Here is a 57,671-nt window from a genome sequence, read left to right on the forward strand (position 1 = left end):
TTAAGTCCACATGGGGATAGCTGGTGTAGCTCACATCCCGAGGATCCACAATGGTGACGGCACCCCGACCTAAAACCTTGAGATGGCCGTCGGCTTCAAAAAGGGCACAGGTGTCCTCATCAATGCCCACCCCTAGCTTCTCTGGGTAGGCAGAAATGGCACTGATCAGCCGCGCTAGACGATTGCGGTTATGAAAATGCTGATCCACAATCACATCGGGCAAAAAGCCAAGACCCGTAGACATATCCACTAGGGAGCGGTTGGGGGGTTCGTTACTGCCACCACTGGCAATCATCCGCTCTCCCATGACGGCGGCCCCGGCACTGGTTCCTGCCAATACGGACTGTCCTTGCCAGACTTGATGGCGCAGCTTTTCCAGGAGAGGGGTTTCGTCCAAAAGGGAGGAGAGTCGTAGCTGATCCCCACCGGACATAAACACGCCGCTGCACCGCTCTAATCGCTCTAGTAGGTCTGGATTCTCCCCATGGCTGCGATCGCTCACAAGGAGAACTTCTACCGCCTTGACCCCAATTTCCATAAAAATATCGTGGTAAAGTCGCCCCATGGCATCCGGTTCCCGAGAAGCAGAGGGAATCACGCCAATGGTGGCATCCAGCCCCCCCGATCGCTGGCAAAATGTGGTTAAAATTTGCCGGCCATGCACTTTGTCTTCGGCTCCGCCAACGGCCATGACGACACTTTTAGCGGAGGAGGCATCAGGGGAAGTCAGAATGGGATTAAGTTGTAACATAGGGTGTCGAATTTTTCTTGAAACGGAAAAGAGAGCCTAGGGCCACTGAGGTGAGGTCAGAGGAACGGGTCATATTGAGTCATATTAAGAGCATGATGCCAGATTATTGAGGGAAAATTAAGTTTTTTTGGTATAAAATAAAGATCGCCCCCAGTTTTAATTTATTCTTCTTATTTATTCTTGTTGTAGTATATTTATGTTGATCGTTGCATCCGGTAAATCCTCAACCTCTTGGGCCCAGCAAATAGAGTTTTTGCGTCGTTTTGCCTGGTAGAGTGCCGCATCTACGGCTCGATACAATTGTTGCGGAGATTGCTGACAGTCAATCCAGATGATGCCAATACTGACTCCTAGATGGATAGAATTGGCTGGGACGTTTCCCTCTACGTGCAGATTACAGATGAGTCTCTGGAGTTTTTGCGCTATTTTCTGGGCTTGGTCTTGGTCGCAACCAGAAATCAGCAGGGCAAATTCATCGCCACCGATGCGGCCCACATAGTCATCGGATCGGGTATTACGATTGAGAAGTTCTGCCACCTGTTGCAATACCTGATCGCCCACGGGATGGCCATAGGTATCGTTGATTTGCTTAAAGTTATCCAAATCCATCAACATTAAGACGGCACGACAGGGGCGATCGCTTTGGGTCTGGATGACACAGCCTGCCCCAATGGCCTGATCTAGTCCGCGACGGTTGCCAATGCCGGTGAGGGCATCCGTAAACACCTGTTCTTGGGTTTGGGCCAAATCTTGGCGGGTGCGTAAAAAAATTGGAATGTAATAGCTTAATTGCCAAGCCGTCAGGAGACTAATTCCGGCAGTAAATATCTTGACGCTGCCCTCTAACCAGTAGTCACTATGCCAGATATTCCAGGCGGCAACACCATGGCCAATCCCACAACTGAGGATAAACCCAGCAAATAGGAATAGCGTTGGCCGCAGATCGGGGGTAACATAATGGCGATTGATTAATAGCAAAAGGGGAATTGAAAAATAGGCGATCGCCACGAAGATATCCCCAGAAGCATGGAGCGTTGTTAAAGGAACGTCCCAAAAAAAGCAGCTTCCGTGGGGCATGGCCATGACCTCTACTGGAGATAAAATTTGAATTTATGGATACTAGGATAGCTTTTATCCCTGATCCTTAGGGCAAACCCAGCTAAAATCAAGCCCTAGGGCGATCGCTAGGGAAGGAAAAAAATTAAAAACTTTACCAATAAATAGGGAGAAAAGGGTGTTTGGTCAACGGAAGGTTCAATCGGATCCACGGGTCAGCAAGATATTAGATTCCCTGAAAATTAAATACGATGTGGATGATGACGGTGATTATCGGGCTGTCTTTGAACTAGAAGACGGGCGATCGCAATTAGCCTTTATTGATTCTCGTACCTCCCAATTAGGTGCCTTTGAAATTCGGGATGTGTGGTCCATTGGCTATAGCTCCGAAGAACCCCTAGACAAGGATTTGGCCAATTATCTATTACTCCAAAATGCCAATCTCAAAATTGGGGCCTGGGAACTGCGCCATGTGTCCACCAATAAATTTTTAACGGTGTTTTGTACGAAGGTGGCCGCAGATTGCGAATCGGAAGCCCTCTACGCCAGTTTAGTTGTGGTTCTCAATGCGGCGGATGGCCTGGAAAAAAATCTGGATATTGGGGATTACTTCTAAAAATATTGAAGAGCGATAAATAGAGTTAAACGCCCAAAGCCTCACTCTCCATCACCATCAAAGGCCGCTAAAATCTCCTCCGGTAAAGGCTGATCAAAGTCATCTGGGACAATAATCTGCCCCTGGTCATGCCCTAAGCTAGCGCGACGATCTATCGATGTCCGAAAGGGAACTAGCTTGGCGATGGGGATACCTCGATTGGCAATTACAATCTCTTCTCCTCGATCTACACGGGATAGTAGTCGGGAAAGATTTGTCTTAGCCTGATGGATATTGACGGTTTGCATACCTTTATAAAACTAAGTCAGTAAACTAAGTCTAGTTTGATTTTGGTAATTCTGATCCGGCAAGCTAGGGATGCGCTTGATACAGGAACGCGCCGATTAAATTTAAATCGCCCCCCGCTTTGGGCAAAAGTCGGGCAGGGATGTTTATAAAGATCGTCCATGGTATAAAATGAGAATCGTTCTCATATTCATGGATAATGGATCAATGGCGGCCCTTCTTACTTCATTGAAAATCTCAATCCCCAAATCCTTTATTGGACGTATTGGCTCAATGATGATTATGACGACCTTGGCGGTGGGCTTGGGTAGTTGCGGGGGAGAACCCGCGTCAGAGGAAGGAGAGTCTCCCGAAAGTATGGCAGCGGCCGATACCGGTATCACCATTGTCACCACCTTTCTGCCGATCACGGAATTTACGACGGCCGTTGTGGGCGATCGCGGCACGGTTACCCAACTTTTGCCCATGAATGTTGACCCCCACGATTTTCAAGCGAAACCAGGGGATGTGCAAACCCTGACCCAAGCCGATGTGCTGGTCAAAAATGGTTTGGAAATGGAAAATTTCCTAGAGGATTTAGTGGCCAATGCCGATAATTCCAATCTGACCGTGATTGATACCAGCGCGGGAATTGCCACCATTGAAAACGATGACATTGACGGCGGTAGCCACGGCCATGATCATGGGCACGATCACAGTCATGATCACGGGCACAGCCACGATCATGGGGAAAGTGAGACAGCGGGCCATCATCACCACCACGGTAAATATAATCCCCACATCTGGCTAGATCCAAAACGGGCGATCCAGCAGGTGGAAAATATTCGGGATGGCCTGATCGGCGTTGATGAAGAAAATGCCGAGATTTATACCGCCAATGCCGCCGCCTACATTCAACAGCTTCAGGAATTGGATCGACAGATCACAGAGCAACTACGGCCCTTTAGGGGCAGAACATTTGTGGTATTCCATGATTTTGCTCCCTACTTTGCGGAAAGTTATGGTCTGAATGCGGAATTTTTGGTGGATGTACCTGAAGATAACCCTTCACCTGCGGATGTCCAGCGGGTGATGAACACGGTTCAACAGAGCGATCTGAAAACCCTACTCACGGAACCGGGTGCGGGAGACTCCTTTGCAGCCCTAGCCCAGGACTTGGGGGTAAACATCAGTACCTTTGATCCCCTGGAAACGGGGCCGACGGATGCCATAGAGCCAGGGTATTACATCACCACGATGAACCAAAATGTGCAAAATATTGTCTCGGCCTTTGGCGGAACAACCCAGCAGTCCTATCAACCCCTCTGGTTTTCCCCAGCATCGGTGGCGGTGGTTTCCCAAGGACTCAGATTTTAGGGGTATGGTTTTAGGGTTATTTTGGGATGGGGGCTATTTTTGTTTTGGGTTATGTCTTGGGTGTTGTGATGTATTTCTTTGATCATTGAGGATCCGGGATTGTCAGAAATCTCAGAAATCGTATTGGCGGTACAGAATCTCACCGTCTATCGAGAAAGCCACTGTGCGGTGGAGGATGTCTCGTTTGTATTGGAAGCCGGAACCGATACGGCCATTATTGGCCCCAATGGTGCGGGCAAAAGTAGCCTGGTACAGGCCATTTTAGGCGTGATTCCCAGTCAAAGGGGTCAGGTTTTTTTCTTGGGACAACCCCTAAAGAAAGGAGGGCCCCAATCCCGTCGTCTACGGCAACAGGTGGCCTATCTGCCCCAAAATTTCCTCTGCGATCGCCGGATTCCCATGACCGTTGAAGAACTGGTGGGTTTGGGCTGGGATTATTTAAGTTGGCAATGGCCCTGGCAACACCATCGGCAGCGGCAGCAGGCGGTTTCTGAGAGTCTCAGTCGGGTGGGGGGCGACCATCTGGGCCATAAGCTGATTAGTGATCTTTCCGGGGGCGAAACCAAGCGGGTCTTGTTGGCCTATTGTTTGGTGAGGCCGCGACGACTGTTGATTTTGGATGAGGCCCCAGCGGGATTGGATTGGCGGGGGGAGGCGGAATTTTACCAACTTTTGGATGAACTCAAACAGGAGCAAGGCTGGGCCATTTTGCAGATTTCCCATAACTTAGATCGGGTGCGTCACTACTGCGATCGCGTCCTCTGTTTGAATCGGCAACTGCTGTGCGAAGGGCTACCGGATATTATGCTCACCCGTGATAATTTAGCCCGGGCCTATGGATTAGAAGGGGTGCGCTACCATCATTTTCATTAATTGTTTGATAGTTCAATTATTTATTTTCTATGCTGCAAGCTGAATTTATGCGGGTTTTTGAACTCTTTCAACTGCCCTTTATGCAACGGGCCCTGATGGCGGGGATTTTAACGGGGGCCTTGGGGGGAATGTTGGGTAGCTTTACGATTTTGCGGCAGCTTTCCTTTTTTAGTGATGCTCTGGGCCATTCAGCCTTACTGGGGATTGTCATTGGCCTATGGTTGGGTGTGAATCCGTCTTTAGTGCTATTGCCCTTTGCCGTACTATTTGCCTTGGGTGTCACCTACCTTTTGGAACATACGCGGCTATGGACTGATGCCCTCCTAAATATTATCTATTCTTCATCCTTGGCGATCGCAGTGATTAGTCTCAGCTTTATGGGTCAATATCGGGGCGGCTTAAATAATCTGTTATTTGGGGATATTTTAGCGGTACAGCCCCTAGACCTTGTATTAAGTAGCCTTCTGTTACTGGTGGGATTGATCTTCATTGGCTTGACCCTGCGTACCCAAATGTTAATGACGGTGAATGAATCCCTGGCCATTGCTCGGGGGGTATCCGTGAGGTTGCACCGCACCATTTTTGTGGTGTTGTTGTCCCTGGTGGTTGCGGTTTCGATTAAAACCGTGGGCGTATTACTCATTAGTGCCTTTGTGGTTATTCCCGCCTGTGCTGCCCGTCTCTGTAGTCGTCAATTTAATCACTATATTCTTTGGGCGGCAGGCCTGGGTTCCCTCAGTGCTGTGTTGGGGATGCTCGTCTCTGCCTCCGTGAATTTACCCTCTGGGCCAACGATTGTCGTCACTCAGCTTATTTTTTTTCTAGGGGCCAGTGGGTTTTCCGCCCGAACCTCCTAACCGAACGTCCTAAGTGGCTGGGTTCAATTAACCTAAAAATACTGGTAAAGGCTATCATCTCCCTGCCTGGGGGCCACACCGCGGTTCCCTTCTCTTACAAGTAATTGCGCCTACCTACTTACGCTAAAAACTTTGCTTGTTAAGGAGTTTGGACAAAAATGAAGTTTTGTATATGCTATATCTAGCAGTTTTTGATACCTCTATATCCATGTGCTAGAGTGGGTTCTATCCTTATGAGTAGAGAGTTCTGGTTTTCCATTACTAAATTAGCTAGGCTGCTAATCGCTGTCTAATCAATAGTTAGACCGCTGAACTTCTTCTGGGAAGTAATGCCTTAAAATCATCAGTGGGGCAAGCATACAAAGAAAATTGGAGTGGCATTAGCTTGGTTCTATAAGGCAATCAGCGGCATCGGCTATGATCTGAACAGTCATTTGCTTTTGTAGAGCCATACCGCTAGCTGAATAAGGGATTACGATGCTGTCGAGAGAAGTAAGACAATTACAAAATACTTGGGATCGAGGTGATTTTCCAAAGCATTTAGAGTGGATTGAAATTGACGGTATACGTGGATGGACTGGTCAGCGTATAGACTTTAAGTTTCCAATTGTTTGCATTTCGGGCGAGAACGGAATTGGGAAAAGCACTATTCTTCAAGCAGCGGCATCAGCGTATAAAAATGAAAGACAAGGCTTGAATCCTTACTATGCATCAGACTTTTTCCCAGATACCCCCTGGGAAAAGGTTACTAACGTATTTATTAGGGTGTCTCTCAGACAAGGAAGCCAGACTATAAACCATGTTGTAAGAAAACCAACCAATCGCTGGAGGGGTAATCCTGAGCGCAGTGAGAGAACAGTTATTTTCCTAGATCTTCGACGTACTCAGCCTCTTTATGCAAAATTAGGATACTCACAACTAATTCGAGGTAATCCTGTTGAGGGTGTTGCCAATATTTTCTCTGATGAAACTCTCCAACGCTTCTCAGCTATTGTTGGCAAATCTTATACATCAGCTAAAAGTGCTACTTTAAAGGACTCGCCAAATAGACCAGTTCCTGTGGTTGAAGTAGGTTCACTAAGATATTCGGGTTTCCATCAAGGTGCTGGAGAGTCTACTATTGCTGAGCTTCTTGCACTAAACATTCCTAATTACTCACTGGTTTTGATTGATGAAATAGAAACAAGCCTGCATCCCCGCGCACAACGGCGACTGATGAGAGATTTGGCAAATATTAGTCGAGAAAAGAAAGCACAATTTATTGTTACTACTCACAGCCCATACATTATGGAGGAGCTACCCCCCGAAGCGCGAGTTCATGTTTTGGGTAACACCGATAACAAACGTGTGGTTTTTGGTGTCTCTCCAGAGTTTGCTTTGACAAAAATGGATGACGTAGCAGTTCCAGAACTGGAAATTTATGTTGAAGATACACGCGCGAAGATTCTTATTGAAGAGATTGTTGCAAGTCGAGGGCTAGAATATTTGTCACGAGTGACCATAACTCCCTTTGGAAAAGCTTCTGTTGGAAAAGCATTAGGTTTAATGAAATCTGAAAACAGATTTCGTCAAAAAACTTTAGTGGTGCTTGATGGTGATCAAGATCCCTCAACTGGTTGTTTGCAACTACCTGGAAACGATGCTCCCGAAGTTACAGTTTTTTCAGAGTTGCAAGCAGATGGATGGCAATCAATTGCAGATAAGCTTGCACGTTCTCATTCTGACATGGTGGATCTCTGCAATCGAGTTATGACAGAGCAGAATCACCACAACTGGGTTAAGGATATTGCCGATCATCTACTGGTTGGGGGTGATGAGTTATGGCGTGCGATGGTACGGAGATGGTGTGCAATAACTTCCTATTCTCAGGGTTGTGATAATCTTTTTGAACATCTGGGAAACGAAATTGACAGTTAGTACCTGTAAGAACACGGTCTAACAATTCGCTTGGAGCGGACTGCTGAAAGCCGCTGGTGTTGAGTCCGAGCTATTTGCAGCCGCTCAAGCGAACCGTTAGACCGCTGAGTTATCAATGGGGACTTTTTTGAATCAGTAAGTCGCCAGGAGAATTTTTAGTATGGAAACACCAGTCGGCATTCTAAGACGTGTAATCTGGGAAAAGGGCTTTGAAGAAGAGCTATGTATTGGTAGTGGCAGATTCAAGAAATGTGTAAAGGCGGGTGGTGCTGTACGAATCGTGCAGAAAGATTCAGGTTACTTTGTAGAGTTAGAGCTACTAGGTGCCGTCATTGAATACAGTTTGATTAACACTTGCTATCCAGCCTACATCATTGGAATTGCTAGCCTTGAAGTGTGTATCACTGATATTGACTTGAGTGGTTCAACCCTTAAAGGTTTGGGTGTTTCAATCAAGTTTTGTATTGGTAAATGGGGAATATCTAAATGTTGGGATATTTACAACGGTAAGATTAGATTTTTCTTGGTTAATCTATCTGAGATTAACGGAGATTTGTTTGAGCTAGGAGCCTTGGGAGAGAACATTCTGGTCGGGGTAGAAGAGTAGTAAATCAATTACCACTTGCTAGGGCAGGTGGTAATTAAGGGCACCTCGAAGAATTGCTCGATCTGCTAAAAATAGAGGCTGAAACCATTGAAATCTCGTTTGAGATCCCCCCAAATTTTGAATTAATCGAGGTACCCTTAACTGTATTCTTATTGAAAACCGTGCGGTCTAACAATATGATCTGAGCAGGACGAGCAGGGATGTGAGCTAAAATAGAGAAAGCTGGTGCCCATTTTATTTTCCTGCATGAGTGAAACCGTTTACATCGAAACCAGTATCTTGGGCTATTTGACTGCTCGACCCAGCAGAGATATTGTTGTGGCTGCCAATATTGAGGTTACGCGGGAATGGTGGGAAACGCGCCGCATTGCTTTCCAACTCTACTCCTCCCAAGCAGTTGTCAAAGAAACCTCACAGGGAGATACCGAAATCGCATCTCAACGGCTCGAAATCATTCGCAACCTCGCGTTACTCGATTTGAACCAATCTGTACTTGATTTAGCAGAGCAATTTTTGGAACGCAGTAGCCTTCCCTCAAAAGCTGATGTTGATGCTGTTCATATTGCAGCCGCAACTGTTCACGGTATGGATTATCTACTCACATGGAATTGTAAGCACATTGCTAATGCTCAGATTCAAAGAAAACTGGCAGAGATTAGTCTTGATTTGGGATACGAGTTACCGATTCTTTGTACACCCTATGAACTGCTCGGAGGTTAATTATGTACCATGATGCAATTGTAGAAGAAATTCACCAAATTCGCGAAGAGTATTCACAGTCATTCAACCATAACTTAAAGGCACTTTTCGCTGATCTGCAAAAGCAACAAGCTGAGAGTGGCAGAAAAGTTGTGAATTTGTCGCGAAAATCCGGTCTAACAACACGTTGGAGCGGACGGGCGAGAGATATTGGTGGGGATGCAAAGGATACTAGCCGCCGTTCAACTTAGCCGTTAGACCACCACTCTCCTGTTGAGACGTGGAAAAGGTTATTTATGGGTTGTAGTGATTAATCAAACATCAGTTCTTGGCTGAAGCGTAGCCAGGAGAGGGGTAAGCTGATAAGTGGCTGGGTTCAATTAACCTAAACATGCTGGCAGGGAAAAAGGCGGTAATCTCCCTGGATGGGAGCTACACTGCGATTCCCTTCTCTTACAAGTAATTGCGCCTACCTACTTAATCATTACTTTCTAACAATTAAGTCCTAAAAATTCTTGGGCGGCATTGATCATCACGGTAATATCTGGGGGTTGGCCAATCCACTGCTCCAGGGCGATCGCCCCCTGGTGAATGAGCATCTCTAAGCCATCAATGGTGTGTAATCCCTGGGCGTGGGCATGGGCCAATAGGCGGGTAGGTCGAGGTTTGTAGATCAAATCATAGACAATGGCAGTGCTGGCTAGTTGTGCTAATTGTTCTTGGGAGAGGGGACTTTGATCCCCATGGGGAGCCATACCAATGGGGGTTGTATTCACCACTAGGGCAGCCTCGGATAAATTCGGGGTCAGGTGTTCCCAGAGAATCGTCTTCAGAGGTGCTTTTAACTGGGGCCAGCTTTGGCCAAAGGCAGCTAATTTTTCAGGATTACGACCCGCAATGGTCATGCCCTGGCAACCCAACTGGTCACAGGCCGCCACCACCGCCCGGGCCGCGCCACCATAGCCTAAGATCATCACCTGGGTCTCTTGCCAAGACTGGGATAGGGAGCGCAGAGGGGCGAGAAATCCCTGGACATCCGTATTGGTTCCGGCCCAGCCCTTTTCTGTGGGCCAGACCGTATTGACGGCCCCCACTTGGGCCGCGAGGGGGGTGATTTCCCCTAGGTGGGCAATAACGCTCTGTTTATGGGGAATAGTGACATTAAATCCCTGAACATTTAGGGCCCCTAGACCGGCGATCGCCACCGCCATATCTGCTGGTTTAACGGCAAAGGGGAGGTACACATAATCCAGACCGAGGGCAGCTAGGGCCCGATTGTGGATCACCGGGGAAAGGGTATGACCAATGGGATCGCCAATCACACCCAGGAGTTGGGTTGTACCGACAATGGGGAATTTCACGCAGGGCAACGACTCCTAATTTTCCTATTCCGCAAAGACTTGAACCGTACCATTGGCCTGGAGCACCAACCGCAATAACACGGTGGACTCGCTCTCAAAGGGACTGGTCATTGGCGTATCCCGCAGGGGGATGGGGGTGCGATCGATGAACCGGGCCGCCGCACCATTTAAGGGTAAGGCTTGGAACAATGTGCCATCGGGACTGAGGACAATCCGATATTCCAGGGTGGCATCCAAACTTTCTGGGGGTTGCCATCGATCTTGGAAATAGGTGCGAATCTCCTGAACCGTTTGGCTAGGGGCACCAATCCCCAAACTTTGGCTACGTCCTTGGGGTAGGGCGGCGGTGGGAGCTTGATTTACTGGAGATTGATTCGATGGGGATTGGGGGGTAGCCGATCGCCCTTGATTGGGGGCAGGGGCAGATGGAGGGGGTGGAGGTAAGGGCTGACTTGGCTCTAGGATAATAGTTCCTTCCGGGGGCGGTGGGGGCGGTAGGGTATCACCAGCCGGGCGATATCGCTGCGGGGGGGGACAGCTTCGGGGAGAGGTGGCAGGGGTGGTAATGCCTCTTGACTCCCTGGCAAACTACTTGGGGGCAAGGGCACTAAGCTAAGATCGCCTTCTAGGGGGGGGGAGGGGGGATTGCTCCAAGTCTAGGGGCGGTAAAATCACAGGGGAATCTATCCCCGGTTCCATCATTTCTGGGGCTTCGGCGGCATCTTGGCTGATCAAAACCGGCCGTTCAACCAATTGAATTAAGGCAGCGGATAAACCCAAGACCACCAGGGCCACCGCCGCACTTCGGGCCCAAATGGGCAGGCGTTCCAGTTGAGATCGCGAGGTTGCCAGCAATTCCGGTAGGGGCTGCATCATAGCTGACCACTCTTCTAAGACCGTGGCCAAATCAAATAGCTCCGTGAGGCGCAACTTAAGCTGTTCACCCGAATCCGGGGTAGCCAAGGGCCCTAAATAGAGCCGATGGCAGAGGGGTGTTTCCGATTCCAGGTAGATCACTTTTTCCGGGGGCGGCAAATTCAGGGGAATGAGGGGAATATCCGTCATCTCCTCTGGGTCTGGCTCCAGCATATCCTCAGGGAAGGCATCAAAATCTAAGGAATCGATGTCAAAATCGGGGGTATGGACCTGGGACTCTACATCATCTACATCATCTAAGTCACCTAAACTATCTAAATCACTTAAATTATGATGATTCTGCTCCACTGGTGCAGCTTCTGGGGGCCGTAGGGATGGCGATCGACGGATTAATAGAGCTTGAACATAGTCTTCCACCACCGTAGCCAACTGATAGAGGTCTTGATCATTCCCCGTGAGTTCAATGGTATCGCTTGGGTCGGGGGAGTATCCGTTTGCTATCGCTCCATTCCCCCCATTTTTGGAATGTTCTGGCTTGGAAGGGTCAGGCCGTACTATCAGCTTAAACTGAAGCGATCGCACCGGCTGGCGCGGTAGACGATTCCCCAGGGGCAAGACATTGGCCGCAACATCTAGGGTACAGGAGGGTTGTTCGTAGGTTAGGGTTCGCTTCATAATCCAGGGAGGGTATTCGAGAAACTATGTTCGTTAGCACTATCTTCCGCACGATTAAGGGAGTTCAGGATGGGTGGCTCTGGGGGAACGGTGCGCTCTAGCAGGGTTAACCAGAGACGACGATAGCCTTGACTATTACTGTAAAAAAGCAAGTCAATGAGCAGGTCTAGGGCCAGGGTCGTTAGATCATCAGTGGGTAGGGGGGCCGCATTCATTCGTTCCTGGTATAGGGTGGTAAAACGATCTAGGTAGTCCCCCAGTAGAGGATGCTGATGGGGTTGGCGGCCCTGTTCATCCAGGACTTGCCACTGATCAATGGCCTCACGAATTAAGGACTGATGATTTTGGGCCAAGCGGGTACAAATTAATGCCAGGGCGCGGGCCTCATCCACATCTAGTTTGCGCCGACCGCCGCGACTGCGCCGCAGGGGGCTGGACTGACGCAATCGCCATAGGCCCACCCGATCGGAAATGTAGGCCTCAAAGCCCATGGCCTCGGCAGCCCCTAAGATTTCACTGGAACCCACCGCCGCCAAGGCTTCCAGACTAAGCAAAATGAGATCAATCTGGGCCTTAATTGTATTTAGCGTACCGGGTTCCGAAGGAATCGCAATGGTCATGGAATTTTATTCGTCAGGGGGCCTCTCGTTCTAGGTTAATTCACAGACAGTCCGAGCATGGCTTGGAGCGTAAAGGATACAAAAATTAATATCGCCACCAGGGTACTAATCATGGCGATCGCCGTTGCCGGCCGCTTAAACAGCGGAACTAGGGGTTCAACCGCATTCCAGACCACCCCTAAAAGAACGGTAACGAAATACCGTTGATAGCGAAGGACATTCTCCCAAAAACCCTGCATAAAATCCGTTCTCCCGTTGACAATTCCGCCAGTTTAATCCAATTTGATCCGCTTCGATCCCGTGAAATTTAGTTTTATGCTGCTTTATGTATGGCAGACAACAACACTTCGTATTCTAAGGGATTACGCTTAGACATAGAGGGTCAAGATTAAGAGTGTAGCCAGGTTTATATGTCTACGACTCAGCGAATTACGTCACTAGAACTATTAAAACGCTATGAGCGGGGCGATCGCCAGTTTCGGGGCGTGAATCTAGCGGGGGCCGATCTGCGGGGAGCTAAATTAGAGGGCATTGATCTCAGTGCCGCTGATCTCACAGGGGCCAATCTCCAGGATGCGGATCTACGGAATGCCAATTTAGAGCAGAGTACTCTCACCCGTGCCAATTTAATTAATACCCGTTTGTTGGGGGCCAATCTCAAGCAGGCGGATCTGCGGCAAATTTATCGCCATCACCAACCGGAACCACCCCCCCTTCCAAAAACGCCGACTCAAAAACCAATGGCGGTTCAGGCCGCGCCCAATCAACCCCTAGTGCTCACCCTAACCCCTGGGGAACTGTTACGTCGCTATGGTCTGGGCGATCGCACCTTTGTTGGCTATAACCTGGAAGGGATCAACCTAGAGGCCGCCGAACTCAACCAGATCAACTTTGCCCAAACCAACTTGACCGGCGCGAACCTGATGTTTGCCGAACTCCAAGGGGCTAATTTTTCCAAGGCGATCTTGGTCAAGGCAGACCTCTCCATGGCCGAACTGCAAAATGCAAATTTTACGGGAGCCGATCTCCGCCAATGTAATCTTTCCGGGGCCGATCGCCGCGATGCCATTTATGATCGGGAAACCAAATTTCCGGCAAATTTCAATCCTGAAGCCGCAGGCATGAAGCAATTTAAGTAAAACAAAAGGGTACTGCAAAAAACTGGCAACGGCGGTGTGGTGATGAATTATGTTGGAGAACGCTACCATGGTTTGGCGTGTGCTATTGCGCCCGTTCCTGCGTGGTCAATGCCCCTTGGCTGCCACTGTCCTAGGTCGCTTGTTTCACCCATTTGCGTAGGGCATCGTCAAACCCATTTCCTGGGCTGTTTGTCAGTCAGAGTCACTCCATGACCTAAAAATCTGGCTGGGGTCACTCTAAAAATCTCAACCTTCAGCATTAGCAACCTGGGGACGGTTAAGAAAAGGCCCCAAATCCAGTAAGGTTGATCAAGTAAGTTGCGAAATGAGTCATTAATGACACCGCCTAAAACTCCTCCGGTAAAACGCCCTACGCCCCTAGCTGCCCAATTCTTGAAATTGGTGGGTGTTATTCTCCTACTCACTTTTTTAGTAGATTGGGCCGCTCTTTTTGTTTCTCCCCAGTTTAGTAATAGTCAGTGGCAATTAACGGTCGTGAATCAGTTTATCGATCGCGGTGTTACCCCTTTAATTGGTTTTGCCCTCATCTATACGGGCTTTTGGATTCAATCCGTCGCCGGATCAGGCCTAAAAAATGATGGTGGTGATGCGGCTTGGAAAGATTGGCGGTTTTGGGTGTTTGTCCTCTCCAGCTTGATGGGCCTACTCTGTCTCCTGGGCATTCCTTTCTACATCTCAATTACGGGCCAAATTACGGATCAGGCGATCGCCCAGGTGAATCAGGAAGCGGCCCAAGCGGAAATTCGCGTGGATCAGGAGCAGCAGCAAATTAAAATGCTGGCAAGTACGGGGCAGTTGGAGCAACTCATTGGCAGTGAGCAGCTACCGCCGGAACAACGGGCCATTCTCCAACAACTGAAGGATGACCCCCAAGCCTTAGACAAGCAGGCGGGTCAAGCTCGGGAACAAATTCGCGATCGCCAGAAAGAAGCGGTAGATCAAGCCCAAAATGAGGCCCTCACCAATCGTTTACGGTCAGGCCTACGGGCCTTCCTCCTCGCCATTGGATTTATTACCATTGGTTGGAGTGGTCTGAAAGAGCAGCGTTAGCTATCCACACCGGCGATCGGGGCAAACCCTTGGCGTTGCACATTTTCCGTAATCACCCGTGGCTCTAGAAACTGCAATAGATAATCACGCCCCCCGGCTTTTGAGCCAATTCCCGATAGCTTAAAGCCGCCAAAGGCTTGGCGATCCACAATGGCTCCGGTAATTCCCCGATTAATGTATAAATTCCCCACCTCAAAACTGGTTTTGGCTAGGTCAATGTGGGAGGGAGTGCGGGAATAGAGTCCACCCGTGAGGGCGTAGTCAGTGCCGTTGGCAATCTCTAGGGCCTGGGCAAAGGTTTCGGCCCGGATCACGGCTAACACGGGGCCAAAAATCTCTTCCTGGGCGATCGCGGCGGTGGCGGCAACCTCTGTAAAAATAACGGGGCCAATAAAGTAGCCGGACTCTGGGCCAGGAACCGCTAGGGCTAATTCTGCCTCCTGTTGGCCTTTGGCAATATACTCAAGGATGCGATCGCGGGCGGATTGGCTGACAACCGGTCCCACGGTGGTACTGGGATGATCGGCGGGGCCAACATTTAAGGATTTGGTGGCTTCAACTAATCGCTCCACAAAGCTTTGATAAATCGGCTCTAGGACAATCACCCGGGAGCAGGCGGAGCATTTTTGGCCGCTGTAACCAAAGGCAGATTGCACCACACCGGCAACGGCTTGATCCAGATCGGCACTTTCATCAATAATGATCGCGTTTTTTCCCCCCATTTCCGCAATCACCCGTTTCAGGTGTTTTTGGCCCCGCTGGAGGATGGCTGCTTCCGCCACAATTTGACAGCCTACTTCCTGGGAACCGGTAAAGGCAATGAGGTGGACATCAGGGTGTTTCGTTAGGTAGGGGCCAATCAGGGAGCCGCGTCCGGGCAGGTATTGGAAAACCCCCGCAGGTATGCCAGCTTCCACCAGAATTTCGGTGAGTTTAGCGGCGATGACGGCGGACGGCTCGGCGGGTTTGAGAATGGCACAGTTCCCCGCCACTAGGGCAGCCACGGTCATACCCATGGGAATGGCTAGGGGAAAATTCCAGGGAGAAATAATCAGGGCAACACCACGGGGTTGGTAGTGGTAATCATTGGTCTCGCCGGGAAAATGCCGCCCATAGCCAGGGGCCAATCGCTCCATTTCATCGGCATAGTAGCGACAAAAATCAATGGCTTCCGAGACTTCCCCATCTCCTTCCCGCACCACTTTGCCCACTTCTAGGCACATCCAGGCCACCAGTTCATGGCGGCGTTCTTCCAGGAGATCGGCGGCCCGCCGCAGAATCGCGACTCGTTCGCCAAGGGGAGTCGCCTTCCACCCCGGAAATGCGGCTTTGGCGGCGCGCACGGCATGATCGGCCTGTTCAATGGTGGCCCGACCGACAATACCAATGATTTCACTGGGGCTAGAGGGATTGAGGGACTGACTTGACTCCAAGGTATTGACCCGATCGCCATTAATCAGGGGTAGATAGGTCTGTCCCAACTCCTGGCGTATCGTGCTTAGGGCCTGTTGGATAGCCTGGCGGCGATCGCTTCGGGCATAGTCGCTATCAGCGGCATTGAGAAAACTTGAGGTTTTGCCAGCGGTCAGATGCACATCCGTAGCATTAAAGTCAGGGGTGGCGCGGGGCGGGGCAATTAAACTCTCTTGATCCGTGGCACTTAAGCTCTGGCGCAGGAAGGAACTGTTAGCGGTATTTTCAAGTAAACGGCGAATCAGGTAGGCCATCCCCGGAATGAGTTCGCCGTAGGGACAGTAGACCCGCACCCGTTGCCCCATCCCCACTAAGGCCTTCGCCAGTTTGTCTGCCATGCCGTAGAGAACCTGGCATTCCATGGCTTGGGGTGGCACATTTAAGCCTTGGGCAATGGCGATCGCCTTGGCCTGGGAACGGACATTATGGCTACCAATGGCAGTGTAGAGAACCTGATGATGGGTGAGTAGGAGTTCTGTGATCCGCTCATAGTTCACATCCGTATCCACCTTGTGGGTATAAACGGGTTGGGGCCAGTCTTTTTGCACCGCTTTAATGGTTTCCTGATCCCAATAGGCTCCCTTAACGAGACGCAGGGTGACGGGATAGCCCCGCTCCTTCGCCCAACTGACAAGGCCCTGGGCATCTTGGTAACTGTCCCGCAGGTAGGCCTGGAGCGTCAGACCAATATCGGTGCGATCGCGAAATTCCGGCTCTAACAGTAAATCCTTTAATAGGCCGAGGGTGGCATTCTTGTAGGCGTACTGCTCCATATCAAAGTGAACCGCCACCCCTAACTCTGCCGCCCGCCGCAGTAAATTGCGAATTTCTTCCCCCACCCGTCGCCGACTGCCCTGGTCATCCAAGGGATCAAACTGGGAATAAAAGGCCGTTAATTTCACCGACACCTGAACCTTAGGTAAATCTTGATCCCCAAGCCGATCAACGCCATCAATGGAGGGCCAATTCTGGGCCGCCCCACTCAACTGCACCATTAGCTCCAGGTAGCGATCGCGGTAGGTCTGGGCTTCCCGCTCGGTGATCACCGCTTCCCCCAAAATATCCATGGTGACGGCCATGCCATTTTTCCGCAGACGCTCAATGGTTTTAATCACCTGGGCATTATTTTCTCCCGCAATATATTTGTGGGCTAGGGCCTGAACCGCCGTTGTAAACGTGGTCGCTGCGGCCGTTGCTGGCAGGGAATCGGGTTGGGCAAAGTTGAGGAGTTTTTTTAAGCCATCCGGCAATTCCACCGATGGATCACTCATGTACTCTTGGAGGTGGCGGGCAATTTCCGGCTTACTGTGGAGGGACGGCAAACAATCAATCATCCGAAACAGTTGTACCCGCAGGCCGGGATGTTCCATGGCCCAACCCAGAAGCTTGTCTTCAATACGCATCTGATCCCGCAATTGACTAAAAATATTTCGGGATTCTTGGGTAGCAGAGAGGAGTTGGCGGGCGATCGCTGTGGTGGCTGCTTCGTAGGTAGTCAAAATCTAATAAACCGCTGGGTGGAGTGCATTCTTATTTTCTCACGACCGTTGATGGAAGTGCTATTCGAGCTAAACTGGCGATCGCCCTAACTATGGATGCGGGGCTGGGGATGAAGACTGGCTAAAATATCACTTTCGACTTGGGCTAACTGGGTTAATCGCTCCGTGACTTGCACCAGGGGATAGGATTCGGTGGCTAACTGCCAATACACACCGTAGTGTCGGGCTTCCGAGGCAACAAGACTACCAAAAAAAATCCCTAATTCCGGATCGGGACAGTGGTGGGCCAGGAGATTGAGCCGTTCATGGCTGCGGGCCTCGATCAGGGCACAAACCAAGAGGGTATCCAGCAGACGTTGGGGTTCTTGACGGGCAATTAAACGGTTTAGGGCTGCGCCGTAGGGCGGGGCCGCTAGGGGCCCTAGGGGAATTCCCCGTAACTGAAGTTGCTGGTTCACCTGTTCAAAGTGTTGGAGTTCTTCTTGGGCAATGGCCGTTAATTGGCGCACCAACTTTACATTGGACGGATAGCGAAACATTAGATTCAGCGCAACTCCCGCCGCCTTCCGCTCGCAGTGGGAGTGATCTAACAAAATAATATCCAAATGGGCGAGCGCCTGATCCAGCCAAGCCCTAGAGGTGGGTTCCCGCAAAAACTTAATCCGAGTAACCGTCAGATCAACCGGTGGATTATTGATGGAACTGCCATTCCCCATACTTAGCTCTTTTGGGTTACTTTAACGTGAGTTCGGGAGAAGAGAGGGACAGAATAGATCGGCTTAACGTGCTAAATTCTCATCCCTCTGGTTGCCCTATGTTTAGTCTAGAAGTTGCTTAAACCGAATTCACATTAGACATAGAGATAGCCCGGAAACGGCATCAAAAAGATGGAGGTTGGTACTACTAAAACCCAGACACAGGCGATCGCCCCGCTGGATGTTCGTACCGGCGGTAGTCACAAGACTCAGCAGCCTATCGGCATCATCCCATAGATGGAACCGCACTAAATTTTCCCGACCTAGGGGTTCAACTAGGCTCACTTGGGCCTTGATGTAGAGTTCATGGTCAGCCATAGAGTTAGATTTGTTAGATTCTAAGGCTTGGGATTCCAACATCTGATCAGGCGGGAAGCAAATTTGAAGGTGTTCGGGGCGAATGCCCAAGGTATAGGGGTGATCGGGCTTCAACTTAGATTGATACTGGGGCGGACAGGGCAGGCTTTGATCCCCACAGCGCAACCGTCCCGCCTCAAGATGGATAGGGAATAGGTTCATAGGGGGATGACCTAAAAAACGAGCCACCATTTGATTGGCTGGTCGCTCATAAATCTCTTTGGGTGTGGCAATTTGCTGAATTTGCCCTCCTTCAAGGACGATAATGCGATCGGCTAGGGTCATGGCCTCCACCTGATCATGGGTGACATAGAGGGTCGTAATCCCCAGTTGTTGATGGAGTTGCTTGAGTTCGGCGCGGGTATCATCCCGGAGTTGGGCATCCAGATTAGAGAGGGGTTCATCCAGGAGAAAGACCTGGGGATTGCGGGCGATCGCCCGGCCCAGTGCCACCCGCTGTTGCTGTCCTCCCGATAATTGTCGAGGTTTGCGGCCTAGGAGGGAGTCAATTCCCAACATCTTGGCAACGGTTTGGATCCGCCCTTGGGCAGCGGCCGGATCCATTCCCCGCATTTTTAGGCCAAACCCCAGATTCTCCCGAACCGTCATGTGGGGATAAAGGGCATAGTTTTGAAACACCATGGCCACATCGCGATCGCGGGCCGGTTGATCATTGACCCGAGTTGAACCAATAAAAATCGACCCCATACTGGGCTGATCCAATCCGGCAATCAATCGCAAAATCGTCGATTTACCGCAACCAGAGGGGCCCACCAATACCCAAAATTCACCATCGGGTACCTCAAAATTCACCCGATCAAGGGCCGCAGTTCCTCCAAAGCGACGGCTAACCTGTTCTAAGCAAACCCGAGCCATGGATTAGCGTAAACCCATCCAGGTAAAAAAATCTTGACGGGTAAATAATTCTAGAACGAGCAAGGCGACAAAACCAATCATGGCGAAGCGGCCATTAATGAGTTCGGCATAGCGTGACCAGCCAAAGGAAGGGGTAGGTTGGGATTCTGGGGCATTCGATTCAGTCATAGGGGAGTTCCAAAAATGAGACGGCAAAGGACGCAGACGACAAGAACAAATGTAATCTAGCTTAGGATTTAACCCTGGAGCCGCCTTTTCTCCAGGATTGCACAGCTTCGATCAATGGGCGGATAACCCCTCGTGCTGGGGAAGGATGAAAGCGAAAGGGGAACTTACCCCGCCCTAGCATCCGCGCCCCCAAGGGGATGAGACTTCCCAGACCCCGCCAATCGCGAAAACCATTGCCCAAAACCCGCAGGCCAAACTTGCGCTCATCAATCCATCCCCCCTCCTTCACCAAGTTAATTAAAACGAGGCGATGGCGCAGGGGACGATCTAGGGCCGAGGCAGCCACGGTATTATCCTCCGTTTTGGTTTCTAAAATCGCCCCCTTGATTTGACTAATCCGATCCAGGGGAGCCACATCCATGGGACACACTGTATTGCAATTAAAGCAGCGGGTACAGCCCCACACCCCAGACTGGACGTTATTGTAGGCCTCTAGGCGATCTCCCCTGGCCTGATCTCGACTATCCGCTAGGACACGGTAGGCCTTGGCTAGGGCATGGGGGCCCACAAAGGCAGGGTTGACTTCCCGGGCATTACAGTCCGAGTAGCAGGCCCCACAGAGGATGCAATTGCCCGCCTGGTTTAATTTTTCGCGATCCCTAGGGGACTGTAAAAACTCCCCCTCCCCTAGCTGGCGGGCCGGGGCACTCACGTAGGGATCCACAGCCCCTAAATTTTGCCAAAATCCCTGCATATCCACCACTAAATCCCGAATCACTGGCATATTTCCCATGGGGGCAATGGTAATCGTATCCGGGGCGATCGCCTGGGCTAATTCTTGACGGATGCTATTTTGGCAGGCCAGGGCCGCCCGACCATTGATCTGCATCGCACAACTGCCACAAATGGTATTTCGACAATTTTTCCGAAATGCCAGGGTTCCATCGTGATACCACTTGATTTGGTTGAGGGCATCTAAAACCGTCAATCCTGGTTCAATATCCAGAGTATAGGTTTGTTCATGGCTTGGTTGCCGTAAGGTCTGGCGTTTAATCTTAAAAATGACCTGCATATAGTTACGGGGAGAAGGAGGACGGTAGGTGGGGCCGAGAATAACGAGATAGAAACTAGCTGAAATTATCTTCTATCCTAGTCCTGATGGGAATTTTAGGGCAATCTTTTCTCGGCAAAAACCATTAAAACTGTTAAATTAATCACTTCTTTAGGGCTGTATTTCATATTTTTACTTAGAAATGGGTAAAAATCGATTCCCTCCTGGGACTAATGGAGTTATATTTGAAGAGTAAAGCGTGCCTAAAATCTTAAGGCAGTTGAATGCTTTGGTTTAACAATCCTTGAGTTTGTTTTTCCTGACATCACCTTTTCAAGCGTTGTCTATTATTCTAAATGGCTTATGGTTGATAACACAGACATACCCACTCCGCTCACCGGAAAGGCCCTTCTCCAACGTCTCAAAGATATTGGTGATCAGCCTCGCCGTGAAGCCGCAAGGCTTTGTGGTTACTATAAATTTACTCGCTCCGGTGATATCCGCGTTAATTTAGGTTCTTTTTACGATGCAGTCGTGGAAGCAAGCGGTATACCCCTAGAACGTGAAAATACCGTTGAAAATCGGGGTCGAGATCCGGCTTTTCGGGTGAGTGTCCATCAAAGTGGTCAAATTGTGATTGGTGCGGCCTATACCAGGGCAATGAAATTGAATCCGGGGGATGAATTTAACATTAAGCTAGGCTACAAACATATCCATCTCTATCAAGCCAGTGAAGATGGCAAAAGCAGTGAAAATGGCTATCAGGAAGACGGGGATTAGTCCCTGTCATCACGTCTGATCTGAATAATCTATGAATTGATCGATGGATGATTGGTTCGCTCTCATGGTGGGGAATACCCATCATCATTGGGCCTGGTTTTCGGGGACAACCCTGCGGGGCAATGGTGAAACGACGACCCATGACAGAAAAATTCAGCAAGGGGACACTCAAGGAATCAGCCAGGAAATCAATTCCAGGCCAGGTTCTCAGCCAAATTCTCAGAATGTCCCCTGGCCTGATACATTCCCCCCATTGGGGACAAATGTGTCTCTCTGGCGAGCGTCCGTTGTTCCCCTAGATCAACTCATCCCCCTGCCCATCGCCTCGATCTATGATGTCCGTTTAGGAGATGTTCCCCTAACGGGTGCTTACGATACCTTGGGGATTGATCGGGCCTTGGCCCTTTGGGGGGCGATCGCCCAGTATGGGGGCCCGGCCCTCGTCATTGATAGTGGTACTGCCTTGACCTTGACCGGGGTAGATCAGGATCACCATTTTATTGGCGGGGCCATCTTACCTGGACTGGGATTAATGGCAACGGCACTCCATGAATATACGGCCCGTTTACCCTCCATTACCTTCAAAGCCATGGCGACGATACCCGATCGCTGGGGGAAAACCACACCCAGGGCTATGGAGAGTGGCATTTTATATACGGTAGGGGCAGGAGTACAGGCCTATATCAATGACTGGCATAGCCAATTTCCATCGGGCAACGTGATTCTCACCGGTGGCGATCGCCATCTCCTAGCCCAGCTTCTCCAAACTCTTCAAAACCCATCTGTAACGGTCGATCCCCCCCCTATTCTGGATCCCCATTTAGTCTTTTGGGGAATGCGTGCCCTTCGTTTTCCAGAACTTTCCCTACTTCATTAAGGACGCGAGGGAATATTTAAGCATCACTCCAGCCTCTTAAGCTTAGCGATCGGCATCCGATGGCATTGATACGGAATTACTGAAACCTGTTTCCAGTTCCATCCGTTGTTCCATTTGCCGCAAAAAGTAGCCCGTCATCATTGCCGAAGCGAGGAGTCCGGCCAAATTGTCGCGATCGGTGGTGATTTGCACATTAAAGGCTTCCGGTGGCAATCCCCCCACTAAGCCCTGGACATTGTGACTAATGATCTGACGAATTTCCGGACTTGCCGAACGGGCAACCCGAGTTAAAATTTCTGGAGACTGACTCTGAAGGTACTTCAACAGTAAGTTGGCCTGAGCATCCTCGCCCACAGAGGAGTGAAAATTTACACTTTCAGGATCAAAGACCATAGCGTATTGCCCAATAACTTAAGTTTCTATTTTGGCATCTGTTGCCATTTAATGCATGGTGGGATCTATTCAAAGACTCCATATCCACGATTCTGCCATGGCTAAATCCATCATATAACAGTTCACAGTTGACTATCTCTTGATTAAACTATTTCTTGATTAAAATGTAGGCTCCCACATAGTCCGGTAATTGCCTGGCATAGGATTGATAGGCTTGATAGGTTGGAAAGGTTCCCGTCAGGAAATCTAACTGATAGAGATTGGGAATAAATGCACCACCAGTATCGGCAATGACCCCCAGGCGAAATATGCGTTGTCCTCGCCGTTGGTCCTCTAATAGCACCACCCGACCCAGGCCCATATTAAAAACATCCCCAGCAAAGGTGACCTCTGGCTCAATATTAATTTTGTTGTCAATATGGCTGCCGTAGCCCTTAATCGCTTCCACGGGACGAAAATACCAATAGCGTTTTTGCTGGTAGGGATCAACGCCACGCACAAATGCAATTCCATTATTGCGATCCACATTAAAAAATGAGGATGTGCCATCGGTAAAATTAATCAGAATTGTGCCCTGCATTAAGGCATCTTCAAAGGCGGCCCGAGTTAGGTAGGCAAGGGGTTTAACCCGACCCGCTTCTTTGCCCCCTGGTTCATAGATACCCTGGAGTACATCCTGCTTTGTGTATTGCTTATAAAACAGTTCTGTCTCATCCCCATTGGGTAGGGCATAGAGGGCGACATTATAGGTTCCGGTCTTTTGGCGAGAGCCTGGGTGAGTAAAAATAGCATAGTTGGTTAACCGCAACTGCTGTCTTCTTTGCTGAGCTTGGGAATTTTCAGTTTTCGGCTGGTAGGGCAACCACTGAATGACACGAAAATGTTCATTGATAAAGTCGCCATCTTGCAGCCGCATCGGACGTTTCTGACTAATATCTTCAGTCAGGGTGAGGATCATAAAATCTAGGGTTTGGAGGACATCCTCAAGGGTCACGCCCTGGGAGGCTAAAACCCCCGGCCGCTGAATCACCGGATCACTCTCCTGAAACTGTTCAAAGTAATGACGGGTATTCCGGAGAACCTGGAGGAGTTTCATCGGGGAGGTTTGGATTTTTCCTGAAGGCAAGGGGCGATCGCGGAAGTATTGATCTCCATCGATCCAGTAACGAAATTTCGAAAATTCATCCACGACCCCATAGCGAGTTGGCGGATCAGCTACAACGGGATCGGGTACAACGGGATCGGCATTAACAGGGTTCACCGGGGATGGCTCTGATGGGGCCTCTTCCAGGGTTTGTACCGATGGGCTACACCCTAAAATCATCCCTGTGGCAAAGATAGCGGCGAGAAGCGATCGCCATGGCCAAAACATGAGCATCAGTTAGAAGAACCTATAGACAACCTGTATCGATCTACTCTAGAACAATCCGGGAGCCTGCCGTCAGAGCGCTCAATCTTCAGGGGAGGGTGGGGCTGATTCAAACATCGGCTAAAAATTGTCCCATTTGACTGGCCCAGGCTGAAGATCCGCCTCCATCTTTGGATTCTGCGGTGGCTTCGGCCAGTTCAACGGTGCGGCCGCAGGTCTGGGGAGCATTGATCAAGGAAACGATGAATGCCACGAGATCATCGCGGTTAATTTTTCCCGTCAACCGATCCCCTTGGGCAAGCTGTAGGGGGCGATCGCCCGGTTCTTCGGTTAGAGCACAGGGACGTAAAATGGTATAGGGCAAACCACTCTCCCGCACGGCATTCTCTCCGGCCAGTTTCCAAGTGAGAATTCCCCCCAATTGATCATTCATTTTCACCGCTGGGGGTTGCTGGGCCAAGTCTAAATCCGATCGCCCGGGTCGAGTTACCCCCGCAGAACTAACCATGATCCAACGGGGTAAATCCGGCCCCCCATAGGCAGCAATGGATTCGATTTCCAGGGCAAAGAGGCCCGCCTTAAAGTGGGGATTTAGGTTGCCATCGTACTCAAACTTACTGAGCATCAACTGCAAGGAATGGATCTGGCCAATATTGAGGGGTGGGGCACTGGGCAACGTTCGCGCCCGAAAAACGGGGGTTAGCTCTCGGAAGGGAATTTGCACCGTGATCCATTCATCGGCAACGGTGTTAAAGGAATAGGCGTAGCCCACCCCATCCCAGGCTTCCTCACTCCGCAGGAAAAACTTATAGCGTTGACCATCTCCTTTCACCCGTAGGGCAATCCCTTGGTAGCCCACTAAATTTAAGGGTGGGTAGAGATTCCGCGTGCGAATGGAAACAAAGCCCCCGGAATTGGCGGTGGAGACGGTTCCCGTAAACAGGGCCGTTGTACTGAGTAGGCGCAGACCACTTTCACTCACGCCGCCCATGACCACATCATCTAGGGCACCCCAAACCTCCCCTAGCACCGGAGAAGGATAGCGGTAGTCAAAGAGAGGATAGGTGGATGACTCCTGGGCAAAATGGGGAACCGCTAAGGCTAACACCGCCTTGACACCCTGATATTCCACCTGCTCCGGACTGGGGCCAACCACCTGGGGGGGATAAAACTTAATTCCTTGGGCATACTTTTTTTCGTCTGGGTCGGGTTCCACTGGACGAATAATGGTTCCTAAGCAGGAGATCACGGTACGCACATGGGTCATTAACTCCGGTGGCAGACTGTCCGCCTCGGTGACATCCCCCGTGACAATTTCCAGTAGTTCTGAATGGGGTAAAACCTTTTCCGCCTTTTGGCGATCGCGCACTAGGGCCCGTACACCATATCCTTGGCCAAGTAACTGTTTCACCAGCCGTCGCCCCGTGCCCCCCGTTGCTCCCAAAACCAAGATGAGGCCCGTGCCGCCGTAGGATACCCCTTTCATTTCAAGTGGCAAGAATGGCTCCAACCCGGCCCGTATATCACTAAGTAAGCCACTAAAGTTACCGATAAAGGGTAGGGTTTCAAAATAGGCCAAGGTCTGGGCAAAACGTTTAATATCCCAGGGTGCATTATTGGTCGATGTCATAGCGGATCGTATTACAGAACTAATTCCCATTGTAGAGATAGATAAATTTCAGGTATTGTCCTGTATTAAAACCTGCATTAAAAACGCTTCAACCCAGGGCAGGGAGTATCAATGCCTATAATGTAGATACCGAGTATAAAACCCCTATTGTCCTGGTCGGCAATGCGCTGCGCCCCAACCCCTGAAAATGAATTTGAACGTCTCCAGGCCCTGGTCAGTTATCACGTTCTGGATACGGATCCAGAGGCGGAGTTTGACGAATTAACCCAACTGGTGGCAGCGGTCTGTGATGTTCCGATCGCCCTGGTGAGTTTAGTGGACTCTGGGCGGCAGTGGTTTAAGTCCAAGGTGGGAATTGATGCCAGCGAAAGTGGTCGGGATGTTGCCTTTTGTGCCCATGCGATTTTGCAACCCGATTTATTTGTTATTCCCGATGCCCTAGAGGATGAACGCTTTTTTGACAATCCCTTTGTCACCGATGGCATTAAGATTCGTTTTTATGCGGGAATGCCCCTGATTACGGAGGATGGCTTTGCCCTGGGAACCCTCTGTGTGATTGACCAGAAGCCACGGCAATTAACGGCTGTCCAAGAGCGCACCATCAAAACCCTGGCCCATCAGGTAGTGAATCAACTAGAGTTACGGCGGCATTTACTGGAAGCCCAAAGCAACCGCGATCGCCACCAAGAGGTGATGGCCCTTCAGTTGGCTATTTTGAATAGTGCCAATTACTCGATTATTGCCACCGATGTCCATGGTTTTATTACCCTCTTTAATCGAATCGCAGAGCAGTGGTTGGGCTACGAAGCCGAGGATGTGATCGGTCGTTTAACGCCTGCCATCTTCCATGATCCAACGGAGGTAGCCCAGCGGGCGATCGCCCTGAGTAAGGAATTTGGCTACAATATTGCCCCTGGTTTTGAAGTGTTTGTGGCCAAGGCCCGCTTGGGGGCTGTGGATGAACAGGAATGGACTTACATCGGTCGGGATGGCAGTCGGCGGCCCGTACGGTTATCGGTGACAGCGACTCGAGATCCCCAGGGCAATATCACTGGCTTCATGGGCATTGCCAATGATATTTCTATTCAGAAAAAAATTGAAGCCCAACTACGTCTACGGGATCGGGCGATCGCCGCCAGTACCAATGGCATTGTGATTACGGATCATCGCTTGCCCGATCGGCCAATGATCTATGTCAATCCTGCCTTTGAGAAAATCACTGGCTATCGGGCCGCTGAGGTTTTGGGCAAAAACTGTCGCTTTTTACAGGGGAAAGATCGTCATCAAGCGGGGCTACAGGCCCTACGGGGGGCGATCGCCAAGGGATTATCCTGTCGGGTAATTTTACGAAATTTCCGCAAAAATGGCCGCCCCTTTTGGAATGAACTTTCAGTCTCACCCATTTACGATGACCAGGGGGAACTCACCCACTACATTGGCATTCAAAGTGATGTCACCGAGCGTAAACGGGCCGAAGTCAGCCTGCGGAAACAAATGCAGCGGGCAACCCTCCTGCGCCAGATCACCGAAGAAATTCGCCAACGCCTAGAGCGGGATCATATTTGCCGAACGGCGGTGGAAAAATTGGGGCCGGCCTTGATAGCGAGTCGTTGCATCATTTATTGCTATCATCCCCAGCCCACGCCAGCCCTGAGTCTAGTTGCCGAATACCGAGATACGGGCATTGATTCGGTGCAGACCTTATCCAGTGCCATTGAGGCCCACTTACTCCAACTTCAGGAGAAAATTGACCTGAAAAATGATCAGGTCATGGCGATCAAGGATGTCTACCAAGAACCCAGTTTAGCCAATCTCCACGATTGCTGTGAGCAACTCGGCGTGAAATCCGTCCTCTTAAGTCGCACCTCCTATCGGGGCCAGACCAATGGCATTTTAATTGCCCATCAATGTGGTCGTCATCGGGATTGGAGTCCGGCGGATCAGGAGCTTTTTGCTAGTGTGGCGGCCCAGGTGGGGATTGGCCTCGCCCAGGTACAACTGTTGGAGCAGGAAACGGAACAACGGCAACAACTTGAGCAGCAAAACCAGGAACTAGAGCAGGCCCGCCTCAGTGCCGAACTGGCCAACCGCGCCAAGAGTGAATTTTTGGCCACCATGAGCCATGAAATTCGCACCCCCATGAATGCGGTTCTAGGGTTTACCAACCTATTGTTAGATACGACTCTCAATGATCAGCAACGGGATTTTGTCCAAACCATTTACCAGGCAGGGGATGCCCTCCTTTCGATTATTAATGATATTCTTGACTTTTCTAAAATTGAGTCGGGCAAACTGGTTCTGGAGCAACAGCCCTTTGAGTTGCGGGACTGCCTAGAAGATGTTCTCAGTTTGTTAGCCAGTAAGGCCGAGGAAAAAAGTCTTGAACTTCTCTATACCATTACACCGCAAACGCCGGATTTAGTGCGCGGCGACATTACCCGACTACGGCAGATTTTAGTCAATTTGGTGGGCAATGGCCTCAAGTTTACCCACGCAGGGAGTGTGAGTATTCATCTGGACGGGGGCCCAGTGCAAGCCAATGACCGGCAAGAGATCTTCTTTCGGGTGGTGGATACGGGTATTGGCATTCCCAGCGATCGCCTGGATCGACTCTTTAAGCCCTTTAGTCAGGTGGATGCCTCCACCACGCGGGAGTACGGCGGCACGGGTCTGGGTCTTGTCATTAGTGAGCGGCTCTGTCAGTTGATGGGCGGGCAGATGCAGGTCGAGAGTCATCCGGGCCAGGGAACGGCCTTTATCTTTAGCATTCAAGTGGAGGTGTTGGCCGCCTTTTCGGAGAGATCGCAGCCCGATGAACGGCTCAAGCTCTTGGCGGGTCATCGTATTTTAGTCGTGGATGACAATGGGGCCAGTCGGCAACTCCTGCAAACCCTGTTAAAGTCTTGGGGGATGGCGCCGGATATGTTTCCCAGTGGTGCTGCGGTCTTAGCGGCCGAACCCAATTGGCAACTCGCCCTCATTGATTTACAAATGCCGGAAATGAATGGTCTCCAATTGGCTGAAAAACTCCACAATCAACGTCCAGATATTCCCCTCGTGCTAATGACTCCCCTGAGTTGGTTGGAATCGACTACGGCAAAAAATCTCTGTGCCGGTTATGTCACTAAACCCCTGAAACCAAAGCAACTGGAGCAGGTTCTCTGTCAGATTGTTGAACCCACCACTGAGGCCAAGCGAAAGACGGAACGGCTGGCGATCGATCATGAGATGAGTCAACGCTACCCGCTGCGGATCCTTTTAGCGGAAGATAATGCTGTCAACCAAAAAGTAGCCCTGCATATTTTCCGGCGGATGGGCTACCGGGTGGATGTGGCCGCTAATGGTTTAGAAGTTTTAGACGCACTCCAACACCGCCCCTACGATGTGATTTTTATGGATGTACAAATGCCCAAGATGGATGGTTTGACGGCAACGGAACGGATCTGTGAAATGTGGCCCACCAGTCAACGGCCCTGGATTATTGCCATGACCGCCAATGCCCTAGCGGGCGATCGCGAGCGTTGTTTTCAATCGGGAATGGATGACTATATTAGCAAACCCATTAAGCTGGAAGACCTAGGGGATGCCATTAGTCGCTGCCGTAGTATTAAACCCAAATCTACCTATCCCCAGCAGTAATCTATTTTCAGTCATAATTCCAGTCATGATTTCCAGTCATAAAACTAACGATTAACCAGGAATCACGGGTCATACCATGGCAGATTTTCAGATTTGTGCCCCCTTTCAACCGGCCGGGGATCAACCCCAGGCGATCGCCCAATTGCGCCAAGGTATTTTAGGGGGCCAGCGTTTCCAAACCCTTTTGGGGGCTACCGGAACCGGCAAAACCCATACCATTGCCCGCGTCATTGCCGATTTGGGACGACCCACCCTCGTCCTCGCCCACAACAAAACCCTAGCGGCCCAACTATGTAACGAACTGCGGGAATTTTTCCCCCACAATGCGGTGGAATATTTTATTTCCTACTATGACTATTACCAGCCGGAGGCCTATATCCCGGTAACGGATACCTATATCGAAAAAACCGCCGCCATTAATGATGAAATTGATATGCTACGCCACTCGGCAACCCGATCCCTCTTTGAGCGGCGGGATGTGATTGTCGTTGCCTCCATTAGTTGTATTTACGGCTTAGGGATTCCGGCCGAGTACCTCAAGGCATCGATTCCGCTCCAGGTGGGAGAAGAAGTGGATCAACGCCAGCTTTTACGAAGTTTGGCGAGTATTCAGTACAGCCGCAATGATGTGGAAATTGGCCGGGGACGGTTCCGGGTGAAGGGAGATGTCCTCGAGATTGGCCCGGCCTACGAAGATCGCATTATTCGCCTGGAATTTTTTGGGGATGAAATTGATGCCATTCGCTATGTGGATCCGATTACTGGGGCAACCTTGCAAAGCCTAGAGGGCCTGAATATCTACCCGGCCCGCCACTTTGTTACCCCCGAAGATCGGCTAGAGATTGCCTGTGATCAGATTGCCGCTGAATTAGAAGTCCAGGTTTTAGCCCTAGAGCAGGCAGGCAAACTCCTCGAAGCCCAACGCATTAGCCAACGCACCCGCTATGACCTAGAAATGTTGCGGGAAGTAGGGTTTTGTAATGGGGTTGAAAACTATTCCCGTCATTTGGCGGGCCGGGAAGCCGGAGAACCCCCGGAATGTTTAGTGGATTATTTTCCCAATGACTGGCTGCTAGTGGTGGATGAGTCCCACGTCACTGTTCCCCAAATTCGGGCCATGTATAACGGCGATCAGGCCCGTAAGCGGGTCTTAATTGACCATGGCTTTCGTTTACCCAGTGCGGCGGATAATCGTCCCCTCAAAGCCGAGGAATTTTGGCAAAAGGTGACTCAAGCCATTTTTGTCTCGGCGACTCCCGGCAATTGGGAGCTAGAGATTTCGGGGGAGCAGGTGATTGAGCAGATTATTCGGCCCACGGGGGTGCTGGATCCAGAGGTGTTTGTCCGTCCCACAACCGGCCAGGTGGATGATCTATTGACGGAGATCCGCCTTCGTTGCGATCGCCAAGAACGGGTTTTAATTACCACCTTAACCAAACGCATGGCGGAGGATCTGACGGAATATTTCCAGGAACGGGATGTGCGGGTGCGCTATTTGCACTCAGACATTAATGCGATTCAGCGGATTGAAATCCTAGAGGATCTGCGCCAGGGATTATTTGATGTCTTAATTGGTGTCAACCTGCTGCGGGAAGGGTTAGACCTCCCGGAAGTCTCGCTTGTTGCCATTTTAGATGCGGACAAAGAGGGATTTCTGCGGGCAGAGCGATCGCTGATTCAAACCATGGGCCGGGCCGCCCGTCATATCCGGGGTCAAGCCATTCTCTATGCCGACAACTTAACCGATAGCATGGCTAAAGCCATTGATGAAACCGATCGCCGCCGCCAAATCCAACTAGCCCATAATCAAAAGCATGGCATTACTCCTCAACCCATTGTCAAAAAATCCGGAAATGCGATCCTGAAATTTTTGGATGTGTCCCGCCGTGTGAATGCCCAGGAGCTACAGGAACTCGATACCGTCGCCGCCGATATTTCCCTAGCAGAGATTCCGCCATTGATTGAGCAACTAGAGCAGCAGATGAAGGAAGCCGCTAAAAACCTGGAATTTGAAACCGCTGCCCAATACCGCGATCGCATTAAACACCTGCGCGATCGCCTCATTGGCCGTCAATCAGAAGGATAGGTTGCCATAGCCTTTGATTGGGGGAGTAGCTGAAGGTTATCAGGAGCATCCCGTCTATGCCTTGATCATGTGCTAGGTTTGAGTCATGAAGTTTGAGTGGGATGAGCGTAAAAACCAAAGGAACCTCATAAAGCATGGATTCGACTTTGCTGATGCTTTTCATATCTTTAAATCACCGATGCTTATCGAGTTTGATGATCGGCAAGATTATGGCGAGGATCGATGGATTGGCATCGGTTTATTGAGTGGGCGGGTTGTAGTTGTTGTCTACACCGAGTCTGGTGAAGAAAAAGTTCGCATCATCTCCATACGAAAGGCACTGACCTATGAACGCAGACGCTATGAACAATACATCCAAAACCGATTGGGCTAGAATTGATGCGATGAGCGATGAAGACATTGACACCTCTGATATTCCACCCCTTTCGGAGGAATTTTTTGCCAATGCACAATTGCGAATGCCTCAGTCACCAATAACAGTATCGGTTTTAGTTGATCTTGATACACTGACTTGGTTTCAGGCACAAGGAGAGAGTGCTGAACAACAGATGTCTATAGCGTTGAGAATTTATGCTGAGGTACATAAGGCTCATCAAGTATCGGCAAGCAAAAGTGAATAACTTCCAGCAAGCTAACAACGTGACATACTCCCGACGCTCATGCTGACCCTGACTGGGGGCGAGAGCCAACACACTCCCCTTATCCCCAATGTCCTAAAGAAACAGGCGACAGCTATATGAACTACAGAAACTACATCACGATCGAACCCAATAAACGCGGCGGTAAACCTTGTGTACGTGGTTTGCGAATTACAGTTTATGAAGTGCTTGAGTACCTAGCTTCCGAGATGACCGAAGCAGAAATTCTCGATGATTTTCCCGATCTGACACGAGAAGACTTAAAAGCCTGTATTGCCTATGCTGCTGACCGTGAGCGTCGGTTTATGACTGTTCCACTATCCCCATGAAATTACTGTTTGATGAAAACTTATCGCCTAAATTGCCGAACCGTTTGAGCGATCTTTTTCCAAACTCGCTTCACGTTCGAGATGTGGGAATGGAAGCAACACCCGACCCAATAGTTTGGGATTATGCAAAAGACAACGATTTGATGATTGTCTCTAAAGATGCTGATATGCACGATCTGAGCTTAGTATGGGGGAATCCACCAAAAGTCATTTGGCTTCGACTTGGAAACTGTTCGACATTGCAAGTTGAGAATTTGTTGCGTCAGGAGTTTTTTATTATTAAATTATTTTATGCAGATAAAAACTTATCACTGCTTGCTTTATAGCTATCGTCACTTAGTTTAAGCCTGTTTAAGACGGGGTGCAGAGGTGGAACCCCTATAGGCAAAAAAAGAGGCCCCTAGAGGCCCCTTTTCTTTTGTTGATCTAAGATGACTCAGAACGTATTAGAACGTAAAGGTCGTCCGCACAACCCCTAATACAAGGGGACTGTTACTGGTATTGCTGTTGGGATTAATGATTGTAATAATCCCTGGAGTTACAGCAATATTGGGGGTAAAGCGGAAGCGATAGAACCCTTCAATGTGGTAGCTATCAAAGGTACTGCGAGGGCCGCCATTCACTGGACTACTAATCATTTGCGGTGGTTGCCCAAAGATCAGACCTAAAACATCACCCCGATTCCACAGATCTGGTGCGGCGGCTGTCAACGCCCAGTTCATAATTTGGGCATTCCGACCATTGAATGGGCCTTGCTGAGCCGTCACATTGGAATAGCCAGCCCAACCGGAAACCCCAAATTTGGGCATCACTCGGTAGGAAAACTGGAAGCCAAAGCTATCCGCCGAATTATTGGCAACGCCATTGGTTCCGCCGGTGGGATTGTTGGACAAGCCCGCGTTAGAAGCAACAATAGGACCATAACCACTATTGGGATAGGCCGCACCAGTCCAGCTACTGCCTGTTCCACCCGTCACATCGGTGCCAAAGGAACGAATATAGGTCAAACCAAAGGCAAGATTTCGCACCGGTCGCACATCCACCTGTGCCAGAGCAGCATAGGCTCCCCCAAATAAACCAGAGTTAAAGGCAGTAAATCCACCACCCGTATTCGTAACCGTATTTGGACTATTGGCTCCGGGAGCAAGATAACCCAAGTTAAAGTCTAAGCCCGTACCCCGATCTTTGTTGTCCAGTAAGGTATACCGGAATGTTACCCCAGCCCCAGCACCAGGATTACGAAAAATGGGGTTGTAGCGACCAAACCGAGAGAGGGCACCATTATCCCCGGAACTGAGGAGCGGGTTAAAGGTTTGCACGTTATCAGTGAAGTCACCGCCCTGGGCATCAACAATTAAGCGACCCCGACCATCCTTAGTAATGGGAAAGCGATAGTAGAGCTTGTTCAGTACAAATCCATTGCCCGTATTAGCCTCATAGGCTAACCGACCCATATTAGTACCAGTAACGGCATTGTAGCCCTGGATATTACCGGACTGCAAGCGAATTCGCAGTTGATCCCGCCCGTAAAAGCTGGTATCGAGAATCAAACGTGTCCGATGAGAAAACACTGGATTGTTGTTGATGTTTGCATTCGATCCCCCTACGTTAACAGTGGGGTCAGCAATCCCGCTGCCAGGAAAAACACCCGATACATTAAAGATCACCGAACCGCTTAGTTTGGTAATGGTGGCAAACTGAGTCGCTTCTAGATTGCTTACCCGTCCCTCTAGGTTGGTGACCCGACCTTGCACTAAAGCCAATTCCACTGCAAACTCTTCCATCAGCTTCCGCAGGGCAGCCAAATCTTCTTTAGTGGCAAAGCGATCGCTGATCACGTCTAAGCAGGCATTCAGGGCGGCGGCTAATTCATAGCGAGTAGCAGCCCGATTCCCCCGGAAGGTGCCATCGGGATAACCGGCAATACAACCATATTTTTCCACCAAGGAGGCTAGGGCTTGGTAGGCCCAGTCCGTGGGGCGCACATCGGAGAGTTGATTCACCGAGGTGACTTGGGGCATCTGCCGCCGCACCCCTAACCCTTGATCTTGCCGATGGGGCTGGGCTGGGGCCGGATTCACCACTGGGCCGCCTTCTAACTCGGCAACCGATGGGGTAGGTGCTTGATTATTACGACGATTCTGGGCAATAAACTCTGTCGATTGGGTTGGCAGTGTCAATAAGGATTCAGACCCAGGGGTGGGCTGCAACTCTGCCACATCAATATTTAGTAATTCTTGAGAGGACTCAGCCGCGATGGCCGCTCCGTTCATGACTCCTAGGCCAGTCACCAGGACTGGAGAAGCCAAGAGTAACTTCCACAAAACACGAGACATAAAATTAATTCTCCCTTCACTCCTCATCAACCGTGGCACTGGTTCCCACCTAAATAAATATTAGGCTTAAGAAATGTCCAGACCCATGAGCGATAGATCACTCTATAGAGATAAAGCACCCCAAAGGAACACCTTATGCAAAGAAGTGTCTAACTCCCTAGCAGCTTTAGTCCCTAAGACTATCTGCTAGAAATTTTTATAGCATAGCCAAAGATAGGCTGTCTATACCTGCTCGTAGCTAATGCTACCATCCGCCTCTGGAATCAAGGTTGTGGTTAGATTAAGGGAGAATTAAGATTTGAGGAGTCTGGATGGAGGCTAGAGGCCAGACTGGGTTTGGCCCCTAGGCTCTCCTTGGACTATATGGACTAGAAGCTAAAGGTCGTGCGGACTACCCCCAGAATAATAGGACTGTTGCTGGCATTGCTGTTGGGATTAATAACCGTGATAATCCCTGGGGTGACAGCAATATTGGGGGTGAAACGGAACCGATAGAACCCTTCAATATGGTAGGTATCAAAGGTACTGGGGGGGGCGCCATTCACCTGGCTACTAATCATTTGGGGGGGCTGACCAAAAACTAAGCCCAAAACATCCCCTTTATTCCATAGATCTGGGGCAGCAGCCGTTAGTGCCCAGTTCAATACCTCAGCACTCCGGCCGTTGGCTTGACCTTGAACTGCCCGTGCATTGGTATAGCCTGTCCAACCAGAGAGGGTAAGCTTGGGCATGACCCGGTAGGTAAACTGGAAGCCAAAGTTATCGGCGGCAATGTTATTCACCCCGCCACCATTCCCTGTGGGGTTATTGGCTAAACCATTGCCAGTGATCGGCGTATTGGGTGCTGGATTCAGGACACCAATGGCTGGGTAGCCACTGTTGGGATAGGCCGCCGCCGCAAAACTACTGCCGGTTCCGCCGGTGGGGTCAACACCAAAGGAGCGAATATAGGTGAGACCAAAGGCGAAATTTTTAACTGGGCGAACATCCACTTGGGCCAGGGCCGCGTAGGCTCCACCAAACAAGCCAGAGTTGAAAGCACCAAAGCCCCCCGCCGTAGGGCTAACGGTATTAGGGCTAGCTGGGTTGGGAGCCATATAGCTGACATTCAAATCAATACCCGTGCCAGCGTCTTTATTCTGTAGGGCAGTATAGCGCAAGCTCACCCCGGCTGCATTTCCTCCAGGCATCCGGAAAATAGGGTTGTAGCGACCAAAGCGAGAGATGGCACCCGTATCCCCAGACTCAATTAAGGGATTATAGAGAAACACATTTTTATCAAGTGCCCCAGCATTAAAGTTAAAGGCAACCCGCAGGCGATCGCCAATGGGGAAGCGATACCAGAAGTCACCTAAAGCAAAGGCACCGCCGGTATTTGTGGCATTCCCCAAACGCACCATATTTGTGCCGGTCACTGCTTGATATGCGGGCATATTCGCAGCTTGGAGTCGAATCCGCATCGTGTCTTTGCCATAGAAGCTGGTTTCAATGTTGAGGCGGGTGCGATAGCTGAAAACGGTGTTGTCGTTGATGGGGTAATTGAGGGTAGAAGCCAAGGAGCCGGGAACCGCTGGAGGGGCGATGCCACCGGCTAAAATATCGGAAACATTAAAGATCGCTGTTCCCCGCAGACGGGTAATGGTGGCAAATTGAGTCGCCTCTAGGTTGCTCACCCGGCCTTCTAGGTTGGTGACCCGACCTTGCACTAATGCCAGTTCAGCGGCAAATTCTTCCATCAACTTCCGGAGGGCGGCCAAGTCTTCTTTGGTGGCAAAGCGATCGCTGATCACGTCTAAACAGGCATTTAGGGCGGCGGCTAATTCATAGCGGGTAGCGGCCCGATTCCCCCGGAAGGTGCCATCGGGATAGCCGGCAATACAGCCATACTTTTCTACCAAGGAGGCTAGGGCTTGATAGGCCCAGTCCGTGGGTCGTACATCGGAGAGTTGATTCACCGAGGTGACTTGGGGCATCTGCCGCCGCACCCCTAAACCTTGATTTTGGCGATGGGGCTGGGCTGGGGCCGGATTCACCACTGGGCCGCCTTCCAGTTCGGCAACCGATGGGGTGGGGGTGGCTCGATTGGTCTGGCGTTGGGCTAACCGCAGGGATGATGGCTCCAGCAGGGATAGCTGCTCTTGACTATCAATAGATCCTTGAAGTTCAGTTTCAGTAATCCAAAAAGAATTTTGAGAATGATCTACAGCCCGAGCTGGCTGAGTTATCAGGCTATTTAGCACAAAAAATAAAGGTGAGGCCAATAGCAGCTTGCCAAAAAACCGCGATGTCATGTCTGTCTCCTTTCACTCCTCTTAAATCAAAAAGGTTTACACTCCTTTTGGAAGGCATTAAAAACGCCGACTCCACCAGGGAAAACCTTCTTTTTTGGGCGATCGCAACCCCTATCCTAATGCAGGATCATTTGATGACTTGCAATGAATAAAGATTGTTTTTCTAGCTCATCCCATTGCCCAAATATCAAACCCACTGAGGTACATAGAGAACCCCAGGGATAAGTTTTAGTGCAATATAAATGTGATAGTGCCTATACAAGAATTGATCAGTTGATTCTTAATGTCAATAGTATAAATATATTTTTCTCGAATTATTTTATTGCTCCAGAGGGGGAGCTAGGCCTGGGAATTCCACAGGCTCAAAATGATCGAGTTGGAGACCAAAAACCCCTCGGTCACCCTTAGGGCAAGGCGATCGCCCTCGAAGTAAAGATGTCCGGCGGTGATATGGGGTTGGGCTGCTTTAATTAATTGGTTGATCCAAGGGGCAGGAAACTCTTGCCTAAGGGCATCTAGGGATAGGCCTTCGGCGAGGCGGAGTCCCAGCATCAGGGTTTCTAGCCAGCGATCGCTCTGGGAATCAACAGGGCATTCCTCCAAGTTCTGCGGGAGGTGGTCTACCCATGCGTAGTAGGCCTGTCGAGTGCGGGGACGGCTGAGGCGACGCTGGCCCAGATAGCTTGTAGCTCCCATACCAAAACCGTAGTAGGGTTGATTGCGCCAATACACCTGATTGTGGCGACAGTGGTAGCCGGGCTGACCATAGTTAGAAATTTCGTAATGGTCAAAACCCGCCGAGGTAAGGGTGTCATGGGCCATTTGATACATGGCACTGGCCAGATCATGGCTGGGTAAGGGGGGCACATCTGGTTGATAGCGTTTGCCAAAGACCGTGACCGGCTCCACCACTAAATCGTAGGCAGAAATATGACGGGGTTCCAGGGCGATCGCCTGGTTGAGGGACTCTTGCCAATGGTCTAGGGTTTGGCCCGGTAAGCCAGAAATTAGATCTAGGCTCCAGTTCTCAAAACCCGCTTCATGAATATCCGCCGCCGCTTTATCAATATCCGATCGTTGGTGCGATCGCCCACAAACCTGGAGCAACGGATCCTGAAAGGCCTGTACCCCCAAACTGAGTCGATTCACACCGGCCTGGGCGTAGCCCCTTAATTGCGATCGCGAAAAGGTGCCCGGATCCACCTCTAGGGAAATTTCCGCCTGGGGGTCAATGCCCATACACTTTTGAAGTAAATCTAAAATTGCCGCCACCTGTGCTGGGGAAAGAAGGGATGGGGTGCCGCCGCCAAAAAAGATCGTGGTTAGGGGACTGGCTTGGCAGGGGCTACGGCAAATTTCCTGGTGTAAATACCCTAGGTATTCCCTAATCATGGCGGACTCCTCTCCACGGACGCGATCGCCCAGGACGGAGATCGGAAAATCACAGTAGAAACAACGTCGCCGACAAAAGGGAATATGGATATAGGCGGATGTGGCGATGGGATTCCCCTGGGTAGGCATACATAATCTCTGGAATTAATCTCTACAATGATTAAACCTTAGCTAGATCCACCCCAAAAGGGCGATCGCTAGCAACGGTCAAGTCTGCAAAGGTGCTGCAAAGATAAAGACTAAGGGAAAAATGTCAAAATAGGCGTAGAACCTTATAGAAACTTAGAAAAAGGACATTCCTGCCCGTGACTGTTGCCCCAACCCCTTCGTCCTCCGACCAACTCTCTGCCCATCAGCGACCGGATCCCTTGGGGCGTTTTGGCCAATTTGGCGGTAAGTACGTCCCCGAAACCCTCATGCCTGCCCTGAGTGAGTTAGAAGCTGCCTTTCACCAATACCAACACCAAGACGAATTTCAAACAGAACTTCAGCAGCTCCTTCATGACTACGTGGGCCGGCCCAGTCCCCTCTATTTTGCAGAGCGATTAACGGCACACTATCGCAAAGCCGATGGTAGTGGCCCCCAGATTTACCTTAAACGGGAAGACCTCAATCACACCGGGGCTCACAAGATTAACAATGCCCTCGGTCAAGTTCTCCTGGCCAAACGCATGGGCAAACAACGGATCATTGCCGAAACCGGGGCTGGTCAACATGGGGTAGCAACGGCCACGGTCTGCGCTCGATTTGGCCTTAAATGTGTCATCTACATGGGCATTCATGACATGGAGCGGCAACGGTTGAATGTCTTTCGTATGCGCCTATTGGGAGCGGAAGTTTCCGCCGTTACAGCTGGAACTGGAACCCTGAAAGATGCCACCTCAGAAGCCATTCGGGATTGGGTCACAAACGTGGAAACCACCCACTACATTTTAGGGTCAGTGGCGGGCCCCCATCCATACCCGATGATTGTGCGGGAATTCCATGCGGTTATTGGTGAAGAAACTCGGCAGCAATGCCAGAGCAAATGGGGTGGTTTGCCAGATATTCTCCTTGCCTGTGTCGGAGGTGGCTCCAATGCCATGGGCCTCTTCCATGAATTTGTTCAAGAACCTAGCGTGCGCCTGATTGGAGTTGAAGCCGCCGGTGAAGGAATCCATACCCCTCGCCATGCTGCCACCCTCACCCACGGGGAAGTGGGGGTATTACACGGTGCCATGAGCTACCTACTCCAGGATGCTGAAGGACAGGTACTAGAAGCCCATTCCATTAGTGCCGGGTTAGATTATCCAGGGGTGGGGCCCGAGCATAGTTTTCTCAAGGATTTGGGCCGGGCGGAGTACTACAGTGTGACCGACAGCGAGGCGATCGCCGCCTGTCAACGCCTAGCGGAACTAGAGGGCATTTTACCGGCCCTAGAAACCTCCCATGCCCTGGCCTACCTGGACACCCTCTGCCCTCAACTGGAAGGGAGTCCGCGCATTGTCATTAACTGCTCAGGCCGGGGTGATAAGGATGTGGAAACCATTGCCAAGTACCTAGAAAAGCAAAATTGAGGGTGATCTCTAGTTACTCCGAGGCTGCCGCGAGGCCCCAGGGGCATTTTGGCGTTGCTGCCGCCGTTGCTGCATTTGGGTGGTCAACTGCTGGCGTTGTTCTGGGGTGAGAATGGATCGCACCGCCATCATGCTCTCAAAACGCAAATTGGCCATCCGGTTTTGTAATTCTTGAACCTCCCGAAACTTTGCCTGGATTTGGCTTTCGCTGGCACCGCTGTTCATGAGTTCCTTCATTTGATTACGGGCGGTTTGCAGTTGGTTGTGGGTTTGCTCCATTTGACCTTGGTACTGTTGTCGTACCGCTTGCATTTGCTGGGTTTGCTCAGGTGTGAGATTCAAATTGCTCAGGCCCTCACCCGGCTGGCGATCGCCCCAGCGGCCACGACTAGGCTGACCCTCGGACTGGGCAAAGCTAGGGGTGGCAACCATAACTGTGGGGGCCAGGGTTCCTAAAATAGCCACTAAAGCTAAGGATTGCTTAATCATTAGAAAGTCTCCTAATAAAATTTACGTTCAAACACATCGGTGCAAAATCAGCACAAATCAATCAAATAGCGGACAAGTTAGCGAGTGAATAGTGAGGTTAACCCATTAGCCAAAACAAATTTAGTCAAATCAAACTGCGCCAACATCGCACGTAGGCTCGTCAATCAAGGGTGTGAGGGCAATCTAAATCGGAGTCTTAGAAGTCTTAGTCGTAGTAACCAACGTCTTGGTACCCTAGGCTAGTTTCTTCAAGAAACCCCTGGAACTCAGGCTCTTGGAACATTTCATCCCAATTAGACACAATGAATTGCTCTAATTGTTCCATTTCTTCTTGGGCTAACTGTGCGTCCCGTGGAGAGAACCACCCTAGGGAAAGGGCCCCTGCCATACCCGCTAGGCCAATGAATCCTACAATCACGGCTGTAGTAGGATTACGATAACGGCGATGGGGATGGGCAGCCACAGCCTCCATAACCCGTCCCTCAAGGTCTGGGTGCGGCGGGGGCGGGGAACCCGAATGTTGACGCAAGAAGGCTTGCAATCCGGCGGTATCTGCTTCTCTATAGCTAGGGCGATCGCTCATAGGGTGACTCCCGCGGCTTCAAAAAACGTGCGTAGATAACCCCGGGCCCGGAATAGGCGCGACTTAACCGTACCCACCGGAATACGGAGAATCTCGGCAATATCCTTTTGGGCAAGACCTTGGAGATCGTGCATCACTAGAACACTGCGATGATCCAAATGCAACTCGGCTAACCCTCGCTGCACCAGATCCTGGTAGTGCAATTGCTTCAAGTCCGGGCCAGGAGCTAAGGTCTCACTTTCGTAAGCCATTTTTTCCTGCCGCGATCGCTGGCTTGCCTGTTGACGGCGGTAATCACAGGCCACATTCCAGGTAATGCGGTAAAGCCAGGTGGAAAACTTGGCCTCATGCTTGAGCTTGGGCAGACCCTTCCAGGCCCGCACAAAGACATCCTGTACCAAGTCATCCAACGCCACCGCGCCACAGAGTTGAAACAGCAGCGATCGCACCCGTTGGTGATGCCGCTGGTACAACTGCCGAAAACCTTGGGGATGACCTGCCAAACACTGTTGAATGGCTGGCCAATCTGGATCAGTCACCGTCTTGACATTAGCCACCGTCTTATTAGAAGGAACCGCCATTGGTGACATTAGGGTTAAGGGTAGAGACAGGCCCATAAAGGGTATCGTTCCAATCACATTCTGAGTCTTCAGACGAGCCACACCCCCATTGGGTTCAATGCCCATTGGGTTCAACGCCGGTCAACTTAATAATCTGTTACACAATCCGGTTGCCCTAACATAAATCTCGACAGATATGGTATGGAAAATTACAATTTAGAAACACTATCTATGACCCAAGAGGTTGATCCGTGCGAGCGACTGGAGCCTACATTCTCATCAATAGCCTTTGCCGTCACGGCGTTAAGCACATTTTTGGCTATCCCGGCGGGGCCATTCTGCCGATTTATGATGAAGTGTATCGGGCGGAAGAACGGGGCGAAATCAAGCATATTCTGGTTCGCCATGAACAGGGTGCATCCCATGCCGCCGATGGCTATGCCCGCGCTACGGGGCAGGTGGGGGTCTGTTTTGCCACCTCTGGCCCTGGGGCAACCAATCTAGTGACGGGCATTGCCACGGCCCACATGGATTCCATTCCCATGGTGGTAATTACGGGCCAAGTTGGGCGGGCCGCCATTGGTACGGATGCCTTCCAGGAAACGGATATTTTTGGCATTACCCTACCCATTGTCAAGCATTCCTATGTGGTGCGCCAACCGGAAGATATGGCCCGCATCATCGCCGAAGCCTTTTTTATTGCCAGTACGGGCCGCCCTGGCCCCGTTTTAGTAGATATCCCCAAGGATGTGGGACTTCAGGAATGTACCTATGAGCCGGTGGAACCGGGTTCGGTTAAATTACCGGGCTATCGGCCAACGGTACGGGGAAATTCCCGCCAGATTGCCCAGGCCCTTAAACTCATTCAGGAGTCAGAACGGCCTCTTCTTTATGTGGGAGGTGGTGCCATTACCGATGCCGCCCATGATGAAATTTTGGCATTGGCAGAAACCTTTCAAATTCCGGTGACAACCACCCTGATGGGGAAAGGAGCCTTCCCGGAAAACCATGACCTATCCCTGGGAATGTTGGGAATGCATGGAACCGCCTATGCCAACTTTGCGGTGAGTGAATGTGATCTCCTCATTGCGGTGGGGGCCCGTTTTGACGATCGCGTCACCGGAAAACTGGATGAATTTGCCTCCCGGGCCAAGGTCATTCACATTGATATTGATCCGGCGGAAGTCGGTAAAAATCGCACTCCAGAGGTGCCCATTGTTGGCAGTGTCAAGCCAACCCTGCAAAATTTACTCACCCTGATCCAACGTGGTCCAGGGGTAGCCATAACAACCCAGGCTTGGATTCATCAAATTAGTGCCTGGAAGCAGGATTATCCCCTTGTCGTTCCCCAGCCTGAGGGCCAGCTTTCGCCCCAGGAAGTCATCTATGAGTTGGGACTGCAAGCACCGGATGCCTACTTCACAACGGACGTGGGCCAGCATCAAATGTGGGCCGCTCAATTTTTGAGAAATGCTCCCCGCCGTTGGATTTCCAGTGCGGGCTTGGGGACAATGGGCTATGGAATGCCGGCGGCTATGGGGGTCAAGGTGGCTCTGCCAGATCAACAGGTGATTTGCGTCAGTGGGGATGCCAGCTTCCAGATGAACCTACAGGAACTAGCCACCCTGGCCCAGTATGGAATTGCCGTTAAAACCGTGATCATTAATAACTTCTGGCAGGGGATGGTACGGCAGTGGCAGCAGGCCTTTTACCAGGAACGCTATTCCCACTCCAGTATGGCCCCAGGGATGCCGGATTTTGTCAAACTTGCCGAAGCCTTTGGGGTGAAGGGCATGATCCTGCGCGATCGCCATGATCTTAAAGAGGCCGTTGCGGAAATGCTCGCTTACGATGGCCCCGTCCTCATGGATGCCCACGTCATTCGCGATGAAAACTGCTATCCCATGGTGGCTCCAGGGAAGAGTAACGCCCAAATGATTGGCCTACCGGAGCGGCACACCCTCGAAAAAGCGGCCGAACTCATCTATTGCTCCCATTGTGGAGCCAAGACCGTTTCAACCCATCGGTTTTGCCCAGAGTGTGGCAGTAAACTTTAGTAAACGTTGGTAAATCTTAAGCGAGTACGCTGCTGTCCAAATTTTTGCTACTTTGAGAATAGTTCATCAAGGAAAGAACCTATGCCCATCGGTGTCCCTAAAGTTCCTTACCGTATGCCTGGGGAACCTTATACCCAGTGGATTGACATTTATAATCGACTCTACCGCGAACGGATTATTTTTCTAGGGCGGGAAGTGGATGATGAAATTGCCAATCAGATCGTTGCGGTGATGCTTTACCTCGACTCCGACGATCCCGGCAAGGATATTATGCTCTACATTAATTCCCCCGGTGGTTCAGTCACGGCGGGTATGGCCATTTATGACACGATGCAGCATATCAAATCGGATGTGGTCACGATCTGCGTGGGCTTGGCGGCCTCCATGGGATCATTTCTTTTAGCGGCCGGAACAAAGGGGAAGCGGTTATCACTGCCCCACTCCCGGATTATGATTCACCAACCCTCGGGTGGTACTCGGGGGCAAGCCACGGATATTCAAATTGAGGCAAAGGAAATTATTCGCGTGCGAAAACAACTTAATGACCTCTATGTGCATCACACGGGACAGCCCCTAGCCAAAATTGAGCGGGACATGGATCGGGATTATTTCATGTCGGCCCAGGATGCCAAGGACTATGGCTTGATTGATCGGGTGATTGAAGGAGCCTAGGCAAATATCTAACCCCTTGAATGGTCTGATTTCGTGACAATTCCGAACTGTGCCTGGAAACGCCCCATTGCCACCGGATGGGAACAGCCCTATCTCGTTCGCTATGCTAGTAATTTAGATGACGGCCCTTGGCACGGAATGCCCTTGGGGGGCTTTGGGGCCGGCTGTTTGGGGCGATCGCCCGCAGGGGATTTTAATCTCTGGCACATTGATGGCGGCGAGCATTGCTTTCAAACCATTCCCGCCTGTCAGTTTAGTATTTTTGAAGCCTCGGCGCAGGGCAACCAGGCCTATGCCCTCGGAACCCCACCTGAGGAGCATTTAACCGCTTGGCAATGGTACCCCAAAGGACAAGGGATCTATGGGGCCCTCTATCCCCGCAGTTGGTTTGAGTACAGTGGGGTATTCCAGGCGGAAATAACCTGTGAGCAGTTTTCGCCCATTTTGCCCCACAACTACCAAGAAACCAGCTATCCGGTTGCTCTTTTTGTCTGGAAACTGAGGAATCCCACGGAGCACCCCCTAACCCTAAGCATTATGCTGACGTGGCAAAATCTGGTGGGTTGGTTTACCAATGCCAATAAATCCCCCCAGGTACAGATCCGTGATGATGGTAGCCCCGTCTATGACTATCAGCCTCGCTGGGGGGAGAGTCAGGGTAATTTTAATCAGGTGATACAGACGGATAGAACCCTGGGTTGGGTCTTAAAAGGGCCGCGACAAATATCGGGACAGGTGGCCGAAGGAGAAGGGGAATGGGCCGTTCTAATCCCCAGAGTATCCCAGGCAGAATTTTTCTATCATGGCCGCTGGAATCCCCACGGGGACGGGGCAGAGATTTGGCAGACCTTTGGCGCCGATGGTTCCCTGAAAAATAGTGAGAACCCAAAACCTGCCGAACCAGGGGAGCAAGTGGCGGCGGCCTTAGCGGTACGGATCACCTTACAACCCGGTGAAAGCCAAGAGATTCCCTTTAGTTTAGCCTGGGATTTTCCGGTGACGGAGTTTGCCGAAGGCATCCATTACGATCGCCGCTATACGGACTTTTTCAATCGCTCCGGTAACAATGCCCTGGCGATCGCCCAGGATGGATTAACCCATTATCAGGAGTGGCAGGATCAGATTCGGGATTGGCAACGGCCCATCCTAGAACGTCGTGATTGGCCAGACTGGTTCAAAATGGCCCTATGCAATGAACTCTACGACCTCACCAGTGGCGGCAGTTTATGGACCAGTGCCACGGAAGCCGATCCCTTTGGGCAGTTTGCAGTTCTAGAATGCCTGGACTACCGCTGGTATGAAAGCCTAGATGTGCGACTCTATGGTTCCTTTGCCCTAGTAATGCTCTGGCCCGAACTGGAAAAAGCGGTGATGCGGGCCTTTGCCCGGGCGATTCCTAAACAGGATCCCCATCTACGGATTATTGGCTATTTTTATCGCGGTGATCCAGAGACCGCCCATCGCGCCCCCCGCAAACTAGAGAATGCAGTTCCCCACGATCTTGGCGCCCCCAATGAACATCCCTGGGAAGAAACCAACTATACCGCCTATCAGGATTGTAATCTCTGGAAAGATCTAGCCTCGGATTTTGTTCTGCTGGTGTATCGAGATTTTCTATTTACGGGAGAAACCGATCTAGGGTTTTTACGAGATTGTTGGCCGGCCATTGTGCCGGCGATCGCCTACCTGAAAACCTTTGATACCGATGGGGATGGCTTGCCCGAAAATAGTGGGGCCCCAGACCAAACCTATGATGATTGGCAACTCAAGGGCATGAGTGCCTACTGTGGTGGCCTGTGGATTGCGGCCCTAGAGGCAGCGGTGGCGATCGCCCAAATTTTAGAGGCGGCCGGTGAAAACATCCCCGAAAAGGCAACCTATGAAACCTGGCTAAATCAAGCCCGACCCCTGTACCACAACACCCTTTGGAATGGTCAGTATTATCGCCTTGACAGTGAAAGCGGCTCCCCAGTGGTGATGGCAGATCAACTCTGTGGTCAATTTTATGCCCGTCTCCTGGGTTTGCCCGATGTCGTGCCTGAGGACTGTACCTTAACCGCCTTAAACACGATTTATCAGGTGTGCTTTTTGGGATTTCATGGCGGAACCTTGGGGGTTGCCAATGGTCTGTTGCCCGATAGCCGCCCGGAAAAACCCGATGCCACCCACCCCCTCGAAGTCTGGATCGGGATTAATTTTGGCTTAGCAGCCTTTTACTGGCAGATGGGTTTAACGTCCGAGGCCTGGCGAATCACGGAAACCGTAGTAGCTCAGATCTACGAAAATGGATTGCAATTTCGCACACCAGAGGCCATTACCGCCGAAGACACCTTTCGCGCCTGTATGTACTTGCGTCCCATGGCCATTTGGGCCCTCGCTTGGGTAACGGGGTATCCTGAAACCAGGGAGAATAATTAAATGCAATAGTTGGGATTGGAGCATTAATGGTTTTTAATTGGTTTCGTCGCAAATTTGGTAAAGATACGTCCGAGGACGAAGAACAAACATCTCCAACTCCAGAAATAATAACTTCTGAGGTTGAATCTCCTAGCTCAAGTCAAGAAGATATTGCCGATGGGGATGTCCCTGACGATGCAGAACCTGTCCCTGAATCAACGGAACCTAACCCACCCAAACGTGACATTTTAGCCTGGGCCCGTACTGCCTACCAAAGTATCCAGTCCCGTCAAACTGATACCCTTCCTACGGACTCCGCCGAGACCCCTTCCCCAGAACGTACCGAACCTACTGCTTCCCCTCTGCCGGAACCCCAACCCTTTAGCGGCTTTGAGTCCCCAACCTCTCCCCCAGGAAGTAAGGCTGACTCGCCATCAATGACCCCAGCGGCCCTAGAACCAGTCGTCAATCCCCCAAGCCAACCAGCGGTTTTGCCAACGGACGAAGCTCCTATAGAGCTACCACCACAATCCGTAGAACCATCCACCCTAGAGCCTTTACCTGAAGCTGTTCCAACTGAACCGGAGGTCTTATCGGAGCCTGCCCCGCCGCCACCCCAAGCTCTAGAGGCTTCCATCCAATCCGGCGATGAATCTGCCCTTGAACTGGATGAAGGGTTTCTTTGGTCTGCGGAAGTTCTCGCTGCCCAGGGCCGCCGGCCCGAAGAGGTGGATATCGAGGAAATTAACTGGCTGCAACGACTTCGCCAAGGTCTAGGGAAAACGCGCCGGGGCTTAGTCAATCAACTCAAGGCGATCGTCGGTCAGGGGCCCCTCAGTAATGAAGCGGTTGAAGAGATTGAAATGCTGCTGTTACAGTCGGATGTGGGGGTGAAGGCAACGGATTATATTATTGAGGCTCTCCAGGCCAAAATTCGTCAGGAAACCCTGCCGCCAGATGCGGCGATCGCCTACTTGAAGGAGATTCTCCTGGGGATTTTAGATGCTCCTTTTAAGAATGGCTATAGCCCTAATTTTGCGCCCAAAAAACAGGAACTTAATGTTTGGTTAATGACCGGTGTTAATGGCGTTGGCAAAACGACAACCATTGGTAAAATTGCCCATGTATCCACCCAGTCTGGCTATCGCTGTTTAGTGGCTGCTGCCGATACATTCCGGGCTGCTGCGGCCGAACAAGTTAAAATCTGGGCCGAGCGATCGCAGGTGGAAGTGATTGCCAATCCCGGTAAAAATACAGATCCGGCGGCGGTCGTCTTTGATGCGATTATTGCTGCCCAAGCCCGTGATGCTGAGTTATTGTTAGTGGATACCGCCGGTCGGCTACAGAACAAAAAGAACCTGATGGAAGAGTTGAAAAAAATCCGTCGTATTATTGATAAAAAAGCCCCCAACGCGGCGATCGAATCTCTGTTAGTGTTAGATGCCACCCTCGGACAAAATGGATTGCGACAGGCCCAAGTCTTTGCCGAAGCCGCCCAACTTACCGGTGTCATTATTACTAAATTAGATGGCACGGCTAAGGGGGGAGTTGCCCTGGCCGTAGTTCAAGAACTAGGATTACCGATTCGCTTTATTGGAGCCGGAGAAGGGATTAGTGATTTGCGACCCTTTTCTAGCTATGAATTCGTGGAGGCATTGCTGAGTCAATAGGGAAATATAGCCAGCCATCTCAAGCGAGACTTGCGACTTCTTGGCTTTAGAGGCTCTAGTTTGCTCCATCTCAGATATGGGGCGATCGCCTTGGATTTTCTTTGATTGAATCTACCTAGGTCTGGCAGCCTGAGGATTTTTTCAGGCACGGTCAAACCAGAGAACCTTAATCACGCCGCCGCCTACTAAAGTCACCAGGCCCACAATGAAGGTCCATAACCTGGTATCCGTAGAGCGTTGCTGAGTCCGAAGCTCATTGATGTCATCCCGCAGTTCAGAGGGTAAAGAATCCACTTTCCCATCAAGGCTTTTAATTTGCTGCTGTACAGAATTGACTTCAGCCTTGAACTCAGCCCGAATCGTATTAAATTGCTCTTCAGTCTTAACAATGTGAATATCTAGCTTCTTATCCATGGATTGCAGTAAGTCCATGATCTGTTTAGCTTCACTGGCTGTAATGGGTTCATTCATAGGTTACTGCGTCCACGTTGCGTGCGTTATGCCAACGTCTGGTCATTATCAATTGTGGGTGGACAATAATTAGGTATTGCTAAAGATACCCTGACTAGTCCCATCAGGTACTCCCAGCTTATCCTAGATTAATCAAAATTGGCTTGAACAATAAAAATGCTGTAATACGCTCACAGCCATGGTTTAAGGATATTATTGGACTATCTTAGATGTCTTTTGTACGGGCCTGGAGGGACTCGAACCCCCGACCTGCTGATCCGTAGTCAGCCGCTCTAATCCACTAAGCTACAGGCCCACAGCTAGAGTCTGATTCTAGCACACTACTAGGGCTTCACTACGTTCCCATCCAGTGCATAAAGATAAAAGTTCCTCAATCTTCTACTCTAATTCCGCCTACCCTAATTCTGGCAAACTAAAAATGGCGATCGCCTCCGGTTGACCTTTGACATTCTGGGGAGGCAGGGATCGCTTGGCATAATCCTGGGGTAGGGTTTGGGCGGTGGCATCCGTAAATAAAAGGGGAACTCCAACGGTTTTGGTTAAGGATTCCACCCGCGAAGCCAGATTAACGGTATCGCCAATGGCAGTGTACTCCAATCGCTGGGGCGAACCAATACTCCCCACCACTGCCGGGCCGGTATGAATACCAATACCCATTTTTAGGGGTAGGTGCTGATCTTGGGCGAGGGTTGCGTTAATATCCTCTAGGGCGTGGAGCATTTTTACACCGGCCTGGATGGCCATGAGACCATGATTGGCGGGATAACCGACACCAAAAATTGCCATAAAGCCATCCCCAAGGAATTTATTTACCATGCCCTGATGTTCGTCCTCGACAATGGTCACCATGGCGGTTAAAAAAAGATTAAGGAGATGAATGGCAGTTTGGGGAGAAATGTCCACACACCGTTGGGTAAAGTTGCGCAGATCGGCAAACATCACCGTAACTTCCTGTTCAATGCCACCGACCCCCGCATCCCGTTGCAAAATTTCTAAGGCCGCCTGTCGCCCTACATGACGACCAAAGGTTTCTTCAATCAGTTGTTTTTCCTGGAGTTCCCTCAGCATGTGATTAAATTCATTGATCAAGGGGCCAAACTCATCGGCCCGTAATAGGCGAATCTGTTGATTGAAGTGACCTGCTGCCGTGGCGATCGCTGCTGTTTTAAGGGCTTCTACGGGTTCGCGGACTAAAATACTGACAATCCAGGCACTACTTAAACCGAAAATCACACTCACGGCCGCTACCCCCATGGCAAACAAGGCATCCTGTTGGGAACGGTAGGGAGAAATACTGAGTAGTAGTAGAGCTAAAATGGGGCAAAGACCATTAGAAATCAACAGCAATATCCCCCGCCACAGCAAGGATAAATGGATAATGCCAGTTTGTTCGGCAGGTTGACTATTCTCAAATAAAATCGGATATAAAACCCGCTCGGAAAGAAGTTCCACCAGTAAAAAGACTTGGCTCACACTCATGAGCGTGCCAATTAAAAGGGAAATGGGTAAATCAATGAGAACCTGGGGATTCAGGGGATCAGGATGGAGTAAAAGAGTCAGAATAAAAATCGGCAATCCCAAAAGATTTCCACTGCCAATGATCAAAATGGACCACCAGGGTAAGTTAATCGATCGCCGGCGTGCTTGAATCAGTTTTCCATGGAATCGAGGGCGTGCTTGAAGCGTGGGTAATATACAAAAGCGGCGAACAGTGCCATCGGCATCTAGGGTGACTTGGCGTAATTGACGGCAGACTAAAAAAATACTCGAAAGGATATAGACCCAGGCGGCAATTCCAATGGGATAAACAGTCAAATTAAACCATTTTACCGACTCTAAAAAAGCCGCTAATTGGGCTGCGGTTAATAGGGGATAAATATGGGTAATGTTGTACCAAATATTAAAGGCACTGACGAGAACCTGGGGCAAAATGGGCAAAAGCCCCACCCCAAGCAACTGAAGCCATAGAGGAGATTGGGACGGGTTACGAGGGGTCACGGTGGCGGGCAACGTCTTGGGCGGAGAGACCTTCACTGGGATTGCCCAGGAACCATAGGGCGGCGGCCGCTTCGGCGCGAGTCACGGTTTTTTGAGGTTGGAGAATCAGGGTTTGGCCAAATAAACGGCGAATATTAGAGAGGTCTCCATTCCCATAGTCAGCAGCTACAGCACTGAGGGCATTGGGATTAATGCGATTGCTATCCTTAAACCCCCAGGTTTGTTCAATGCGATCAATACTGGTTGTGGTGAGATTTTTTTGCATATCCAAAGGAACCTTCCACTGTAAAAGGGTTTCCCGGGTTAGGGGTGCATCGGGACGGAAGAGATTGGTTTGCTCTCCGGTTAGGGAACTGGGTAAAAAACCCGCCATGGCTAACCCTTGAATGTAGGCAAAATCTGGATGAGTCTTGGGTACATCTTGGAACAGGGGAGCATCATTCTCGGTGGCTAGGCGAATTTGCTGGGAGGGGCGATCGCCATAGAAACGATTATGGGTGGTAACGAGCCAGCGAACAAACGTACTGCGATCCATGGCTTCATTGGGCTGGAGTTCATCCTTAGATTCCGCCGTTGTTAACACCCCCAACCGGGCTAGATCTTCTACGGCGGGGCGCAGAGCCATGGGCACATTGTTTATATCCGGGAACTCTTGGGGGGGTAAATCGGCGAGTTGGTTTTCATCGTCCCCCTCTTCTTCAGGGGCTAAGGCTTGGGCGATCGGGCCATACTCCACCACAAATTCCGTTTGTTGATTATTTGTGGTGGGAATGACCACCCTCACCCCTAAACTTGGCCCCTGACCCACCAGGATCACCTGCTGTCCCTGCTGCTGTTGATCTAACAATTCCCAGCCAGCGCGTTGAAACTGCTGAATATAAAACTGAACAATGGGTTGGGAGGGAGCGGCCACCTGCCAACGACTTTGGATCCGTGGAGTTGGCTCTGCCGCTAGGGGCGTGGAATCCATCAAACTTGCTTGGGGATAGCGTAGATCCATCGGTAGTTCCTGGCTACCCGGCTCTGTTTGACTCCACTGATCAGTATTGACATCTGGGGCAAATAGCTGCTCTAGGGCCGTACTGCCATCACAACTACTCAAGCCCAAAAGGCAGAGTAACAATAGGCTAAAGCGTAGACGTGACCGATCATTCATAAAAATCTAAACAAACCTAAACGAAAAAGTTCCATTTGACAAGGGCTGTTAACCCAACGACTCAAGCCACCCCGATGGCAGCAATTACTATACATTGTAAAGAGTTGCTCATCATACCCACGGCGATTCCTAAGGCCAATGATTGGCATACGATAACGGATACACATCAACGAACACATAACTTTTGCGAAGTTTCTGCTTATTTTGATATGGATAGTAAATATGGCTGTTAAGAACTCTCCCCAACCCCCCCGATCCCGACTGATTGGCAATATTTTGCTGTTAGCGGGATTAGTTTTTTTAAGCATTAATCTTCTTTTTCCCCAGATATTTAGTCAGGGGCCAGCCCAGGTTCCCTATAGTATGTTCATTCATCAGGTGCAAGAGGGGGATGTCACCAGTGCCTATGTGGGTCAAAATCAAATTCGCTACCAACTCAAGGGCGATGAGAAAAACCCTGGACAAATTCTAGCAACCACACCAATTTTTGACTTGGAACTCCCTAAACTTTTAGAGGCAAAAGGGGTTGAATTTGCGGCGGCTCCTCCCCCAGGCAATCGCTGGTTTTTTAATATCTTAGGTTGGGTAATTCCACCGATTATTTTTGTGTTAGTTTTTCAGTTTTTTGCCAACCGTGGTGGCGGTGGCGGTGGTCCCCAGGGGGCCCTCTCCATTAGTAAGAGTAAAGCCAAGGTTTACGTGGAAGGCGATGCCCAGCGGATTACCTTTGAAGATGTGGCTGGGGTTGAGGAAGCGAAAACCGAACTGGTGGAAATTGTAGATTTCCTGAAAAATCCCCAACGCTATAACCAAATTGGGGCGCGGATTCCCAAGGGTGTGCTATTGGTGGGCCCCCCTGGAACGGGTAAAACCCTCTTGGCAAAGGCCGTGGCGGGGGAAGCAGGGGTATCCTTCTTCTCTATCTCTGGGTCAGAGTTTGTGGAGCTATTTGTGGGAGTGGGGTCGGCCCGGGTTCGGGATCTCTTTGAGCAGGCGAAAAAACAAGCCCCCTGTATCATCTTCATTGATGAACTGGATGCCATTGGGAAATCCCGTGCCACCGGTGGATTCTATGGTGGTAATGATGAGCGGGAACAGACCCTCAATCAACTGTTGACGGAGATGGATGGGTTTGGAGATGCCGGAGCAACGGTTATTGTCTTAGCGGCAACGAACCGTCCCGAAAGTTTGGATCCGGCCCTGTTGCGGCCCGGTCGTTTCGATCGCCAAGTGTTAGTAGATCGCCCGGATTTGAGTGGGCGGGAAGCCATTTTGAAAATCCATGCCCAGAATGTGAAGTTAGACCCCAGTGTGGACTTAAAGGCGATCGCCACCCGTACCCCTGGCTTTGCAGGGGCCGACCTGGCAAACTTAGTGAATGAAGCGGCCCTGTTGGCGGCCCGAAATCAGCGGCAGTTGGTGGCCCAGGAAGATTTTGCCGAGGCGATCGAGCGAGTTGTGGCAGGTTTGGAGAAAAAAAGCCGGGTTCTCAACGATAAAGAGAAAAAGATTGTTGCCTACCATGAAGTGGGCCATGCCATTGTCGGCTATGTGATGCCTGGGGGTGGCCGGGTTGAAAAAATCTCGATTATCCCCCGGGGGATGGCGGCCCTGGGGTATACGTTGCAGCTTCCCACCGAGGATCGGTTCCTGCTGGATGAAGCAGAACTGCGGGGCCAAATTGCCACCCTTCTGGGCGGGCGATCTGCGGAGGAAATCATCTTTGGCAGTATCACGACGGGGGCATCCAATGACCTGCAACGGGCTACGGATCTGGCAGAGCGAATGGTACGCAGTTATGGCATGAGTAAGGTACTCGGCCCCCTTGCCTTTGAAGAACAACGGGCCATGTTTTTGGGGGAAGGGGCCAATGGTCGCTCCATTAGTGAAGAAACGGCCCAAGCCATCGATCGCGAAGTTAAAGATATTGTGGAAATGGCTCACCAACAGGCCCTAGAGATTTTGAAGCGTAACCGTGATTTACTCGAAACCATCTCTGAAAAACTCTTAGAAAAAGAAGTCATTGAGGGAGAAACCTTACATGATCTCTTGGGCCAAGTCGCTAAAGAGGTTGCTGTTTCTTAGCCTGTCGCTGTTTCTTGCTTTAAGCAACGAGGGATTCGGCCAGGGATGCCTGGCCAGAAATAAAATAATCCTTGAGGAGGATTAATATGCAAATGTCCCCAGTGATGCGCTATCACAATGCGGCACTGAAGTATTACTTGGCCTTGACCGAATCCCCCTATCTCCACTACGGGTATTGGGCATCCTCTCCCCAGCTAGAGGAACTGACCCTGCCCAATTTTCGCCTTGCCCAAAGACACTATGCCGAAAAATTGTTTGGTTTTATTCCCGAAACCGTTCAGAGAATTTTAGATGTGGGTTGCGGAGTGGGTGGCAATGCTAAAAATCTTTTAGACCAGGGATTTGATGTGGATGGCTTGGCTCCCGATCCCTTCCAAAAGGATAAATTTCTCACCACAACCCAAGACCGGGCAACATTTCATCTCAGCCGCTTTGAGGATTTCACTGCCAAGGATCCCTATGATCTAATTTTTCTGAGTGAAAGCAGTCAGTATATGGGTGTGAGCGATATGGCCACCGCTGCCCATCGGAATGTGAATGCTCAGGGGTATCTACTTTTGGCGGACATGATGCGATCTGACATTGACTATACAGAGGGGATTTTTTCTGGCTGTCATGCCACGACGGACGTAGAAGAAGCCTTGAAGTCTGCGGGTTTTAAGTTGATCCGTTGTGAGGATATTTCGTTGCAAATTGCCCCAACCTTGGATCTGTGCATCGAAAAACTCAGGATTTATGGCTTTAGTACCCTCAACTATATTGCCGATGTCCTGGAAATTGCCGTGCCTCCTATTTATATCTTTTTGCGTTGGGCCTACCGAAAATGGCTGAAGGCGACCCTCATAGAAGGCCTAAATGCTCGCCGTATTTTTGATCAACATCTCTGCTATCAAATTCAACTGTGGCAGTTGGCTTAATCTGACCGGGAGCTAGGGGCAGGCATTTCCCTAGAACTGACTATCTCCGTAGAACTGACAATAATCGCTACCATCAACCACCACAGAGTTGCTACTTCCGGGCGATACCAAATGGTATCCACCAAACCATGGGTGAGCATTCCCGCCACGGTGGAAAGGGCAGCAATGAGCCAAAAGAGTTCCCGACTGCCGCGATCTCGCAGCGTAATTAATCCTCGCCAACCGCGATCGCCCAGTACCACTAAAAACCATAGGAATACAGTAAAGCCAATGATCCCCACTTCCACGAGGAGTTCTAAAAAGATCGAGTAGGCACTCAGGGCCGTAAAGCGGGTACTGGTCTGAAATAGTGGATAGACGCGATTAAAGGCATCATTGCCGGGGCCAATCCCTAACCAGGGGCGATCGCGGATCATCGCTTCTACCGCAGTCCAGACATTGATCCGAAAATTATTACTACTATCTCCCCGGGCCACAAAAATACTGGCCACTCGTTCCCGTAGGGCGGGGACAACTAGCACGGCGGCTACCAGAAAAAGACCTAACCCCGAAAGGAGCAGGAGAATCCCCCAGCGTTGCCAAAAGCGAGGTAAACGGGGTAACAGCCACACCAGGAGCAGAAGAGCCATGGTCAGGAGGGTGGCAACCAGGCCCAGCCAGCCCCCGCGACTGAAGGTCAACACTAGACTGGAGCCATTTAAGACCAGCATTACCACCGCCAGAAGTTTGGGTAACCAGCCCCGCCAAGCGAAGATAGCCGCTCCACTCAAGGGAATTGCTGGCAAAAGATAACCCGCCAACAGATTGGGATTGCCGAGAAAACTATAGACGCGGGTGACATTGGCTAAGGAGGACTCGGGGTCTGTCCAGGTAGCCAAGGGTTCTGCCCCAAAAAACCACTGTCGCATGGCTTCAACACTCACGGCAAGGGCAACCAATAGATAGACCGTAATTACCTGCGATCGCCGTTGGGGACTACGGAGGGTACGCTCGGCCAGGGCAAAAAAGGCCAGATATAGACTAAGTTTGGCCAACCCTATGAGAGCGGCGGATTTCACCGGCGACAGACCCGTTGCCAGCAGGGCAATGCCCCAAAACACGGTAATGAGTAAATGCACCCCAGAAAGCCGTCCCTGGGATGGCTCAACTAGGGTCCAAAGTAACCAAAAACCAGTACAGGCAACCAATAACATCCCGATCATCGTGGTGGGCACAAAGGGAGCCAATATTAAAACCAATGAGAGAAGAATACTGGCGATTGCCCCCGCCCAGGGCCAGATCACGCTTCCCCGCCGCCAGCCCTGAAACAGGCCCACCAACTGCCCCACCCAACTGGCCGATCGCCAATCTTCCATGGGAATCGTTCTCAGGGTGAATTGCTGCCACATGATGCCCTTTCTCCAATAGTCCTGGAACAGTTTAATTGCGTGTATTGTGTATATTTACTGTGTATATTGCCTACTTAGACCTTGCCGGCTAGGCGTTATCCCCTAGCCATAGTAGCCATAGACGGTGCCAGAGACGGTGTGAGTGGGGGTTCCCCTAGGGGAGAGCCATCGGCAGTTTCGAGGACAAATCCAGCATCGGCAATCATCTGCCAGTCCTGCTCAGCCCCTTGACCGGCGGTGGTTAAGTAATCCCCGACAAAAATCGAATTAGCGGCATAGAGTCCCAAGGGTTGCAGCCATCGCAGATGAACCTCCCGACCTCCGGCCATGCGAATTTCTTGACTAGGCAGTAAAAACCGAAACAGGGCTAAAATCCGCAGGCAATGGCGAGGCGTTAAGGTAGATTGCTCCGCCATGGGCGTTCCCGGTATCGGAATCAAAAAGTTGATCGGTACACTGGTGACCCCTAGACTCCGCAGAGATAGGGCCATATCTACTACATCTTCGTTGGATTCTCCCATCCCTAAGATGCCCCCAGAACAGGTACTAATTTTAGCCGCCTGAATCTGTTCAAGGGTTTCTTGGCGATCGCCGTAGGTATGGGTGGTACAGATTTGATCATGGTAGTTGGCCGAGGTATTCAGGTTGTGATTCACCCGATCCACGCCCGCTGCCGCTAGTTGTTGGGTTTGCTCAGCACTCAAGAGACCCAGACAGGCACAGACCTTAAGATCGGTGGTAGTTTTAATGGTTTCAATCGCATCCAAGACCCGATTAAACGTCCCTTCATTGGGCGATCGCCCGGAGATCACCAGACAAAAGGTTCCTGCCTTCAGGGCCTGGGCCCGTTCCGCCGCCGCGAGAATTTTCTCCTTGGCTAAGAGGGGATACTTTTCAATGCCTGCTGTGGAGATTTTTGACTGGGAGCAATAATGGCAGTCTTCAGGACATAGGCCACTCTGGGCATTCAGGAG

Annotated in this window: 53 protein-coding genes and 1 tRNA gene (2 of these 54 running past the window's edge); 25 read left to right on the forward strand and 29 right to left on the reverse strand. The window is 50.6% G+C overall.

What is annotated here, in order from left to right; genetic code table 11:
- Positions 1–751: the 5' portion of a cyanophycinase gene (locus L3556_RS10455; RefSeq protein WP_277867215.1), read on the reverse strand. It extends 98 nt beyond the left edge of the window; only the first 751 of its 849 coding nucleotides appear in the window; its start codon is at positions 749–751; its stop codon lies beyond the left edge, outside the window.
- Between the two features lie 174 nt (positions 752–925).
- Positions 926–1,828, reverse strand: a complete 903-nt coding sequence (locus L3556_RS10460; RefSeq protein WP_277867216.1) for a GGDEF domain-containing protein — start codon at positions 1,826–1,828, stop codon at positions 926–928.
- A gap of 157 nt (positions 1,829–1,985) precedes the next feature.
- On the opposite strand from L3556_RS10460, the gene L3556_RS10465 reads away from it, so the two are divergent.
- Positions 1,986–2,423 (forward strand): hypothetical protein, encoded by a 438-nt coding sequence (locus L3556_RS10465; protein ID WP_277867217.1) that lies wholly within the window; start codon positions 1,986–1,988, stop codon positions 2,421–2,423.
- Between the two features lie 41 nt (positions 2,424–2,464).
- Here L3556_RS10465 and L3556_RS10470 read toward each other — a convergent pair whose 3' ends face one another.
- Positions 2,465–2,710, reverse strand: a complete 246-nt coding sequence (locus tag L3556_RS10470; RefSeq protein ID WP_277867218.1) for a type II toxin-antitoxin system Phd/YefM family antitoxin — start codon at positions 2,708–2,710, stop codon at positions 2,465–2,467.
- A gap of 205 nt (positions 2,711–2,915) precedes the next feature.
- On the opposite strand from L3556_RS10470, the gene L3556_RS10475 reads away from it, so the two are divergent.
- The 7 genes from L3556_RS10475 to L3556_RS10505 all read left to right on the forward strand — a co-directional run bounded on the left by L3556_RS10475 (position 2,916) and on the right by L3556_RS10505 (position 9,268).
- Entirely contained in the window at positions 2,916–4,064 is a 1,149-nt protein-coding gene (locus tag L3556_RS10475) for a metal ABC transporter solute-binding protein, Zn/Mn family (protein WP_277867219.1), read from the forward strand.
- A 99-nt stretch (positions 4,065–4,163) separates the two neighbouring features.
- Positions 4,164–4,937, forward strand: coding sequence for a metal ABC transporter ATP-binding protein (locus tag L3556_RS10480; RefSeq protein WP_338405723.1), 774 nt, complete (start codon positions 4,164–4,166; stop codon positions 4,935–4,937).
- Between the two features lie 29 nt (positions 4,938–4,966).
- Entirely contained in the window at positions 4,967–5,794 is an 828-nt protein-coding gene (locus L3556_RS10485) for a metal ABC transporter permease (protein ID WP_277867220.1), read from the forward strand.
- Between the two features lie 477 nt (positions 5,795–6,271).
- Positions 6,272–7,711 (forward strand): ATP-dependent nuclease, encoded by a 1,440-nt coding sequence (locus tag L3556_RS10490; protein WP_277867221.1) that lies wholly within the window; start codon positions 6,272–6,274, stop codon positions 7,709–7,711.
- 160 nt (positions 7,712–7,871) lie between these two features.
- Positions 7,872–8,318 carry a hypothetical protein gene (locus tag L3556_RS10495; protein ID WP_277867222.1) on the forward strand — a complete coding sequence of 149 codons (447 nt, stop codon included), beginning with the start codon at positions 7,872–7,874 and terminating at the stop codon, positions 8,316–8,318.
- Positions 8,319–8,564: 246 nt separating this feature from the next.
- The gene (locus L3556_RS10500) at positions 8,565–9,038 is read left to right on the forward strand and encodes a type II toxin-antitoxin system VapC family toxin (protein WP_277867223.1); all 474 of its coding nucleotides are present in this window, start codon (positions 8,565–8,567) and stop codon (positions 9,036–9,038) included.
- A gap of 2 nt (positions 9,039–9,040) precedes the next feature.
- Complete coding sequence (locus tag L3556_RS10505) at positions 9,041–9,268, forward strand: hypothetical protein (protein WP_277867224.1); 228 nt, start codon at positions 9,041–9,043, stop codon at positions 9,266–9,268.
- A gap of 240 nt (positions 9,269–9,508) precedes the next feature.
- Here L3556_RS10505 and L3556_RS10510 read toward each other — a convergent pair whose 3' ends face one another.
- The 6 genes from L3556_RS10510 to L3556_RS10535 all read right to left on the reverse strand — a co-directional run bounded on the left by L3556_RS10510 (position 9,509) and on the right by L3556_RS10535 (position 12,788).
- Positions 9,509–10,378 carry a shikimate dehydrogenase gene (locus L3556_RS10510; protein ID WP_277867225.1) on the reverse strand — a complete coding sequence of 290 codons (870 nt, stop codon included), beginning with the start codon at positions 10,376–10,378 and terminating at the stop codon, positions 9,509–9,511.
- Positions 10,379–10,402: 24 nt separating this feature from the next.
- A complete protein-coding gene (locus L3556_RS10515) occupies positions 10,403–10,693 on the reverse strand; it encodes a hypothetical protein (RefSeq protein WP_277867226.1) in 291 nt (96 codons plus the stop codon).
- Between the two features lie 143 nt (positions 10,694–10,836).
- On the reverse strand, positions 10,837–10,986 hold the full coding sequence (locus L3556_RS10520; RefSeq protein WP_277867227.1) for a hypothetical protein: 150 nt from the start codon (positions 10,984–10,986) through the stop codon (positions 10,837–10,839).
- 4 nt (positions 10,987–10,990) lie between these two features.
- Positions 10,991–11,929 (reverse strand): DUF4335 domain-containing protein, encoded by a 939-nt coding sequence (locus tag L3556_RS10525; protein ID WP_277867228.1) that lies wholly within the window; start codon positions 11,927–11,929, stop codon positions 10,991–10,993.
- A complete protein-coding gene (locus tag L3556_RS10530) occupies positions 11,926–12,549 on the reverse strand; it encodes a DUF3038 domain-containing protein (protein WP_277867229.1) in 624 nt (207 codons plus the stop codon). Before L3556_RS10530 ends, L3556_RS10525 begins: the two co-directional genes overlap by 4 nt.
- 35 nt (positions 12,550–12,584) lie before the next feature.
- Positions 12,585–12,788: a DUF751 family protein gene (locus L3556_RS10535; protein WP_277867230.1), complete on the reverse strand. Its 204-nt coding sequence runs from the start codon at positions 12,786–12,788 to the stop codon at positions 12,585–12,587.
- A 171-nt stretch (positions 12,789–12,959) separates the two neighbouring features.
- Between L3556_RS10535 and L3556_RS10540 the strand changes: the two genes are divergently transcribed.
- Positions 12,960–13,688 carry a pentapeptide repeat-containing protein gene (locus L3556_RS10540; RefSeq protein ID WP_277867231.1) on the forward strand — a complete coding sequence of 243 codons (729 nt, stop codon included), beginning with the start codon at positions 12,960–12,962 and terminating at the stop codon, positions 13,686–13,688.
- A gap of 336 nt (positions 13,689–14,024) precedes the next feature.
- Positions 14,025–14,759 carry an HpsJ family protein gene (locus tag L3556_RS10545; RefSeq protein ID WP_277867232.1) on the forward strand — a complete coding sequence of 245 codons (735 nt, stop codon included), beginning with the start codon at positions 14,025–14,027 and terminating at the stop codon, positions 14,757–14,759.
- On the opposite strand, the gene pruA is transcribed toward L3556_RS10545, so the two are convergent.
- From pruA to L3556_RS10570, 5 genes are all read right to left on the reverse strand, one after another.
- A complete protein-coding gene (gene pruA / locus L3556_RS10550) occupies positions 14,756–17,731 on the reverse strand; it encodes an L-glutamate gamma-semialdehyde dehydrogenase (protein WP_277867233.1) in 2,976 nt (991 codons plus the stop codon). The two genes, L3556_RS10545 and pruA, sit on opposite strands and share 4 nt — an antisense overlap.
- Positions 17,732–17,817: 86 nt before the next feature.
- On the reverse strand, positions 17,818–18,447 hold the full coding sequence (locus L3556_RS10555; protein WP_277867234.1) for a MiaE family protein: 630 nt from the start codon (positions 18,445–18,447) through the stop codon (positions 17,818–17,820).
- Between the two features lie 129 nt (positions 18,448–18,576).
- On the reverse strand, positions 18,577–19,719 hold the full coding sequence (locus L3556_RS10560) for an ABC transporter ATP-binding protein (protein WP_277867235.1): 1,143 nt from the start codon (positions 19,717–19,719) through the stop codon (positions 18,577–18,579).
- A gap of 3 nt (positions 19,720–19,722) precedes the next feature.
- A complete protein-coding gene (locus L3556_RS10565; RefSeq protein WP_277867236.1) occupies positions 19,723–19,887 on the reverse strand; it encodes a chlorophyll a/b-binding protein in 165 nt (54 codons plus the stop codon).
- A 61-nt stretch (positions 19,888–19,948) separates the two neighbouring features.
- Complete coding sequence (locus L3556_RS10570; protein ID WP_277867237.1) at positions 19,949–20,959, reverse strand: succinate dehydrogenase/fumarate reductase iron-sulfur subunit; 1,011 nt, start codon at positions 20,957–20,959, stop codon at positions 19,949–19,951.
- A 342-nt stretch (positions 20,960–21,301) separates the two neighbouring features.
- On the opposite strand from L3556_RS10570, the gene L3556_RS10575 reads away from it, so the two are divergent.
- Positions 21,302–21,718, forward strand: coding sequence for an AbrB family transcriptional regulator (locus L3556_RS10575; protein WP_277867238.1), 417 nt, complete (start codon positions 21,302–21,304; stop codon positions 21,716–21,718).
- Between the two features lie 43 nt (positions 21,719–21,761).
- Positions 21,762–22,595 carry a pantothenate kinase gene (locus tag L3556_RS10580; protein WP_277867239.1) on the forward strand — a complete coding sequence of 278 codons (834 nt, stop codon included), beginning with the start codon at positions 21,762–21,764 and terminating at the stop codon, positions 22,593–22,595.
- Positions 22,596–22,637: 42 nt separating this feature from the next.
- On the opposite strand, the gene L3556_RS10585 is transcribed toward L3556_RS10580, so the two are convergent.
- From L3556_RS10585 to L3556_RS10595, 3 genes are all read right to left on the reverse strand, one after another.
- Complete coding sequence (locus tag L3556_RS10585) at positions 22,638–22,988, reverse strand: DUF760 domain-containing protein (protein ID WP_277867240.1); 351 nt, start codon at positions 22,986–22,988, stop codon at positions 22,638–22,640.
- Between the two features lie 148 nt (positions 22,989–23,136).
- Positions 23,137–24,366 (reverse strand): hypothetical protein, encoded by a 1,230-nt coding sequence (locus tag L3556_RS10590; protein ID WP_277867241.1) that lies wholly within the window; start codon positions 24,364–24,366, stop codon positions 23,137–23,139.
- Between the two features lie 100 nt (positions 24,367–24,466).
- On the reverse strand, positions 24,467–25,987 hold the full coding sequence (locus L3556_RS10595) for a CIA30 family protein (protein WP_277867242.1): 1,521 nt from the start codon (positions 25,985–25,987) through the stop codon (positions 24,467–24,469).
- 162 nt (positions 25,988–26,149) lie between these two features.
- Here L3556_RS10595 and L3556_RS10600 point away from each other — a divergent pair, with 162 nt between their 5' ends.
- The 6 genes from L3556_RS10600 to L3556_RS10625 all read left to right on the forward strand — a co-directional run bounded on the left by L3556_RS10600 (position 26,150) and on the right by L3556_RS10625 (position 33,005).
- Complete coding sequence (locus L3556_RS10600; RefSeq protein WP_277867243.1) at positions 26,150–29,626, forward strand: response regulator; 3,477 nt, start codon at positions 26,150–26,152, stop codon at positions 29,624–29,626.
- 76 nt (positions 29,627–29,702) lie between these two features.
- On the forward strand, positions 29,703–31,712 hold the full coding sequence (gene uvrB, locus L3556_RS10605; protein ID WP_277867244.1) for an excinuclease ABC subunit UvrB: 2,010 nt from the start codon (positions 29,703–29,705) through the stop codon (positions 31,710–31,712).
- Positions 31,713–31,797: 85 nt separating this feature from the next.
- A complete protein-coding gene (locus L3556_RS10610) occupies positions 31,798–32,085 on the forward strand; it encodes a BrnT family toxin (RefSeq protein ID WP_277867245.1) in 288 nt (95 codons plus the stop codon).
- Between the two features lie 10 nt (positions 32,086–32,095).
- Positions 32,096–32,332: a hypothetical protein gene (locus tag L3556_RS10615; protein ID WP_277867246.1), complete on the forward strand. Its 237-nt coding sequence runs from the start codon at positions 32,096–32,098 to the stop codon at positions 32,330–32,332.
- Positions 32,333–32,448: 116 nt separating this feature from the next.
- Entirely contained in the window at positions 32,449–32,679 is a 231-nt protein-coding gene (locus tag L3556_RS10620; protein ID WP_277867247.1) for a DUF433 domain-containing protein, read from the forward strand.
- The gene (locus tag L3556_RS10625; protein ID WP_277867248.1) at positions 32,676–33,005 is read left to right on the forward strand and encodes a DUF5615 family PIN-like protein; all 330 of its coding nucleotides are present in this window, start codon (positions 32,676–32,678) and stop codon (positions 33,003–33,005) included. Before L3556_RS10620 ends, L3556_RS10625 begins: the two co-directional genes overlap by 4 nt.
- 120 nt (positions 33,006–33,125) lie before the next feature.
- Here L3556_RS10625 and L3556_RS10630 read toward each other — a convergent pair whose 3' ends face one another.
- From L3556_RS10630 to hemW, 3 genes are all read right to left on the reverse strand, one after another.
- Positions 33,126–35,015 carry an iron uptake porin gene (locus L3556_RS10630; RefSeq protein WP_277867249.1) on the reverse strand — a complete coding sequence of 630 codons (1,890 nt, stop codon included), beginning with the start codon at positions 35,013–35,015 and terminating at the stop codon, positions 33,126–33,128.
- 368 nt (positions 35,016–35,383) lie between these two features.
- A complete protein-coding gene (locus tag L3556_RS10635) occupies positions 35,384–37,306 on the reverse strand; it encodes an iron uptake porin (protein WP_277867250.1) in 1,923 nt (640 codons plus the stop codon).
- Between the two features lie 339 nt (positions 37,307–37,645).
- On the reverse strand, positions 37,646–38,827 hold the full coding sequence (gene hemW, locus L3556_RS10640) for a radical SAM family heme chaperone HemW (protein WP_277867251.1): 1,182 nt from the start codon (positions 38,825–38,827) through the stop codon (positions 37,646–37,648).
- A gap of 176 nt (positions 38,828–39,003) precedes the next feature.
- Between hemW and trpB the strand changes: the two genes are divergently transcribed.
- Positions 39,004–40,254, forward strand: a complete 1,251-nt coding sequence (gene trpB, locus L3556_RS10645; RefSeq protein WP_277867252.1) for a tryptophan synthase subunit beta — start codon at positions 39,004–39,006, stop codon at positions 40,252–40,254.
- Positions 40,255–40,263: 9 nt separating this feature from the next.
- On the opposite strand, the gene L3556_RS10650 is transcribed toward trpB, so the two are convergent.
- From L3556_RS10650 to L3556_RS10660, 3 genes are all read right to left on the reverse strand, one after another.
- Positions 40,264–40,743 carry a Spy/CpxP family protein refolding chaperone gene (locus tag L3556_RS10650; protein WP_277867253.1) on the reverse strand — a complete coding sequence of 160 codons (480 nt, stop codon included), beginning with the start codon at positions 40,741–40,743 and terminating at the stop codon, positions 40,264–40,266.
- Between the two features lie 205 nt (positions 40,744–40,948).
- A complete protein-coding gene (locus tag L3556_RS10655) occupies positions 40,949–41,326 on the reverse strand; it encodes a hypothetical protein (protein WP_277867254.1) in 378 nt (125 codons plus the stop codon).
- Positions 41,323–42,012, reverse strand: coding sequence for a sigma-70 family RNA polymerase sigma factor (locus tag L3556_RS10660; protein WP_277867255.1), 690 nt, complete (start codon positions 42,010–42,012; stop codon positions 41,323–41,325). Before L3556_RS10660 ends, L3556_RS10655 begins: the two co-directional genes overlap by 4 nt.
- Before the next feature lie 125 nt (positions 42,013–42,137).
- Here L3556_RS10660 and ilvB point away from each other — a divergent pair, with 125 nt between their 5' ends.
- The 4 genes from ilvB to ftsY all read left to right on the forward strand — a co-directional run bounded on the left by ilvB (position 42,138) and on the right by ftsY (position 48,682).
- Positions 42,138–43,943: a biosynthetic-type acetolactate synthase large subunit gene (gene ilvB / locus L3556_RS10665; RefSeq protein WP_277867256.1), complete on the forward strand. Its 1,806-nt coding sequence runs from the start codon at positions 42,138–42,140 to the stop codon at positions 43,941–43,943.
- A gap of 81 nt (positions 43,944–44,024) precedes the next feature.
- The gene (locus L3556_RS10670; RefSeq protein ID WP_277867257.1) at positions 44,025–44,615 is read left to right on the forward strand and encodes an ATP-dependent Clp protease proteolytic subunit; all 591 of its coding nucleotides are present in this window, start codon (positions 44,025–44,027) and stop codon (positions 44,613–44,615) included.
- Between the two features lie 33 nt (positions 44,616–44,648).
- On the forward strand, positions 44,649–47,033 hold the full coding sequence (locus tag L3556_RS10675) for a GH116 family glycosyl hydrolase (protein ID WP_277867258.1): 2,385 nt from the start codon (positions 44,649–44,651) through the stop codon (positions 47,031–47,033).
- Between the two features lie 26 nt (positions 47,034–47,059).
- Entirely contained in the window at positions 47,060–48,682 is a 1,623-nt protein-coding gene (ftsY, locus tag L3556_RS10680; protein WP_277867259.1) for a signal recognition particle-docking protein FtsY, read from the forward strand.
- A 141-nt stretch (positions 48,683–48,823) separates the two neighbouring features.
- Here the strand turns inward: ftsY and L3556_RS10685 are convergent, their stop codons facing one another.
- From L3556_RS10685 to L3556_RS10700, 4 genes are all read right to left on the reverse strand, one after another.
- A complete protein-coding gene (locus L3556_RS10685) occupies positions 48,824–49,153 on the reverse strand; it encodes a hemagglutinin (RefSeq protein ID WP_277867260.1) in 330 nt (109 codons plus the stop codon).
- Between the two features lie 221 nt (positions 49,154–49,374).
- Positions 49,375–49,448, reverse strand: a tRNA-Arg gene (locus tag L3556_RS10690).
- Between the two features lie 98 nt (positions 49,449–49,546).
- Positions 49,547–51,187, reverse strand: a complete 1,641-nt coding sequence (locus L3556_RS10695) for an adenylate/guanylate cyclase domain-containing protein (protein WP_277867261.1) — start codon at positions 51,185–51,187, stop codon at positions 49,547–49,549.
- Positions 51,138–52,307: an S-layer homology domain-containing protein gene (locus L3556_RS10700; RefSeq protein WP_277867262.1), complete on the reverse strand. Its 1,170-nt coding sequence runs from the start codon at positions 52,305–52,307 to the stop codon at positions 51,138–51,140. Before L3556_RS10700 ends, L3556_RS10695 begins: the two co-directional genes overlap by 50 nt.
- 222 nt (positions 52,308–52,529) lie before the next feature.
- Here L3556_RS10700 and ftsH4 point away from each other — a divergent pair, with 222 nt between their 5' ends.
- Entirely contained in the window at positions 52,530–54,392 is a 1,863-nt protein-coding gene (gene ftsH4 / locus L3556_RS10705) for an ATP-dependent zinc metalloprotease FtsH4 (protein ID WP_277867263.1), read from the forward strand.
- An 86-nt stretch (positions 54,393–54,478) separates the two neighbouring features.
- A complete protein-coding gene (locus L3556_RS10710; protein ID WP_277867264.1) occupies positions 54,479–55,309 on the forward strand; it encodes an SAM-dependent methyltransferase in 831 nt (276 codons plus the stop codon).
- Here the strand turns inward: L3556_RS10710 and L3556_RS10715 are convergent.
- Positions 55,306–56,697, reverse strand: a complete 1,392-nt coding sequence (locus L3556_RS10715; RefSeq protein ID WP_277867265.1) for an IctB family putative bicarbonate transporter — start codon at positions 56,695–56,697, stop codon at positions 55,306–55,308. The two genes, L3556_RS10710 and L3556_RS10715, sit on opposite strands and share 4 nt — an antisense overlap.
- Positions 56,698–56,792: 95 nt before the next feature.
- Positions 56,793–57,671, reverse strand: partial view of a biotin synthase BioB gene (gene bioB / locus L3556_RS10720; protein WP_277867266.1) — the 3' portion only. Its footprint extends 222 nt past the window's final position; the window shows 879 of its 1,101 coding nt (coding positions 223–1,101); its start codon lies off the right edge, out of view; the stop codon is at positions 56,793–56,795.

The organism is Candidatus Synechococcus calcipolaris G9 (assembly GCF_029582805.1).
In the GTDB taxonomy this organism is placed as follows: Bacteria; Cyanobacteriota; Cyanobacteriia; order Thermosynechococcales; family Thermosynechococcaceae; genus Synechococcus_F; species Synechococcus_F calcipolaris.

Coding starts and splice junctions, on each gene's coding strand:
- L3556_RS10600 (WP_277867243.1), top strand. CDS start 26,150: ATGCGCTGCGCCCCAACCCCTGAAAATGAATTTGAACGTCTCCAGGCC.
- L3556_RS10505 (WP_277867224.1), top strand. CDS start 9,041: ATGTACCATGATGCAATTGTAGAAGAAATTCACCAAATTCGCGAAGAG.
- L3556_RS10490 (WP_277867221.1), top strand. CDS start 6,272: ATGCTGTCGAGAGAAGTAAGACAATTACAAAATACTTGGGATCGAGGT.
- L3556_RS10580 (WP_277867239.1), top strand. CDS start 21,762: ATGGATGATTGGTTCGCTCTCATGGTGGGGAATACCCATCATCATTGG.
- L3556_RS10715 (WP_277867265.1), bottom strand. CDS start 56,697: ATGTGGCAGCAATTCACCCTGAGAACGATTCCCATGGAAGATTGGCGA.
- L3556_RS10655 (WP_277867254.1), bottom strand. CDS start 41,326: ATGAGCGATCGCCCTAGCTATAGAGAAGCAGATACCGCCGGATTGCAA.
- L3556_RS10485 (WP_277867220.1), top strand. CDS start 4,967: ATGCTGCAAGCTGAATTTATGCGGGTTTTTGAACTCTTTCAACTGCCC.
- L3556_RS10495 (WP_277867222.1), top strand. CDS start 7,872: ATGGAAACACCAGTCGGCATTCTAAGACGTGTAATCTGGGAAAAGGGC.
- L3556_RS10530 (WP_277867229.1), bottom strand. CDS start 12,549: ATGACCATTGCGATTCCTTCGGAACCCGGTACGCTAAATACAATTAAG.
- L3556_RS10525 (WP_277867228.1), bottom strand. CDS start 11,929: ATGAAGCGAACCCTAACCTACGAACAACCCTCCTGTACCCTAGATGTT.
- L3556_RS10535 (WP_277867230.1), bottom strand. CDS start 12,788: ATGCAGGGTTTTTGGGAGAATGTCCTTCGCTATCAACGGTATTTCGTT.
- L3556_RS10460 (WP_277867216.1), bottom strand. CDS start 1,828: ATGCCCCACGGAAGCTGCTTTTTTTGGGACGTTCCTTTAACAACGCTC.
- L3556_RS10595 (WP_277867242.1), bottom strand. CDS start 25,987: ATGACATCGACCAATAATGCACCCTGGGATATTAAACGTTTTGCCCAG.
- L3556_RS10615 (WP_277867246.1), top strand. CDS start 32,096: ATGAGCGATGAAGACATTGACACCTCTGATATTCCACCCCTTTCGGAG.
- L3556_RS10610 (WP_277867245.1), top strand. CDS start 31,798: ATGAAGTTTGAGTGGGATGAGCGTAAAAACCAAAGGAACCTCATAAAG.
- L3556_RS10565 (WP_277867236.1), bottom strand. CDS start 19,887: ATGACTGAATCGAATGCCCCAGAATCCCAACCTACCCCTTCCTTTGGC.
- hemW (WP_277867251.1), bottom strand. CDS start 38,827: ATGCCTACCCAGGGGAATCCCATCGCCACATCCGCCTATATCCATATT.
- L3556_RS10575 (WP_277867238.1), top strand. CDS start 21,302: ATGGTTGATAACACAGACATACCCACTCCGCTCACCGGAAAGGCCCTT.
- L3556_RS10470 (WP_277867218.1), bottom strand. CDS start 2,710: ATGCAAACCGTCAATATCCATCAGGCTAAGACAAATCTTTCCCGACTA.
- L3556_RS10590 (WP_277867241.1), bottom strand. CDS start 24,366: ATGCTCATGTTTTGGCCATGGCGATCGCTTCTCGCCGCTATCTTTGCC.
- L3556_RS10630 (WP_277867249.1), bottom strand. CDS start 35,015: ATGTCTCGTGTTTTGTGGAAGTTACTCTTGGCTTCTCCAGTCCTGGTG.
- L3556_RS10545 (WP_277867232.1), top strand. CDS start 14,025: ATGACACCGCCTAAAACTCCTCCGGTAAAACGCCCTACGCCCCTAGCT.
- L3556_RS10635 (WP_277867250.1), bottom strand. CDS start 37,306: ATGACATCGCGGTTTTTTGGCAAGCTGCTATTGGCCTCACCTTTATTT.
- L3556_RS10650 (WP_277867253.1), bottom strand. CDS start 40,743: ATGATTAAGCAATCCTTAGCTTTAGTGGCTATTTTAGGAACCCTGGCC.
- L3556_RS10585 (WP_277867240.1), bottom strand. CDS start 22,988: ATGGTCTTTGATCCTGAAAGTGTAAATTTTCACTCCTCTGTGGGCGAG.
- L3556_RS10540 (WP_277867231.1), top strand. CDS start 12,960: ATGTCTACGACTCAGCGAATTACGTCACTAGAACTATTAAAACGCTAT.
- L3556_RS10560 (WP_277867235.1), bottom strand. CDS start 19,719: ATGGCTCGGGTTTGCTTAGAACAGGTTAGCCGTCGCTTTGGAGGAACT.
- L3556_RS10625 (WP_277867248.1), top strand. CDS start 32,676: ATGAAATTACTGTTTGATGAAAACTTATCGCCTAAATTGCCGAACCGT.
- L3556_RS10700 (WP_277867262.1), bottom strand. CDS start 52,307: ATGAATGATCGGTCACGTCTACGCTTTAGCCTATTGTTACTCTGCCTT.
- L3556_RS10570 (WP_277867237.1), bottom strand. CDS start 20,959: ATGCAGGTCATTTTTAAGATTAAACGCCAGACCTTACGGCAACCAAGC.
- L3556_RS10500 (WP_277867223.1), top strand. CDS start 8,565: ATGAGTGAAACCGTTTACATCGAAACCAGTATCTTGGGCTATTTGACT.
- ftsH4 (WP_277867263.1), top strand. CDS start 52,530: ATGGCTGTTAAGAACTCTCCCCAACCCCCCCGATCCCGACTGATTGGC.
- L3556_RS10555 (WP_277867234.1), bottom strand. CDS start 18,447: ATGGGGAATGGCAGTTCCATCAATAATCCACCGGTTGATCTGACGGTT.
- L3556_RS10475 (WP_277867219.1), top strand. CDS start 2,916: ATGGCGGCCCTTCTTACTTCATTGAAAATCTCAATCCCCAAATCCTTT.
- L3556_RS10710 (WP_277867264.1), top strand. CDS start 54,479: ATGCAAATGTCCCCAGTGATGCGCTATCACAATGCGGCACTGAAGTAT.
- L3556_RS10660 (WP_277867255.1), bottom strand. CDS start 42,012: ATGGGCATTGAACCCAATGGGGGTGTGGCTCGTCTGAAGACTCAGAAT.
- ftsY (WP_277867259.1), top strand. CDS start 47,060: ATGGTTTTTAATTGGTTTCGTCGCAAATTTGGTAAAGATACGTCCGAG.
- L3556_RS10620 (WP_277867247.1), top strand. CDS start 32,449: ATGAACTACAGAAACTACATCACGATCGAACCCAATAAACGCGGCGGT.
- uvrB (WP_277867244.1), top strand. CDS start 29,703: ATGGCAGATTTTCAGATTTGTGCCCCCTTTCAACCGGCCGGGGATCAA.
- L3556_RS10685 (WP_277867260.1), bottom strand. CDS start 49,153: ATGAATGAACCCATTACAGCCAGTGAAGCTAAACAGATCATGGACTTA.
- L3556_RS10670 (WP_277867257.1), top strand. CDS start 44,025: ATGCCCATCGGTGTCCCTAAAGTTCCTTACCGTATGCCTGGGGAACCT.